This window comes from Paraburkholderia sp. (genome assembly GCF_035501035.1).
Classification (GTDB): domain Bacteria; phylum Pseudomonadota; class Gammaproteobacteria; order Burkholderiales; family Burkholderiaceae; genus Paraburkholderia.
In genome coordinates this window covers 1-45,616 of sequence record NZ_DATJWR010000125.1, presented here as the reverse complement: position 1 = coordinate 45,616, position 45,616 = coordinate 1, and the positions used below count along the sequence as shown (strand labels likewise).

Sequence of the window (45,616 nt, the reverse complement as noted above, 5' to 3'; positions counted from 1 at the left end):
TCACGCCCACGGAAGACCCGGGTGTGGTGGGTTTTCGCATGCCGCTGGACTGAGGCGGCGGCCGCGCGGTTTGGTCGCGGTTTGGTTGCCGCTTGCCCGTCGTTTGTGGGCGCGGTTTGTCCGCCGCTTGCCTGCCGCTTGTTCGCCGTTCCCTGCTTACGCTGCCAGTTTCGTGAGCGCGTCGTCGACCTGGCCACGCGTGAGCGCGAGCTCTTCGAGCCAGGCCGGCGCGTACTGCGCGCCGGTTTCCTTTTCGAGGCGCGCGATGGTCGCGGCGCAGCGCGCGGCATCCTTCGGTGTGGCGATGAACGCCTTGACCGACTGGCCGCCCTGGAACGCCTCGAACAGCGGCGCGCGGATTTCCTCGGGCAGCGCACGCGTGGTCCACTGGTGCGTCTTGCCGTTGAAGGTGAGCGAGGGCGGCAGCACGCGCTCCTTGCGCGTGGCCGGGATCAGACCGAAGTTGCGCGCGGCCTCGGCGATCTGCTCGGGCGTGAAAAGCTCCTCGGGGGCGAGCTCGAACTGTGCGATGGCGGTTTCGACGGTCTTCATCGCATCGGCGCGGTCGTCGCGCTTTTTCTGCGCGCGCGCGACGATGTCACGCAGTTCATCGGCTTCGTCGGTCGTGATCGTGAAGCTTGCCTGCTTCTGCTGAAGCTCGGAAAAGCGCTGGAATTCTTGATCGGTCAGAAGTTTCGCCATGGGATTCGAATGCGCGGCCGCCACTCGTCAGCAAGACGAGGCGCACCGGTTTTTTTGGAGGGTCGCCATTCTAACCGTTTTGTGCCTCGCGCTAACCGTTTTGAACTTCAGGCGGCCCTATCTTCGCGCAGCATCGACAGGCTCTGCACGGTCGCGCGCAATATTTCCGGAGAAGGGCGGCACGCGCAGCACGATCCAGTACGGCATGGACTGGGTGCGCAAGGCGCGCTCACAGGTTGCGGAGCAGAAGGTTGCGGGTGGTATGCGCTCGAAGTCGGAAACGCTCGGGCATCAGGAATTTATCCTAACCTATAAGACCTTCGAGCCGATCGGCCCCGCTTGCCTTCCCGCGAGCGCACGCGTGCCGGTCGTCGAAGTGACTTCGCACTGAACGCAGTGGTCGTGGAGCCAGCCGGCTCCGGGAGGTCTCACGTGATGACGCAGGAACACCATCCCAAGGTCGCGCACAGGCGCCGCATCGGCCGCACCACGCTCGAAGTGAGTGCGTTGGGCCTCGGCACGGCGCCGCTTGGCGGGCTCTATCGCGATCTTTCCGAGGAGGAGGCGCAGGCCACCGTCGATGCCGCGTGGCAAGCCGGCATCCGCTTCTTCGACACCGCGCCGCACTATGGCCACACCAAGGCCGAGCACCGGCTGGGCGCGGCGTTGCGGCGCTACCCGCGCGGCGAGTATGTGCTCTGCACGAAAGTGGGCCGCCACTTCGTGCCGCGCACGCACCCCTACGACGGCAGCGAAGGCTGGCAAAACCCGCTGCCATTTGAGGCGATCTACGATTACACGCGCGAGGGCATCCTGCGTGCGTTCGAGGACAGCCAGCAGCGGCTTGGCATCGTCGATATCGACATCCTGCTCGTGCACGACATCGGGCGCTATACGCATGTCGAGCGCAACGCGCACTACTGGCGGCAACTGAGCGAAGGCGGCGGCTTCAAGGCACTCGACGAATTGCGCAAGGCGGGCGTCATCAAGGCAGTGGGCTTCGGTGTGAACGAGCGCGAGGTGATACGCGAAGCGATGCGCGAATTCGACATCGACTGCGCGCTGCTGGCGGGCCGCTACACGCTGCTCGAACAAGCACCGCTCGACGACCTGCTGCCCGAGTGCGAGGCGCGCGGCGTGAGCATCCTGCTTGGCGGCGCGTTCAACTCGGGGATTCTCGCGCGCGGGCTGGAGGGCGATCTCAAGTTCAACTACGGCGACGCACCGCGCGAGGTGGTCGAACGCGTGTCTCGGATCGAGACGATCTGCCGGACCTACGGTGCGCCGCTCGCGGCGGCGGCGCTGCAGTTCCCCTACGCGCATCCGGCCGTCGCGACGGTGCTCAACGGCGCGCGTAGCGCGGCCGAAGTGCGCGAGAACGTTGCCTCGTTCGAAACACCGTTGCCTCGCGAGCTGTGGCTCGCCTTGCGCGAGGAGGGTCTCATCGATCCGCGCGCGCCTATTCCACAGGCCTGAGCCATGACCAACCCCGAGCGGATCGACGCACACCAGCATTACTGGGATCCCGCGCGCGGCGACTACGGCTGGCTCACGCCGGAGATGACCGTGCTCTATCGCGCGTTCGGTCCCGCGGATCTCGCGCCGTTGCGCGCGTCATGCGCGATCGCGCGCACGGTGGTCGTGCAGGCCGCGCCTACCGTGGAAGAAACGCGCTGGCTGCTCGACCTGGCGCGCAACGAGCCCTCGATCGCCGGCGTGGTGGGCTGGGTGCCGCTCGACGACCCGCACGCGGGCACGCTGATCGCCGAGCTGGCGCGCGAGCCGAAGCTGCGCGGCGTGCGGCCGATGCTCCAGGACCTCCCCGACGACGACTGGATTGCGAAAGCCAATACGACCCACGCCGTCGATGCGCTCATCGCCCACGATCTCACCTTCGACGCGCTCGTTTTCACGCGCCATGCCAACGCGCTCGCCACGTTCCTCGCGCGCCATCCGGCGCTGCGCGCGGTGGTCGACCATGGCGCGAAACCGCCGATCGCCGCTGGCGAGGCGTCAGGCTACGCGGCGTGGGCGCAGGCCATCTCGCGCTTCGCGCATTTTCCGCAGGTGCACTGCAAGCTTTCGGGGCTCGCAACGGAAGCCGCGCCGGGCTGGGACGACGCCACGCTCGCGCCGTGGGTCGCGCACCTGCTCGCTGCGTTCGGTCCGAAGCGCCTCATGTGGGGCAGCGACTGGCCGGTGCTGAACCTCAATGGCGACTACGCGCGCTGGCACGCCGCTTCGCAACGGCTGCTCGCTACGCTTTCCGACGACGAGCGCGCAGGCGTGTTCGGCGGCAATGCGACGGCCTTTTACCGGCTGACGCGCGATCCAGCCGGTTAGAAAACGCCGCCGAACCGCCACGAGGCGCGCGCGCGTCGCCATAATGGCCGCTTGCGTCATCCCAACCTCTTCCCGCAATTCGATCGCTCGATCGCTCGATCGCGGCACGGGGCGCCTACTGCAATAACGGGTATCGCCGTGCCGCGCTTCCCACCGCGCTTTCAACCGGAGTGGCAGATGGTACAAAGACTGGCCGGCAAGACGGCCTTGATCACCGCGGCGGGCCAGGGCATCGGCTACGCAGCCGCCGAACTGTTCGCGCGCGAAGGTGCACGCGTGATCGCGACGGACATCCGCATCGACGCGCTTTCGGCGTTGCCGGTCGAGGCGCGCAAGCTAGACGTGCGCGACAGTGCGGCGATCGCCGCGCTCGCGAAAGAGGTGGGCCGGATCGACGTGCTGTTCAATTGCGCGGGCTACGTGCACGCGGGCTCGATACTCGAGGCGAGCGAGGAAGATTGGGACTTCGCGTTCGACCTGAATGCGAAGGCGATGTACCGGACCATCCGCGCGTTCCTACCGGGCATGCTGGAGGCGGGCGGCGGGTCGATCATCAATATGTCGTCGGCGGCTTCGAGCGTGAAGGGCGTGCCCAACCGCTTCGTGTACGGCGCTTCGAAGGCGGCTGTGATAGGGTTGACGAAGGCCGTGGCCGCGGATTTCGTGACGCGCGGCATTCGCTGCAACGCGATCTGCCCGGGCACCGTGGCGTCGCCCTCGCTCGAAGAGCGCATCGCGGCGCAGGCGTCGGCGCAGGGCACGAGCGTCGACGCGGCGCGCGCCGCGTTCGTCGCGCGCCAGCCGATGGGGCGCGTGGGCAAGCCCGAGGAGATCGCAGCGCTCGCGCTCTACCTCGCCTCGGACGAGTCGGGGTTCACCACCGGCCAGGCGCATGTAATCGACGGCGGGTGGTCTAACTAGTTAGCCCCAAGCGGTGGTCCCATCGAACTGACCGACTGCAACGCATTCTTCGCACAGACAGACAAGGAACCCAGACCATGAAACTGCTTCGCTATGGCCCGAAGGGCCACGAGAAACCCGGCATGCTCGACGCAGAAGGCCGCATTCGCGCGCTTTCGGGCAATGTGGCCGACATTGCGGGTGACGTGCTCTCGGACGCCGGCCTCACGCAATTGCGCTCGATCGACCCGGAAACGCTGCCGCTCGTCGAGGGCAATCCTCGCATCGGGCCGTGCGTGGGCCATATCGGCAAGATGGTGTGCATCGGCCTGAACTATGCCGATCACGCTGCTGAGTCGGGCATGCCGGTGCCGAGCGAGCCGGTCGTCTTCAACAAGTGGACGAGCGCGATCGTCGGCCCGAACGACGACATCGAGATTCCGCGCGGTTCGAAGAAGACCGACTGGGAAGTCGAACTGGGCGTGGTGATCGGCAAGCACGCAAAGAACGTGAGCGAGGCCGAGGCGCTCAACTACGTGGCTGGGTATTGCGTGGTCAACGACGTGTCCGAGCGCGAGTGGCAGATCGAGCGCGGCGGCCAGTGGGACAAGGGTAAGGGCTTCGATACCTTCGGCCCGACCGGCCCGTGGCTTGTCACGCGCGACGAAGTGGCCGATCCGCAGAACCTTTCGATGTGGCTAGAAGTGGACGGCCATCGCTACCAGAACGGCAGCACGCGCACGATGATCTTCTCGGTCGCGAAGCTCGTTTCGTATCTTTCGCAGTGCATGAGCCTGCAGCCGGGCGACGTGATCTCCACGGGCACGCCGCCGGGCGTAGGCATGGGCGTGAAGCCGAACCCCGTGTTCCTGAAGCCGGGCCAGACGGTGCGTCTTGGCATTGAGGGCCTGGGCGAGCAGACGCAGAAGACGCGCGCGGCGGAATAAGCGCGGCTGAGCACGGCAAAAACGCGCGAGGCGAAGTGGGCACGGGAAAGACCGGCCCACCTCGCCTCGCGCGTTTTGCTTTCCGATCTGTGACTTCCCGATCGCGCCGCTTTTCAGCGCGTCTCCGCCCTCTCTTCCGAAGCGCCAGCCTCCGACATCCTGCTGACCGTCCCCTGCGCGAGCGCCACGAGCCGCTCGTCGCCGTTTTCCATCACGTACACGCTGCACTGGCAGGTGGCCTGCTGGCGCCCCGCGTGGACCACGCGCGCCCGCGCCATCAGCGTGCCGGTGAGCGCCGGCCGCAGGTAGTTGATCTTGTACTCCCCCGTCACGACTCGCGGCCCGAGCGCGAGCGCGCCCGCGAAGGTCAGCGCGTTGTCGGCGAGATAGCTGATCACGCCACCGTGCACGTAGCCGTGCTGCTGCCTGAGCTCGTCGCGTACCGGCAGTCGCAGGGTCAGCTCGTCGGCCCCCACGTGCATCAGCTCGGTGCCGAGCAGCACGCTGAACGGCTGCGCGTGCAGCGCACCGCGCGCACGATCCACAAGATCTGTCATCGTCGCCTTCCCTGGGCCTGCGCCCGCGTAGTTTCCTAACCACTCTAGGACCTGGCAAGGCCGAGTCAAGGTGAATCGAATGCGCCCCAATGCATTGTTGACGAAAACACAGGGAATGCTGGCTGGATCGTTTCTGAAATGACTCAATTGCGCATTTTGGGGCGTTTTTTCACGATTTATTCACGGTTTGGGGCTCAAAACAACGTTTGCGCGGCCGTAAACGCAGTGCGGGCCCGAGCGATCACATGCTTGCGCCTGATTCATTCACTGCTATCCCAGGTGTCCCCGATGTTCAGCAAGATCAAGGTCGCATCCGGCCTGTTGTGCGTCCTCATCGCGTTCTGCGTACTGCAGCTCGTGACCGCAGGACTTGGTTACTGGTCGCTCACGCGCACGCATGACGACGTAGCCGACCTCTCGAAAGTGGCGTTGCGCCAGGCGAGCGCCGCCAACGAAACCACCCAGCATCTGATGGACGCCCGCATCAACCTCTCGCGTGCGGGCACGCGCATGGTGCGCGGAGGCACGGTGCCGACCGATATCGTCGATCACGCGCGCGAGCAGCTTGCCGCGGCCGATCGCTCGTTCGCGGCGCTCATGGACGTGCCGCCCATGAACGACGAGGACCGCACGCACGTAGCGGCCCTCGCGCAGCGCTACCAGGTGTTGCGCAAGGCGCTCGGCGAGCTCGTCGACGACCTGACCGGCAACAATCTTCAGGCCTTCCTCGATCAACCCACGCAGTCGTACCAGGACGCCTATCTCACGGAGCTGCATGGCTTCGCGCAGTTCAGCGCCGCGGCGAGCCGCGCCTCGCTTGATTCGATCGACTCTCGCCTCGCGCTCTTTCAGGGCGTGGGCCTTTTCGTCCTGGTGCTGCTGATCGCGCTCGCGGCGAGCGTGCACGTCGCGCTGCGGCGCGGCGTGGTGGAGCCGCTCGAAGAGGCGGGCCAGCATTTCGAGCGCATCGCGCGCGGGCGGCTCGACGAACGCGTGGCCGCGCGCGGGGACAACGAGATCGGCCGGCTCTTCCGGGGCCTCGCGCTGATGCAGTCGAGCCTCGCGCGCACGGTCCATACGGTGCGCGAGACCGCGGGCTCGATTCACGTGGGCGCGGACGAGATCGCCGCGGGCAATGCGGATCTTTCGGCGCGCACCGAATCGCAGGCCGCTTCGCTGGAGGAAACCGCGGCCAGCATGGAGGAGCTGACCGGCACCGTGCGCAACACGGCCGAAAACGCGCGCGAGGCGAACGCGCTGGCCGAGGCCGCCCTCGACGCGACTGCCCGTGGCGGGGCCGTGGTGGGCGAGGTGGTCGATCGCATGCGCGGCATCGCGCAAAGTTCGGACAAGATCGCGGAAATCATCGGCGTGATCGATGGCATTGCCTTCCAGACCAACATCCTCGCGTTGAACGCGGCGGTGGAGGCGGCCCGGGCCGGCGAGCAGGGCCGCGGCTTCGCGGTCGTGGCGGGCGAAGTGCGCGGGCTCGCGCAGCGCAGCGCGCAGTCGGCCAAGGAGATCAAGACGCTCATCAGCGAGTCGGTCACGCAGATTCGCGGCGGCTCCGAGCTCGTGGAGCGCGCGGGCGAGGCGATGCGCGAGGTGTCGAACTCGATCTCGCGCGCCACGCAGATGATGGCGGGCATCAGCGCGTCGTCGCTCGAGCAGAGCGCCGGCATCGATCAGGTGAATCAGGCCGTCTCGCAGATGGACCAGATGACCCAGCAGAACGCGGCGCTCGTCGAGGAGGCCGCGGCCGCGGCGGCTTCGCTGCACCAGCAAACGCGTCAGCTCGCCGAGGCCGTGGCGGCGTTCGAGATTTCCCCGGCGGTGCTGGCGGTGGGTTGAAGGGGGGAGTGGCTTGTGGCGCTTGAGTGGCTTGTGTGGCCTGAATGGCTTTTAGCGCTTGAACGGCTTGAGTGGTATGAATGGCTTGAATGGCTTGAAGCGCTTGGGCGGCTTGAGTGGCGTGAACAGCTTGAAGTGCTTGAACGGCTTAATTGGCCAGACAGCCCAGAACGCCCAGAACAGCCTCAGCGCTGCAGCGGGCCTGGGCCCGCGTACCGGTTTGGCGTGCCGTGCCGGCGCGCCTCAGACGCCCATGCCCTGGTAGGCGGTCAGCAAGTGATAGGGCGTCGTCGACGGCATGTCGGCGCGCGCCACCTCGCCGCTCGTGCTGCGGCATTCCACCCACCCTTGCGGCGTGAGAAAGCTCGGCGCGAAGCGCCCGATCTGCGGTGCGAGCGCCGCGCGCACCGCCGCGTCGCCATGCGTGGCGAGCGCGCGCAGATACTCCGTCTGCGCCCAGATGCGCTGCGTCGCGTCGGTCACGCGCCCGTGCTCGTCGAGGGCGGCCGCCACGCCTCCCGTCTCCGGATCCACGCCGTGCTTGCGTGCAAAGGCGAAGGCACGCGCGAGCGCTTCTTCGAGGCCCGACTCGCCCAGCCGCGCCCCCGCGCGCGAGGCCAGCCAGAACCATTCGAACTGGTGGCCGGGTTCGAGCCGGTTGTCCGCGCAACCGATCGGCAATTCGGCGATGCAACCCGTGGGTTCGTGCAGGAAGCCGCGCGCAAGCGCAACGACAAGACGCGTGATGGCCGTGTCGAAGGCGGCGTCGCCGGTCGCTTCGCTTGCGGCGAGCCACGCTTCGGTGAGGTGCATGAGCGGATTCTGCAGCGGGCCGGCGCTCACGTTCGCGAAGGAAGCGTCGAGCGCCGCGTTGAGCAGGCCGTCACGGGCGGCGAAGCGATCAACGATCAGCGAGGACGTCTCGCGCGCCAGGTCGAGCGCCTCGGCCACGCCGAAGCGCTGGCCGTAGACCGCGCTCGCGAACACCACGAAGGCATGCGTGTAGAGGTCCTTGGTGGTATCGAGCGGCGCGAGCGCGGCGTCGACGCTGTAAAACCATCCGCCGCGCGCGCGGTCCTGAAACGTGTGGCACAGCGTTTCGAAGAGCGTTTGGGCGTGCGCGGCGTCACCCGCCTGCGAGAACACGAAGAGCTGGCGGGCGCATGCCATCGCGCGGTAGCGCGTGACAGGCAGCGGATTGGCGCCGGCCGCATCGAGCGCCTCGTAAGGCAGGCGCACCGCCGCATTGAAGCCCGGGCCGCGCCACAATGGCAGGACGATGCGATCGAAATGCTCGCGCAGGCTCGCTGCGCTCGGAAGTGTGTTCATGGGACGAGGGCGCGGCGGGCCGCGTGACGTGGATAGAGCAAACGTCCGCGATTGTACGCTTCGCGACCTGCGCCACCCCTTTGCCAAAATGTTCCACAGCGGTACGTGACGGGGGCAGTCGCGACGGGACTGGAGCGGGTGCTGAAGCACCGCACGCCAGTGTCGCGTTTGCGCCATGCACGGTGGATGAGCCGGGCGAGAGCATTTGGCGGCGCGTTCTGGCATGCGACAATGCGCGTTCGAACAAGAACACGAGGACGTCGCGCAGTGGCCGTGACCGGCCGGCGCGACGCGAACCGCATCGCTGACCCATGGCCGATTACGCAGATACCGCATCCTTGAGCTCCTCGCGTCCCGAGCGCAGCGCACAGTCGTCGCGTGACGCAACATCTCCATCGTTCGACGCTTCTGAATTGCCTGCTGCCCTCGATTCCGGCAATGCCGCGAACACCGCCAACGCTGCCGATCCGCAGGCACACGCGAGCGGGCATTCGCGCGACGAGGGCTTGCCCGCATCCGCATCCGCGCCCGTAACCGGCGAGGCGGCCGCCAGCGTGCGCCAGGGCACGCTGAGCGGCTTCGAAGCTCCCGAGCCCGCGCAGGCAGTTCCGGCGATTGACGATGAGGCGGCCGCCGCGAGCCCCGTTGCCGGCGCAACGAGCACGCGTCGCGTCACGCGGGCGAAGCGTGCAACTGCCCAGGGCTCGGCCGACGCCGCGCTTTCGACCGTCGCGGCAACGCAGGAGGTGCTGGCCGGGTCTGAGGCCGCCGTATCGCTGGAGCCGCAACCGCATGCAACGCCGCACGAGAACGCCGCTGCGTTGGCCAGCATCGATGCAACGCCGGAGCCTTCGCCTGAGCGCGTATCCGAAGCCACCGCCATCGCTGACGCACCGTTTTCCGTCATGAGCCCTGAACGCGTCGAGCCCACGAGCCTCGCTCCCGAAGGTACGCCGCAGCACACGCTGGCGCAGCGTTTCGATGCGCTCCACGGCGTGCTCGCCGAGCAGCGCCGCATGGCGGCCGCGTCTTCGCGTCAGCTCAAATGGGTGCTCGGGGTGGCGTCGGCGGCTGTGTTGGCGTCGGTGGGGTTCGGCATCGCGCAATCGGTGCGGCTCGACAGACTCGCGAACGAGTCCCGGGCGGAGCAGGCACGCCTCGAGGAGTTCATCCTCAAGCAGCAGTCCACGCTCGATGACCTGACGCAGCGGCTTGCCACTCCGGTCGCAGCTCCCGCCGCCGAGGCGCCTTCGGTGGCCCCGGTGCGCGCCGCAGCCGCACCGGCGACGCCCGCTCCTACACGGCATGCGGCCGCTCGTCCCGCCCGCGCAGCCCACGCTCACCGCACCCAAAAGCCGGCCCACTGACCGCTCCGGTTCGCAATTCGACCCTCTATCCGAAATACCGATGCGTTGCTTTGCTGCAACGCATCCTTGGTGATCGCCCTCATGCGGTGGCGCGTCGCAGTTTTTTTGCTGCGTTGCACTAGCGCATAACTAGGGAAAACCCTATAATCGCTCTTGTCCTAGGGAAAACCCTGAATTGCAGCCAAACTGGGAGTCGCCATGAGCTTTATCCTCGCACTGTTCGAAAAGGTGAGCGAACTCTTCGCGTCGCCGTATCTGCCGATGGATTCGGACTACTCGTACAAGGCGCGTCACCTCGAAGCGGAGCGCATTCGCCGCTCGCACTACATGCCTTTCAGCATGCCGCGTGACTGATCGAAGCTGAAGCGCTTCGGGCGGCCCATGCCGTCCAACGCGTTTCTCCTGTCGGACCGCCTGGTTCGTTCGACGAGGCCGGCTCTCGAAAGAGAGCCGGCCTCGTTGCGCTTGCGCAGGACTTTGGCGCAGGGCGTGACGGCCCGCTCGCGGCTCGTGTCATAGTGAAACACTCATCGAAGCACCTACAGCGCTGCGCGGCAAACTCGCGCAGCCCGAACCGCAACGCAACGCCAATCGACATGTCCGATACCTACTTCTACAATCCGGCGCTTGGCCACGGCTTGCCGCATGACCCGTTCAAGGCGATCGTCGCGCCGCGCGCGATCGGTTGGATCTCGACCCGCTCGCGCAGCGGCGTGCTGAATCTTGCGCCCTACAGCTTCTTCGGTGCGTTCGCCACGTTCCCGCCGATCATTGGTTTCTGCAGCGAAGGCCGCAAGGACAGCATCAGCAATATTGAAGAGACTGGCGAGTTCGTCTGGAATTTCACGTCGAAGGCGCTGGCCGCGCAGATGAACCGCACTGCCGCGCCGGTTGCGTCCTGCGTCGACGAATTCGCGCTCGCGGGACTCACTGCCGCGCCGGGCCGCAACGTTGCGGGGCCGCACGTGGCCGAGTCCCCGGCGGCGCTCGAATGCAAGCTGCTGCAGATCGTGCAGCTCAAATTGCTCGACGGCACGCCAATGGACAACTGGCTCGCGTTGGGCCAGGTGGTGGGCGTGCACATCCGCAAGGAATATCTCAAGGACGGTCTCTTCGACACGCACACCGCCCAGCCCGTGATGCGCGCGGGCTATCGCGCTGACTATGCGCAGATCGGCGAGATGTTCCAGATGGTGCGCCCGACCGAGTAAGCGTGACGGGGCGCGCCTGGCCGCGGCGTTGCCGCCTCCCGCGTGCCCGTCGATAATGGCCCGACAGCGCGTGGCGCGCAGGGAGGCATTCCATGCAATCTCCGACGGGATCGGTGGTAGCGCTAAGTTCGGCCGCCTCGACGATGTTTTCGATCGGCATCTTTCTTGGCTACTGGGGGTTGCACGAGCCCTCGGTCTGGCGCGTCGGCGACCGCGTCGTGGCGGGGCTCGCGCTCGCGGGCTTCGCGTGCCTCGGCAGCGTGCCCTGGCTTGCCACGTCGCCCGCGAAACCCAACGACGAATCGCGCTTCCTGATGGCGCGCCGCGCCTTTCTCTGCGGCGCGGCGGCGGTGTGGGTGGCAATTGCGCTTTCGCTGGTGTTGTGAGGTGCGTCCCCACCGAGCCCGCCACCTGATTCGCGTTCGACGAAGCGCCGCTCGCCGTCTCGATGAACGCAACGTAGTTGTGTCCCGAGGCGTGCTGGTACATTGCCTCTCCAGCCTCTCCATACAGGCCAAATTCGGCCGCCTCCGATGGAATACAGCCATTGGGCCGGCAATGCCTGTTGCGGCAGCGCAACTCATTCCCGATACCTGTCGCGGTTCTCCCGTCTCGCCGCGCGTCGCAAGCCCGCATTCCACGGCAATTGTTACGAATTTGTGAATAATTGTTCCATTTATAGGAATAGCCTCTTTCATGCGGATTAGCTTTCATGCCGGACGCGGCTTCTTAAACTAACGCGGCTTTACCCTTTCAATTCAAGTAAATCCGGGTTATTCCATGAAGAAAATATCCATCGGCGCCGCCGTTTGCGCAATGTTCGCGGCGTCCGCTGCCCACGCGCAAAGCTCGGTCACCCTCTATGGCCTGGTCGACGCGGGCATCGCCTATGTTAACAACGTCCAGAATGGCGCACCCAGCCACGGTAGCGGAAAGGTCTCCCTCCAAAGCGGCAATATCAGCGGTAGCCGCTTCGGCCTGCGCGGCAGCGAGGACCTGGGCGGCGGTCTGCATGCGATCTTTTTGCTCGAAAACGGCTTTAACATCAACAACGGCGCGCTCGGCCAAGGCGGCCGGATCTTCGGCCGTCAAGCGTATGTCGGCCTGAGCGCCGATCAATACGGCACCTTGACGATGGGCCGCCAGTATGACTCGATGGTCGACTTCGTCGCGCCGCTGTCGGGCACGGCGGGCACGTTCGGCGACTCGGGCTTCGCGCACGTGTACGACAACGACAACCTGAACCATACGGTCCGCTTCAGCAACTCGGTAAAGTTCACGAGTAACGACTACCAGGGCCTCAAGTTCGGCGGTCTGTACGCGTTCAGCAACAGCACCAGCTTTGCCGTCGATCGCGCGTACAGCGCCGGTGTGAGCTACAACAACGGCCCGCTGCGATTCGCCGCGGCCTACCTCCAGGTCAACGGCTCGAACGCGGCGAGCAGCCCTGCCGGCACGGCCAACCAGAACGTTGCGGCTGACCCGAGCGAGTTCAGGTCGACCACCGGCGGCGGCAACCTGACGGCGGATGTGCAGCGCACAGCCGGTGCAGCCTTGGGCTATACGTTCGGCCCGGCGGCGGTCAACTTCGTCTATACGCACAGCCGGTTCCAGGGCACGAACGCGTTCGGCCTGGCGTCGAACGCGAACGGTGCGGTGGGCTTCGACAACTATGAACTGAACGTCAAGTATGCACTCACGCCGGCGGTGACTCTCGGCCTCATGGATACTTTCACGGACGGTCATCTGAACAAAGTGAGCACGAAGGGCGTCACCTCCGATCCGAAGTGGAACCAGGTCAACGCGCTTGCGTTCTACTCGCTGTCGAAGCGCACGGAACTGTACGCTGAAGCGATGTACCAGCACGCGATCGGTAGCAACAACCAGGCAATTATGAACAACGCCGGCGGTTTCTCGGCGACGAGCAATCAGGTGATGGGCGCCGTCGGTGTGCTGAGCCGCTTCTAAGCGTTGATTGGAACCCCATCCTGTGGCTGTCGGGGTGGATCGTTCCAGCAGGACTGCGAGGCGCTCCGTGGCTATCGCAGTCCGCTACAGGCAAGTCATTGGCCCGCCGCCTTGGCGGGCCTTTTTATTTGCTGGCGAGGTAAGGCACGAGCTATCCAGTCGCGACGGAGGGATTCCGGACTTGTTCGGCAAGCTGCGCATAACCTTGCCGTCGAACTCGCGGGTATGTGGGCGCTGTCGTGCCGGCTTGATCAGATCTAGCCCTTCAGCTTCGGTTCCGTACATGCTGGACACGCGAAGAAAAGGGCGACCGGCGGGGGCAACCGGCGAGCGCACCCGGCGAGTTTGGTACGATTCACGCTTTGCCAGCCGACCCTGCCTGCCCACGTGAAGCGTTACGTGCCCCTGATCCGCGATCGAATCGCGATGTCTTTTCTCCGCGTGAAGCCTGCCGCCGCGCGTCTTGGCGCGCTTGTCCGCCCGCTTGGCGCGCGTGCGCTCCATCATCTGCGGCATCCCACGTGGCGCGGCGTGCTCATGGCCGCCGGCGCGCTGCCGGCCCTCATCGTGCTCTACGTGCTCGTGCTGATTCCGTTCACGCCCGGCATTGGCGACATCCGCAAGGCGCGCGTGGACGAGCCGGCCCAGATCCTTTCCGCCGACGGCAAGCTGCTAGCCGAGTTCAAGCCCTCGAACCGCGAATGGGTGCCGCTCTCGCAGGTCTCGCCGCACATGGTCGATGCGCTGATCGCCACCGAGGACCACCGCTTCTACGAGCACCACGGCATCGACTTCAAGCGCACGGCAGGCGCTGCGCTGCACACGTTTTCGGGCGACCGCCAGGGCGGCTCGACCATCACGCAGCAGCTCGCGCGCAACCTCTATCCCGACGAGATCGGCCGTGCGCCCACGCTCACGCGCAAGATCAAGGAAGCGATCACGGCGTTCAAGATCGAGGCGGTCTACAGCAAGCAGCAGATTCTCGAAACCTACCTGAACACGGTGCCGTTCCTCTACAACGCCTACGGCATCGAGATGGCGGCGCGCACCTACTTCGGCATTTCGGCCGATCAGCTCGACGTCCTGCAGGCCGCGACGCTCACCGGCATGCTCAAGGGCAACGCCTACTACAACCCGGTGCTCAACCCCGAACGCGCGCTCGCGCGGCGCAATACCGTGCTCGGCCAGATGGTGAAGTACGGCAAGCTCACGCCGGCCCAGTACGCGGTGCTCTCGAAGAAGCCGCTGCGCCTCGACTTCGAGCGTCAGACCGAGCCGCCGGGCCCCGCGCCGCATTTCGCGCTGCAACTGCGCAAGTGGCTGATCGCGTGGGCCGACCGCAACGACTACAATATCTATTCCGATGGGCTCGTGGTCAGGACCACGATCGACTCGCGTCTGCAGGCCATGGCGACCGCCGCGCTCAAGCAGCACGCGAACCAGCTGCAGGGCATTGCGAGCGGAGCGTGGAGCGGACGCAACGGCTGCACGGCGAGCAACGATCTGTTCGCGACGTTCATGCGCGAAACGCAGGACTACAAGAGTGCGCGCGACGCGGGTGCGACCGATGCCGAAGCGCTCAAGCAGCTCGCCGCCGACCGCAATTTCATGCGCAACCTGTGCAAGGACAAGACCGATGTGCAGGCGGGCTTTCTCGCGATTGATCCGCGCAACGGGCAGATCAGGGCGTGGGTGGGCAGCCGCGATTTCACCGACGAGCCGTTCGACCACGTGCAGCAGGCGCGCCGGCAGCCGGGGTCGACGTTCAAGCCATTCGTGTACGGCGCGGCCTACGCCGCCGGCGCGAAGCCGAGCGACACGTTCATCGACCAGCCGGTGGAGATTCCGCTTGCGGGCGGCGAGATCTGGAAGCCCTCCGACGACGTGCCGCCGAGCATGCGCCCAATGACGCTGCGCGACGCGATAGCGTACTCGCGCAACCGCATCACCGCGCAACTGATGCAGACGGTGGGCCCGGACAAGGTCGCGAGCCTCGCGCGCGCGATGGGCGTGCGCGATAGCCAGCTCGACCCGGTGCCGTCGCTCGCGCTCGGCACGAGCCCGGTCACGCTGAAGGAGATGGTCTCCGCATACAGCACGATCGCCAACGACGGCGAGTATCTCGAACCGCGCATGGTCACGCGCATCGAGGACCACGCGGGCAATGTGCTGGCGGAGTTCGCGAGCGCCTCGCCCGAGCGCGCGCTTTCCGAAGCCGCGGACCGCACGCTGCTCGACACGATGCGCGATGTCGTGAACCGCGGCACGGGGTCGAGCATTCGCACGCGCTTTGGTATTCGCGCCGACGTGGCCGGCAAGACCGGCACGACCCAGGGCAACACGGATGGCTGGTTCATCCTGATGAGTCCGCAACTCGTGGCGGGCGCATGGGTGGGCTTCGACGACGGCCGCGTGACGCTCGACGACTACTGGGGGCAGGGCGCGCGCAGCGCGCTGCCGATCGTCGGCGACTTCTTCCAGCGTGCGTTGCGCTCGCGCATCGTCGATCCGCGAGCCCGCTTCGATACCGAGGTGGCGCCGGGCGTTTTCGATACCCTCCGCGAAAAGCTGCGCGCGTGGATGGACAAGCTGTTCGGCACGCATGAAGCGCCGCCGCCGGCGGCGCCCGCGCGGCGCGCGCCGCCGCGCGTGACGGCGGCAGCGCCGGCATTGGAGGCGTCGACTGCATCGGCGGCGGGTGGGGCATCGGCGCCGTCGACGGCTTCGGAGGCGGCTGCAACCTCGGCGGCTTCGGCGCCGGTGGCTTCATCCGGCGCGCGCGAGCTGGGCCTGCCGCCGATCATCGGGCCGTCCAGCGCGCCGCCGCCGCAGCCCTCGTATCCTACGCAGGAGCCGGCGCTCGCGCCCACTCCGAATCCCGACGTGGCCGAGCCCGACACTTCGGGCGCGAGCGCGAGCTATACGCCGCCCGTGGCGCAGCCGCAAGGGCAATGATCGACGTGCCGCGCAAGCCAACCCGCACACCTTGAACACGGAAACGAGTTCGGCGAGCGTCGCCGCGTGATCGTTGAGCGCCGCGGCCGCGCGCTCGGCGTCGCCCAGGAGCGGGGGGGGGCTGCTGGGTCGCCGCGGCGTTCTGCGAAACCGCGATGTTCAAGAGAAGGTCGCATTTAGCTGCCCTACCGATGAGCTCTTCCTCTGCGCCCGTCTCGCGTTGGAGAACGATTCGGAATGAGCGGCGCATGTATTGACCTCAGCTTCGCAGCTTGATCCCTTTCCACTCGAAACCCGGCATCTCATCCAGAGGACACAGCCACATCCATTGACCGGAAACCATCGGGCAGTTGTCCCCCGGCGTTGCTGGTACCGTGCGTACCACGTCGAACTTGCGGCCCTTCTCGACCTGGAGAATGTCCATCGGGCCGTCCTTGGTCCAGCCTTCCCACAGACCGGTCTCGGGGCACGTATCGCCTGTGCAGAGTAGTAGTGAAACACCAGCATCCGATGAACCCCAATACGCACAAGCGCGTCATTTGGAAATGGCGTCTTTTTTTGCTATTTTCTGAATATTTTCATTTACATAGATTGCAGACATCTTTCCGATTGCAGAGAATTTTTTATAATCACCCGGATAAGCGTTAAGCAACGAAATCATCCAGAACGTCTGTTGACAGTGCCGCGACTCATGGTAGACAGTATCAGCGAACGCGCGCAACCATGCATTCATTACATACGGGTCGTGACTTGTCGATGCGATTTATTCGACTGCACCTTGATATACCGCCATCACCCAAGGCTTTGAGATAAATGACGCAGTGACATCAGAACGCATACCGTATGTAGATGCGTTTTCAGGCGAAACAATCTGGATTCCCGGCATTGCGCCAGGGGAATTCTTGTTATCCACTGAACCACTGGGAAGACCAAATGGTCCCGATTGAAGGGCATTCCACAATGCCTCCTGCACGGCGGGAACAATCACGGCCTGCATCTGGGTCGCTGACTTCCCCGCGAGACTCCCCCAATCGATTGCCTCAAGATTTTTCTTGACCGCCGCCGCATACGCTTTCGTCATGGGGTACTCGACGCCGTGGCGAACGGGCATCCCGGCCGGCGCATCAGCAGGTTTTGCGCTGTCGATGTAACGGTAGGCACGAAGACCAAAGTTCATCGCATCGCACGAAACGAACGTCTGGGGCTTGTCCTGCGTAGTCGTATACAGCCCCGGTGTCGAAGCCGTCTTGCCCCCCAACCTGGGTCGTGCGCTTCTCCGGATTTGGCATTGTTTCCGGTGCGGGCAGGCTGTCATCGCGCCATATCATCGTATTGCTCGCCGCCAGCTCCAGTTCGCCAAGATCATTCGTGACGCCCTGGATCACCTGCCCATCGTCCAGCGTCAAGCGGTAGGGCTGATTCGGCAACATCAAGCCGCTCACGTCATCCACCAGCACATGATGGGCCACGAGCGTGCCGGGGTTGTCCTGCGTAACGGTGAACTGCACTGGCGCACCTTGCGGCGCGTCCGTCGCATGGCTCGCGGCGTGAACGAGATACTGCCCATTGGTGAAGACGGTAAGACCCTGCGGAGTGATACGAACTGTTGTGCCATCCACCTTTAGTTCGATCCCCTTCGCGGCGGCAAGCCTGATCCAGTCGCGCTTGCTCATGAGCGAGAGCACATCCTGGGCGATGGCTTCAATACTGTTCATGCGCGCTTCAACGTGTACGCGTCCCGAGGCTGCAATCAGCGTGATTGTCTTCTGCGCGAAAACGATATCGAGGCGCGCATCGACGCATAAAATGACTTGAGCGCGGCAAGCGCGATGTTACCGCCAGCAGTCAGCGCGGTATGCTCGCAACTCGCAATATGCGTGCTACCTTCTGCCGTTGTGTGGACATTGGCCGCGCTCGATATCGCGATATCCGGATTTTCGAATTCGGGGAAGTCATCAGGACCACTGGCGGCATGGCCGCGCAGGGCTGCATTGGCTTCCTTGATTGCCTTCGCCACATCTCCCTGATTGCCTCTCGCTTCCTGTGCGCCGTGTTGCTGCGCCGTCTGCGCCTGTTCCTCCTGGATGCCTCGCGCTTCGGTCAGTCGCGAGTGAGTCTCGCCCATCTCCTTGGCCTTGCCCGCCGCCTTGCCGCGGCCAAACGAAGTCAGCAGCAGGCCGAGCCTGGCCCGCACTACACCCCATTTGTCCGTGCGTAACTCGAAGCCTTCGCCGCGTGCATCCTGCCGTCCCTTGTTGCCATCGATGCGCGTGTTGTAGCCCGCGCTCAGGCTTGACTTGGCGTGGTCGCTTGCAAGCTGCGCCTGTTGCCTGTCCTTCGTATCATCCAGTACCACGTGATTCGAGGTAAAGCCGCCATCCATACGGCTACGCCAGCCCGACAGCCATTGGTTGCGCGGCAGCTCCCAGGCCGGCATGTTATGCGCATTCACGACACTGCCCAGCATCACAGGCATGTCGGGATTGCCGTTGATATACCCAAGGATGATTTCGGAGCCGACGCGCGGCACGGCGAATGTGCCGAGTTGCCCGTTTTGCCACTGCTGCATCGGCGTGACCCAGATGAACGAGTCCTGGTCAAACTTGCCCTGGCGGTCGGGCACCGGCTGCACCCGGATACGGCCCTGCGCATCCGTCCAGATCGCACTGTCTTCATAGCCGGTAACGATGGCGCGCTCAGCGCCTACGACCGGCCAGGGCGTCTCGAGGGGCATGCGGTATTGTTCCCCCCACGGCTGGATTTCGAATTCCGACTCGCAGCGAAACTCGTGCCCCGTGCCGCTCGACTGGTCGACCTCAACGAGAGTCAGCTTCACGCGCAGCACCACGTAAAGCTCGTTTGCGGCCTTGAGCGGATAGCCCTCCAGCTCGAAGAGGAAACCCGGCAGCAGGGCGCGCATGTAGCCGTGGCCCGTCGCCCGCAGGCCTACGCTACGTAGCGCCTGCATGCGCACCATCGCTGCCTGCTGCACTTCGGCGTCCAGCTGGTTCGGCTTCGCATTGAGGCCCATCGCGCCCTGCAGCGGCTGGCTCACATTCGCATAGGCGTAATGCTCCTGGTCAGCGTCCTGCGTATCGCGGGGGTTCCTCGATTCCTCGCGCGCCGGTATGACGTGGGTCCCGAGGCGCGGGCGCTGCGGATCGTGATCGACCGCTGTAGATTTTGTCCGTCGAGCGCCACACGTATTTCCATGTGCATCAGGTTGTTGGCGGCCTAGATGATCTTTCCGCCGTGGTCAGTTGAATCGCCGAGCCGGGCCATGGGCCGGCCTTGTACGTCTTTCATCGCATCTCCCTGGAAATCGCCATGCACAAAGAAGCGCACCGCAAATTTTTCGATGCTTGCTTAATCTTCAGCGCAAGCCAAACGAACAATTGCTAAAAAAAGTCATATCAATGCACAGCAGATAATCCGCATAAAGTTTGATATGCAGCGAAAACTGCCTAATATGGCCGTGAATCAGGACGCTGCCTTGCTCTCCTTGACCGCAAAAGCCCGCGCAATCAGGCATTTTGTTTGCACGTCTCCCGGATTTCCTCACCTGGCGCGACTGTTACGCGGGCTCCGCTGCGACCCTGCGCGATGCGCTACGCCATGCGGTTGAACGTGGCGGCGCGTCTTGGTCAGTGTGCTACATCAGGGCGTGCCATCTCTTGCGACGCTGGTCGCCGACCTTTGTGGCGGCCGATCGCGTGAAGGCCCACGTGAAGGCCGCTCACGCAGCGGGCGAATGTCCTTGCTGGTGGGGCGCCGCAGTGCCAGATGATTCGGACTCCGGAATGGAGCCGGAAGAAAAAAGGGCGCGTGATGCGCCCTTCTCGATGCGTTCTGCACTGGGCCCGCGCGCTAGCGCTGAGCCCGCCAGGTTCTCAGCAGGAGGGCGTTGGTCACGACGCTCACGCTGGAGAAAGCCATCGCCGCGCCCGCGAGCATCGGGTTGAGCAGGCCGAACGCCGCGAGCGGAATGCCGATCAGGTTATAGATGAACGCCCAGAACAGGTTCTGCTGGATCTTGCGCCAGGTGCGCCGCGAGATGTCGATGGCGGCCGCGACGAGCGCCGGGTCGCCGCGCATCAGCGTGATGCCGGCGGCGTGCATGGCCACGTCGGTGCCGGTGGCCATGGCAATGCCGATGTCGGCGGCGGCGAGCGCGGGCGCGTCGTTGATGCCGTCGCCGGCCATCGCGACGATGCCGCCGCTGCGCATCTTCAGGTCGCGGATCGTGCGTGCCTTGTCGTCGGGCAGCACCTGAGCATGAACCTCGTCGATGCCGAGCTGCGCGGCCACGGATGCCGCGCTCCCCGCGTTGTCGCCGGTCACGAGCACGCTGCGGATGCCCATTGCCTTGAGGTTCGCAATTGCCTCGCGCGCCGTGGGTTTCACCGTGTCGCCGAACGCGAGCAGCGCGAGCACGGCATCGGCGTTGGGTTTGCCGGGTGCGGCTTCGTCATGCGACTCGAACAGCCAGGACACCGTGTTGCCCGCTTCCTCGAGCGATCGCGCGCGCGCCGCGAGGGCAGGCGGGACGACGAGCCCTGACTCGTCGAGCCAGCGGCCGCTGCCGATCGCGAGGCGCCGGCCATTCACGCGGGCTTCGACACCACGCCCCGGCACCGCGCGCGCATGGGCCGCGGCGGGCAGTGGCGCACCGTTCTTGAGCGCCTCGTAAGCCTGCACCACGGCCTTCGCCAGCGGGTGATCGCTTTGCCGCTGCACGGCGGCCGCGAGCGCGAGCGCTTCGTCGTGCGCGAGGCCTTCGGCGGCTTCCAGCGCGGTTAGGGAGGGAAGGCCCACCGTGAGCGTGCCGGTCTTGTCGAAGGCGACCACGCTCACGTTGTGGGCCGTCTCCAACGCTTCGGCGTCCTTGATGAGCACGCCGTGGCGCGCGGCCACGCCGGTGCCGGCCATGATCGCGGCCGGCGTGGCGAGACCGAGTGCGCACGGGCACGCGATCACGAGCACGGCTACGGCATTGAGGATCGCCGTTTCGGCGCTGGCCCCGGCGAAGAGCCACGCGCCGAGCGTGAGCGCCGCGATCGCGAGAATCGCCGGCACGAACACCGCGCTCACGCGGTCGACGAGACGCTGGATCGGCGCCTTCTCGGCCTGCGCGCTTTCCACGAGACGGATGATGCGCGCGAGCGTGGTTTCCGCGCCGATGGCCGTGGTGCGCACGGCTATCGCGCCTTCGCCGTTGATCGAGCCGGCCGTGACGGGATCGTCGGGCGCTTTCGGCACCGGCAGGCTCTCGCCCGTGATGAGCGATTCGTCCACGTGGCTGCGGCCTTCGAGCACGACGCCGTCCACGGGCAGCCGCTCGCCGGGGCGCACGACCACAATCGTGCCCACGCGCACTTGCGCGAGCGGCACTTCGCGCTCCTCGAGCGCCGCGCCGCTTGGCCCCATCGCGCCTTCCACGCGGATGCGCGCCCGCTCGGGCCGCAGCGCGTTGAGGGCGCGGATCGCGTCGGTGGTCTGGCGCTTCGCGCGCGCCTCGAGCCACTTGCCAAAGCGCACGAGTGTGATGACCACGGCCGACGCCTCGAAGTACAGATGCGCGAGGTCGCCCGGATGCGCGAGCATTGCGTAGGCGCTCACGCCATATGCGGCCGAGGTGCCGAGCGCGACCAGCAGGTCCATGTTGCCCGCGCCCGCTCGCACGGCTCGCCACGCGGCGCGGTAGAAGCGCGCGCCGAACCCGAACTGCACGACGGTGGCGAGCGCGAACTGGGCCGAGGCCGGAAGCATCCAGTGCAGGCCGAGCCAGTGGCCGAACATCGGCAGCACGAGCGGGAGCGTGAGCACGGCCGAAACCAGCACGGCGCGCCATTCGCGGCGTGCTTCGTCGAGGGCGGCGGCGCTTTTGGCGGGCGCGGTGGCGTCCTCTTCTGCCTCGAGCGGCGTCGCTTCGTAGCCGGCCTTCTTCACGGCGGCGACGAGCTGATCCTGCATTTCGCCGGAGAGCGGCGCGCGCAAATTGACGGTGGCCTGCTCCGTGGCGAGGTTCACGCTGGCGCCGGCCACGCCGGGCACGCGCGCGAGCGCCTTTTCGACACGGTTCGCGCACGAAGCGCACGTCATGCCGCCAATGGCGAGCGTGGCGGCTTCGGTGGCGACGGGCACGGCTTCGTAGCCGGCCTTTTCGACGGCGGCGACGAGCGCGGCGGGGCCAACTGCGTTGCTGGCCTCGACGGTGGCCTTTTCGGTGGCGAGGTTGACCGAGGCGCGCGTGACGCCCGGCACCTTCGCGAGCGCCTTCTCGACACGCGTGGCGCAAGACGCGCAGGTCATGCCGTGGATCTCGAGTTCGGCGATGCCGGTTTCGGTGCGCTCGGCAACAAGGGGTTCATTCATGATGGTGGCGTGCGAACGCTAACTGGAAATGACGTTACGCAGTATCTACGTTCCCATCATGGGAGGGTCAAGGGGGCAAGGGGCGATCGGGCGCGACATTCCGCCCCCTTTAACGTCATTTCTGCGGCATGGCATCGAGCATCGCCTGGCTCACGGCTCGCTGCTCGTCGGTCTCGCGCGCGCCGAGCGTGTTCGCGGCCCCGAGAATGTCGGCTTGCGTGCGGTTCTGGCTCAGCTTCCATTTGCCGACCAGCTTCGTCACCTCGATTTCGAGGCCGACGATCGCGCCGAGCATCTGCGTGAGGTAGTCGGCGGGCGCATCGCCCATTTTCCAGGGCGCGCTTTCGCCCGCCTCCATCTTGCGCGTGAGCCGCGCGACCAGGCCGCGCACGTAGTTTTCGTCGTCATGCACGACGATACGGCCGTGAGCGTGGACGACGATATAGTTCCAGGTCGGCACGGCGCGGTGGGTTTCCACCTTGCTCGGATACCACGTGGGCGAGATATAGGCCGTGGGGCCCTGGAAGATGACGAGCGTCTCGGGCGCGGCCGCCGCTTCCTGCCAGAGCGGATTCGCGCGCGCCACGTGCGCGCGCAGCGTGCCGAACGGCCCAAGAGCGGGCTCGAACTCGAACGGCACATGGTTGGCGTCGAGTCCGTTGGACCCGTTCGTGACGATCGTGCCGAACGGCTGCGCGGCGATCAGGGCGTCGAGCACTTCACGGCGGTTTTCTTCGAAATGGGCAGGCACATACATAGGCGGGAACGCTCCATCCAGATTGACGCGTCCGCGCGCGCAAAGAGGCCGCGAGCGGTTGCGGAAGTCCACGAATCGTGCGCCGCCCACACACAAGCATGGCGGCTGCCAGGCAATATTCCACGCCACGGTCTTTTCAGGCCCAGGCGCGAGCGATACGATACCATCCGGCGGCATTGGCGCCATGCTGAGCGCATTGCATCACGGCCCTGGGGGGGCCTGGCGCGTGGCACTGGTGGCCGGTCGACGTCACTTCCTGGACCGCCTGCATCGCATACAACCAACAAATGACAACAATACATCGAGAGTTCTCTTTGTGCCGCAGCGGCCTGGCGCTCGCATGCCTTGCGCTGATCGCCGGCTGCGCTTCGGCGCCGGGCGAAATCGCGCCGAAGAGCAACGGCTGGATGAAGGACGAAGTCTCCGACTCCTATGTATTCGGCTATCCGCTCGTGCTGATGGACGTGTCGCGCGAGGCCGCCACGGGCAGCAGGCCCGGCCAGGCCGCGCCGAACACGCTTCGCCACGCGCAGTCGCTGCCGCCCGTCGGGGCCGCCAACCCTCCCGAACCGAATCTGGACACGCTCTCGTCGAGCGGTTGGCTCGATGTTTCCAGCGAGCCGGTGCTCGTAACGCTGCCCGATACGCATGGCCGTTACACGGACGCGCGTGCGCTCGACATGTGGACGAACGTCGTCTGGTCGACGGGGGCCGCGCAAACCGGCGAGCGTGCCGGCGGCCTGAAAGCGCAAACGATTGCCTTCGTTCCGGTGGGCTGGAAGGGTACGCTGCCCGCGCGCGTGAAGCGCGTGGAGGTGACGACACGCTATGTGTGGTTCCTCGCGCGCATCGAGACGCGCGGAGGCGCCGACCTCGCGGCAGTGCGCAAGCTGCAGCGCGGCGTGCAGGCGACGCCGCTTTCGGCATGGGGTGATCGCGGCGCCCAGAGCGAACGCGCGGCGCGCGGCACCGAGGCCGGCGGCCCAACCCCGAGCGGCGACCCGGTCACGCCGGTCACGCCGGGCACGCCGTCTGCGCAGGTGGCGGCCCTCGACGCGAATGGCTTCTTCGGCCGGCTCGCGCAAGCGCTGGAAGACAACCCGCCCACGCCGGACGACCCACATGCGCTCAAGATTCTCGGCGACATCGGCGTGCGCCCCGGCGATCCGGCCCACTTGCCAACGGGCGCGAAAGACGCCGCGGTCGTGAAGGCCGGTCTCGCGGAGGGCCGTGCGCGCATTGCCACGCCGCCTTCGAACCTGCTGGCGGGCAACGGCTGGCTGTGGGTGGGCAGCGACGCGGGCAACTATGGCCCCGACTACTCGCTGCGCGCCTATGCGGCCTATGCTTCGCCAGGACTGTCGACGAGCCGCGACGAAGTGCGCGCGCGCGTGAGCCAGGACAGCGATGGCCATGCGCTCAATGGCGCGAACCGCTACACGATTCACTTCACGGCGAAGCAACTGCCGCCGGTGCGCGGCTTCTGGTCGATCACGGCCTATACGACGAGTGGCGCGCTCGACGCCGACTCGCCCGTGCGCGTGTCGTTCGGCGACCGCAATGGCGCGCGGCGCAACCGCGACGGTTCGCTCGACGTGCACGTGAGCGCCGAGCGTCCGCGCGGCGGTGCGAACTGGGTGCCGGCGCCGCACGGCGACTTCCGTCTCGTGTTGCGGCTCTATGCACCGAAACCGCAGGCGACCGACGGCAGCTGGCAGCCGCCAGCCGTCGAGCGGCAGTAGGACACGGGTAGGGCGGCGCGGGCGCATCCAGCGTTCCGCCGCCTGCGCTTGCCGCTTGTTGCTTGTCGTTGTGGCGCCGCTTGCCGCGGCGCCGCAACAAGCTCGTCAACGCGCGTGAGCGTCGCGCGAATGCGCCTCGACATAGCCCGTCGCTTGCTCGCTCATGCGCGACGCAACGTGTGCATCGTGCGCAACGCGCGCATCGAGCGCATCGAGCGCATCGAGCGCATCGTGCACGAGGCGCATCGCGCCGCAGAGGTTGAAACATCGTCAATTACTGCACCCGAAGCGGCGTTTTACGGCCGTCCCACCTTCTATCGGGCCTATACTTCGGCGTGTCGGCATCCCCGGATATCTGACATCAGACCCACATCCCGCGGCGGGCCTGTTGCCGCGTCATCCGTAAGCAAGCATGGCAAGTCTCAACAAAGCGTCGCTCAACTCTTCTCTGGAATCGGTGCGCGCCGTCGCGCGTGCGCCCCGCACCCGGCGCATCCTCACAGGCGTCGTCATCTTCCTCGTCGTGTTCGGCCTGCTCGGCTTCTTCGCCGCGCCGCCCGTCATTCGCCACGTCGCCGAACAGCAGTTGAGCAAGCAGCTCGAGCGGCCCGTCACGATCGGCAGCATCGCGCTCAATCCCTACACGCTGCGTCTCGAGGCGGACCGCGTGCGCATTGGCGAGCGCGGCGGCAATGGCGACTTCTTCGATGTCTCGCGCGCCGTCGTGCAGGCGTCGTGGTCGTCGATCCTTCGCGCCGCGCCCATCGTCGACGAATTGCGGCTCGACTCGCCGCGCGCGACGATCGTGCGGCTCGACGCGCAGCACTTCAACTTCTCGGACCTCGTCGACAAGTTTTCGACGCCCTCGAAACCGAACAGCAAGCCCGCGCAGTTCTCGGTCTCGAACATCCGCGTCGAGAACGGCACGATCACCTTCGACGATCGTCTGCTCAACGAAAAGCACGTGGTCGACCGATGGTCGCTGGGCATTCCGTTCATTGCCACCCTGCCATCGAAGACCGACATCTTCGTCGAGCCGCTGCTGCGCGCGCGCATCGACGGCGCGAGCACGCTTGCCATCGACGGCAGGACCAAGCCGTTCGCGGCGTCGCGCGAATCGGAAGTCGAGCTGCGCCTGACCGATCTCGACGTGCCGAAGCTGCTCACCTACGCGCCCACGAAGCTGCCCGTCACCGTGAAGAGCGGCAAGCTTTCCACGAACCTGAAGCTCGACTTCGTGATGTCGGGCGAGAAGCCCACGCTGCGCGTTTCCGGCACGACCGACCTGAACGACTTCGACGCCACCGACAACGCCAGCGCGCCGCTCTTCGCCGCGCGCAGCCTGCATGTGGCGGCGGCTTCGCTCGAACCGTTCAGCAACGTCTACCGCTTCGACGACATCCGGCTCGACACACCGAGCGTCTGGCTCGCACGCGACAAGCAAGGTGTGCTTAGCGTCGAGAAGCTGGCGGGCGCGCCGGCGGCGAAAGGCGAGCAGGCCGCGAACGCCGTGCCGGCCTCGGGCATATCGGGCGCCTCGGGTGCATCGGTTGCATCGGGTGCCGCGACAGCCGAGGCACTGCCCGCCGAAGCGAAGCCCGCTCCGCTCGATCTGTTCATCCGCCAGTTCGCGCTCACGGGCGGCACCGTGCACGTGCATGACGAGGTGCCTTCTCGGCCGGTGGAGTTCGACCTCACGGACGTCGCCACCACGCTCGCAAACTTCTCGACGACAGCGAAAGCGGGCGCCCCCTACACGTTCGCGATGAACCTGCGCGATGGCGGCTCGGCGAAGGTGGCCGGCACGCTCAGCCTCGCCGCCAAAATGGCCGATGCGAAGATCGACCTTCAGCAGGTCGCGCTGCCGCCAGCACAGCCCTATCTCGACAACATGAGCGCCGCGCAGGTCGTCGACGGCAAGCTGAACCTCACATCCACAATCAATGCCAACTGGGCGCAACAGCCCGCCGTCGTGCAGATCGGCCAGAGCACGCTCGGGCTCGACTCGCTCAAGATCGCCGCGCGCGGCGCTAAGGAACCGGCCATCGGGCTCGCTCAAGGTACGGTGAAGGTGAGCAGCGTCGATCTCGCGGCACGCAAGGCGCAGATCGCCTCGGTGGAGGCGACCGGCTTGCTCGTGAACGCGGAGCGCCAGAAGGACGGCAAGATCGATCTCATGCAGCTGGCCGCCGGCCGCGAGGCCGTGCCCAAGCGCACGGCGTTGCACACGGCGCGCAAGACGGTGCAGGAAGGAGCGCCGTGGCGTTTCACGATCGATGCGCTCACCCTGAGCAACGGCACGATCAATTTCACGGACAGCACGACGCCGCGCCCGGTGAAGCTCGCCATTACGCCGCTCGACCTGAAGATCCAGCAGATCAGCGACGACATGGGGCGCGCGCTGCCCATCGACCTGAAGGCGACCGTCAACCGCAGTGGCACGCTCGCCGTGACCGGCAACGTGAATCCCACGCCGCTGAAGGCGCAGTTGAAAATCGATGCGAACCGCCTCGATGCCGCCGCATTCGAGCCGTACTTCGGCAGCCAGCTCAATGCGGTGATCGCGAGCGCGCTGCTCAACATGAACGGCCAGCTCGCGGTGGAGCAAAGCAAGGCGCTCAAGGCGGACTATCGCGGCGACGTGGCGCTCGTGGACGTGCGCATGCTCGACAAGGCGACCTCCGGCCCGTTCGCGGGCTGGCGCTCTCTCGCGCTCACGAACCTGAAGGCGAACTACGACGAGGCGCGCGGCACAGCCGTGGACGCAAGCCGCGTCACCTTCTCGGGCTTCTACGGGCGCGTGCTGCTCGACGCCCAGGGCAAGCTCAATCTCAAGGACGTGGTTGCGCATCAAACCGGCGAGGCGCAGTCGCTCACGCAGGACACGAGCGCCGCGGAGCGAGGCGGCCGCGAGCCCGTGCCGCTCACCCCGCAGGCTGCGAGCGCGCCGGTCCAGACGGCCTCCGCACCCGCGCCGGCCTCCGCGAGCACGATGGTCACCGCGGCGCAGCCGCCGAAGCATCCCGTGCGCCTGCACTTCGGCCAGCTCGTGCTGCAGGACGGCCGCGTGAACTACACCGACGATTTCATCAAGCCGAACTACACCGCCGACCTCGTGCAGATTCACGGCACGGTGGGCGCGTTCGGCACCGAATCGACGACATCCGCGCCCGTCGACGTTTCCGCGAAGCTCGCCGCGAATGGACCCCTCACGATCAAGGGCACGATAAATCCGCTCATCGACAAACCCGCGCTCGATCTCACGGCGGCCGCGCACGACATCGAGCTCACGAACCTCACGCCGTACTCGGCGAAGTATGCGGGCTATCCGATCACGAAGGGCAAGCTCAACGTCGATCTGCATTACCAGCTCGCCAACGACCAGCTCTCGGCGAACAACCACATCTTCATCGACCAGCTGACGTTCGGCGATCACGTCGACAACGACACGGCCACGAAGCTGCCGGTGCGTCTCGCGATCTCGCTGCTCAAGAACCGGCGCGGCGAGATCGACGTGAACATTCCGGTGTCGGGCTCGCTCTCGAACCCCGAATTCAGCCTGGGCGGCCTCATCTGGAAGGCGGTGCTCAACCTGATCGCGAAGGCGGTGACCGCGCCGTTCACGCTGCTCGCCAACGCGTTCGGCGGTGGCGGCGAGGAGCTCGGCTACGTGGAGTTCGCGCCCGGCACGTCGACGCTCGACGACGCGGACGAGAAGAAACTCGACACGATCGCGAAGGCGCTCGACGACAAGCCGTCGATCAAGATCGACCTGATCGGCCGCGTCGACCCGGCCGTGGACGCGCCCGCGCTGCGCGAGCAGTACGTGGACAACCTCGTGCGCCTCGAGAAAGTGAAGGACACGGTGGGCAACGGTGAGAGCGTGGATACCTCGCAGGTCAAGGTGGACGCCAAGGAATACGAAAAATACCTGGCCAAGGCATACAAGTCGGCCGACTTCAAGAAGCCGCGCAACATGATCGGCATGACGAAGACGCTGCCCGAGGACGACATGAAGCAGGCGCTCGCCGGGCACGCGCCTGTCGACGACGCGGCGTTGCGCGATCTCGCGCAAAAGCGCGCGCAGGCCGTGCAACAGTACTTCGAAGGCAAGGTCGATCCGAGCCGTGTGTTCGTCGTCGCGCCGAAGCTCGACGCGAAGGGCATCGACGACAAGGGCGCGACTACGCGAGTCGACTTCGGGCTCAAGTAAGCGCGATTGCGCGATTGAACATGGCGGCGCGCTTCGGTCTAACCGGCGCGCCGTTGCTTTTGTGGCTTCGCAAACGCATGTTCCTCGATCACGCGGGCGAGTGTGGCGAAGGCCGGTGCGATGTCTTCGTGCGGCACGCATGCATAGCCTGTTAGCAGTCCTGTTCGATCCTGGCGCACGCTGTAGTAGGCGGCGAGCGGGCGCACGATCACGCCCGCATCGTAGGCTGCGGCGGTGATGGCGCGGTCGTTGGCGTCGTCGGGCAGGCCTAGCACGAAATGCAGGCCCGCTTCGTCGCCCATGACCGGCAGTGCGTCGCCGAAATGGCGCGTCACCGCGTCGATCAGCAACTGTCGGCGCTCGCCGTAGAGCGTGCGCATGCGGCGCACGTGCGAGGTGAGATAGCCGTCCATGATGAATTCGGCGAGCACGGCTTGTTGCATGAGCTGGCCTTCGCGATACAGCTCGGCCACGCCGGTGCGGAACGTGGGTGCGAGACGCTCGGGCACGACCATGTAGCCGATGCGCAGCCCCGGAAACAGCAGCTTGCCGAGGCTGCCCACGTAGATCACCCGGTCCGATTCGTCGAGCCCCTGCAGCGACGCGAGCGGCCGGCTGCCATAGCGGAACTCGCTGTCGTAGTCGTCCTCGATGATCCACACCTTGTGCTGGCGCGCGTATTCGAGCAGCGTGCGGCGGCGCGCGAGGCTCATCACCATGCCGAGCGGATATTGATGCGAGGGCGTGACGAGCGCGATGCGCGGCGGGTCGCGCAGGTCCTGTTCTCGTGGATTGAGACCTTCGGCATCGACGGGAATCGGCGCGAGCTTCAAACCTGAGGACTGCAACACACTGCGTGCGCCCCAGTAGCACGGTTCCTCCACCCACGCGCGGTCGCCTACGTCGGCGAGCAGGCGCACGGCCAGGTCGATGGACTGGTGAATGCCGGTGGTGATGATGATCTGGTCCGGCGTGCAGCGCACCGAGCGCGCGACACGCAGGTAGTCCGAGAGCGCGCGCCGCAGCGGCCGGTAGCCGCCGCCGGGCGCGTAGGTGAGCAGGCCGTGGTTGGCCGACTTCCACAACCGCGCCTGCAGGCGGCTCCATGTGCGTGCCGGAAACTCCGCGACGTCGGGCACGCCGGGCATGAACGCGCCCCACTGTTTCGCGGACACGCCTGCTTCATCGATTAGCCGTTGACCGCGCATCGACATGTCGCCACGCGGGCAGGCGGTGCTTTGGCCTTCGCCGGTGCGGCTTTCGCCGCCGCCCACCGCGCTCGTGCTTTCGGGTGCGAGCGTGCTCACGGCTGCCGTGTCGGGGCGCGTGTCGGCTACATACGTGCCGCTGCCCGTGGTCGAGATGACGTAGCCCTCGGCGCTCAACTGGTCGTAGACGTGCAGCACGGTGTTGCGCGCCACGCCGAGGTCGCCCGCGAGCGTGCGCGAGCTGGGCAGCTTGGTGCCGGGCGTGAGCCGGCCGGTGAGGATGGCCTGCTGCATGAGTTGCAGTAGCTGGCGGTAGGCGGGCTCGGCGCTTTCCTTGTCGAGTTGCGCCGCGAGCCATTCGGACAGGATGACCATGGCCAAAGTGGTTCCATCAGGAATAATGAAATGGCTCCATTGAATGGAGCCGTAACCCTCTATAGTAATTCGCACGTCAGGCGCGGTTAATCCCCGTGACAGGATTTATTTAATCGCGCCGGAACAGACCGGGCGGCGCGCCGGCGGCTTACGCATGGGCCGCGCGCCCGCGCAAACCTGGAGAAAAGAGCATGGAGACAAGGCGATGAAGACCTCGGACGTGATCGTCAGCTTTCGCGGCGTGCGCAAGACTTACGACGGCGAATCGCTGGTCGTCAAGCAACTCGATCTTGATATCTATCAAGGGGAGTTTCTGACGCTGCTCGGGCCGTCCGGCTCGGGCAAGACCACCTGCCTGATGATGCTCGCCGGCTTCGAGTTTCCCACCGGCGGCGAGATTCGCCTCGAAGGCAAACTGCTCAACAACGTGCCGCCGCACAAGCGCGACATCGGCATGGTGTTCCAGAACTACGCGCTCTTTCCGCATCTCACCGTCGAGCAGAACGTGGCGTACCCGCTCGGCGTGCGCAAGGTGCCCGCGGCCGAACGCGCGCAGCGCGTGAACGATGCGCTGAAGATGGTGCGCATGGAAGGCTTCGCAAAGCGCTATCCCGCGCAGCTCTCGGGCGGCCAGCAGCAGCGCATCGCGCTCGCCCGCGCGCTCGTGTTCCAGCCCAAGCTCGTACTGATGGACGAGCCGCTCGGCGCGCTCGACAAGCAGTTGCGCGAACATATGCAGTACGAACTGAAGTCGCTGCACGAGAAGCTCGGCGTCACGTTCGTCTACGTCACGCACGACCAGGGCGAGGCGCTCACGATGTCGGACCGCGTGGCCGTGTTCGACAAAGGCATCGTGCAGCAGCTCGACAGCGTCGACCGGCTCTACGAGTCGCCGTGCAACGAGTTCGTGGCGAACTTCATCGGCGACAGCAACCGGCTGCGCGGCACGATCGCGGCTGTGGATGGCGAGTACTGCGAAATGCATCTTGCCGACGGCACGCGCCTCAAAGGCCGCAACGTGGCGGGCGCGAAGGCGGGAGCGGCGGCCGTTGCGTGCATTCGCCCCGAACGCATGAAGCTGGCCGCGAACGGCGCCAGAGGTGCCAACGGTGCCAATGGTGCCAATGGTTCCATGGGCAACGGCGCGAACGCGCTGGCGGGCGAGGCGCGCGGCCTCATCTATTTCGGCGACCACGTGCGCATGCGCTGTGGTCTGCCTCAACAGGACGAGTGCTTCGTGAAGGTGCCGCTCGGCACCGAAGCGCTCGAAGGCTTTGCGCCCGGCCAGCCGGTCGCGCTTGAATTCGCGCCTGAGCATTTGCGCGTGTTCGCGTAAGGCGTGCGGGCGCGGCGCCGCGGCGTGTTCGCGTGCGCTGCGTTTCGCGTAGCGTCTCGACGATCGGGCCACGTCTCTCGCATCGAAGGGCCCGGCATGACAAACCACCAAGGAGAAGGGACTACACCATGAAGCAGATCGGCAACATGCGCGTTGCTGCGGTCGCGGCCGCGCTCGCACTCTCGTTTAGCGCGGCGCATGCCGCGGAGCTGACCGTCGTGAACTTCGGCGGCGCCAATGGCAACGCGCAGAAGGCGGCCTTCAGCGAGCCGTTCCAGACGCAGACGGGCAACAAGATCACGGCCGTCGAGTACAACGGCGAGCAGGCCAAGGTGAAGGCCATGGTCGATGCGAAGCACGTGGACTGGGACGTGGTCGAGGTCGAAACCGGCGACATCGCGCGCGGCTGCGACGAAGGCCTTTACGAGAAGCTCGACTGGGCGAAGCTCGGGAACAAGGGCGACTTCATGAAAGCGGCGCAGCAGCCCTGCGGTGCGGGCTTCTTCGTGTGGTCGACGGCGCTCGCGTACAACGCCGACAAGCTCAAGAGCGCACCCACGGGCTGGGCCGACTTCTGGGACGTGAAGAAATTCCCGGGCAAACGCGGCATGCGCAAGGGTGCTCAGTACAACCTGGAGTTCGCGCTGATGGCCGACGGCGTTGCGCCGCAGGACGTCTACAAGGTGCTCTCGACGAAGGCCGGCCAGGACCGCGCGTTCAAGAAGCTCGATGAGCTGAAGCCGTACATCCAGTGGTGGGAGGCGGGCGCACAGCCGCCGCAGTTCCTCGTGGCGGGCGACGTGGTGATGTCCACGGCGTTCAACGGCCGTATCGACGCTGCACAGCGCGAAGGCAAGAACCTCAAGGTGGTCTGGAACGGCAGCATCTACGACCTCGACTACTGGGCGATCCCGAAGGGCGCGCCGAACAAGGCGCTGGCCGAGCAGTACATTGCGTACACGCTCTCGCCGAAGCCGCAGCAGGCGTATGCGCAGCATATCGCTTACGGCCCGGTGAACGAGAACGCGATCAAGGCGCTCGACGCGAAGACGCTCGCCAATCTGCCCAACTCGCCGAGCAACGGCAAGAACGCCGTGCAGCAGAACCTCACATTCTGGACCGACCACGGCGACGAACTGGAGCAGCGCTTCGCCTCGTGGGCTGCCAGGTAAGCGTGTGTAGCGCAGAACGCTGCGATGCATGTGCCGCAGCGTTCTGCACCACGGTGGCGAAAACATTGCAAGGGCTCGAGGGGGTGCGACCGGCGCCCCGCGGGCGTGGGACGGGAGTCGGCACTGAAATGCCTGCTTCCGTCGACACAGGAGACTGGTTGTGATCACAACGACGACCGTGACCAACGTTGGCGGCGCGGCGCGCGAAGAGAGCGCGCGCCTGAAGCGCGAACTGCGCGTGGCGCAGGCGAAAAAGCGCACGATGGCGCTCATGCTGATCGCGCCGCTCGCCATATTTCTATTGCTGATTTTTGTGGTGCCGATTGCCGCGCTGCTCACGCGCGCGGTGCAGAACCCCGAAGTGGTGACGGCGCTGCCGCATACCGTTGCGGCGCTGCGCGAATGGGACCGCAAGAGCACGCCGCCCGATGCGGCTTATGCAGCGCTCGCCGAGGACCTCGCCGCCGTGAAGGAAGGCGAAGCGATGGGCGCGCTGGCGCGCCGCCTGAACGTGGAAATCGCGGGTTTCCGCTCGCTTGTGGCGAAGACCGCGCGCGCGATGCCGCTAGCCGACGACGACGGCAAGCCGCTCACGCTCACGCCCGCGCAGACGCGCGCCAAGATCGTCGAGCTCGACGATCGCTGGAGCGATGTTTCCTACTGGCAGGCCATCGCGAAGAATAGTTCGCGCTACTCACCGTTCTACCTGCTCGCGTCTCTCGATCACCGCCAGGATGCGTTCGGTAGCATCGTGCCCGCCGATCCCGATCAGCAGATCTATCTCGACGTATTCGCCCGGACCTTCGTCATCAGCGTATTCGTCACGGTGTTCGCGCTGCTGCTCGGCTATCCGCTCGCCTACTGGATCTCGACGCTCTCCGAGCGCCGCGCGAATCTCGTGATGATTCTCGTGCTGATTCCGTTCTGGACGTCGATTCTCGTGCGCGTGGCCGCGTGGATCGTGATCCTGCAGGGCGAGGGCCTCATCAACAAGGCGCTGATGGGCACGGGCCTCATCTCGCATCCGCTCGCGCTGCTGTTCAACCGCGTGGGCGTCTATATTTCGATGACGCACATCCTGCTGCCGTTCATGGTGCTGCCGCTCTATAGCGTCATGAAGTCGATTCCGCCTACCTACCAGCGCGCCGCGGTGTCGCTCGGCAGCCATCCGTTCGCAGCCTTCTGGCGCGTGTATGTGCCGCAGACTTACCCAGGTGTGGGCGCGGGCGTGCTGCTCGTGTTCATTCTCTCGATCGGCTACTACATTACGCCTGCGCTGCTCGGCGGCCCGAGCGACCAGATGGTCAGTTACTACGTGGCGTACTTCACGAACGTATCGATCAACTGGGGCATGGCCTGCGCGCTCGGCGCGCTGCTGCTCGCGGCGACCACGGTGCTGTATTTCGTCTACGGGCGCTTCACGCGCACGCAACTGAGCCTCGGCTGAGGGAGGCACGAACATGAAATTCGCAAAGCCGCTTTTTGCGCCGCATATGTCGGCTGTCGAGCGTGTGTGGTACTTCGTGCTGCGTGCGCTAGTCGTGCTCACGCTGCTTTATCTGATCCTGCCCGTGCTCGCGATCGTGCCGCTCTCGTTTTCTTCGAGCACGTTCCTCGTCTATCCGATTCCGGGCTGGTCGCTGCGCTGGTATCAGAACCTCGTCATGTCCGACGAGTGGCGCATGGCCGCGAAGAACAGTTTCATCGTGGGTCCTGCCGCGACGCTCGTGGCGACCGTGCTCGGTACGCTCGCGGCCATTGGCATCACCAAGGCCGATTTTCGCGGCAAGGCGCTGCTCATGGCGATCCTCATTTCGCCGATGATCGTGCCGGTAGTGGTGGTGGGCGTGGGCATGTATCTGTTCTTCGCGCCGCTCGGCCTCGCCAACACGTACCTCGGGTTGATCCTCGCGCATGCGTCGCTTGGCGTGCCGTTCGTCGTGACCACGGTGGCGGCCACGCTACAGGGCTTCAACCATAACCTCGTGCGCGCGAGCCTCTCGCTTGGTGCAAACCCGGTCACGACGTTCTTCCGCATCACGCTGCCCGTCATCGCACCGGGCGTGATTTCGGGCGCGCTGTTCGCTTTCGCTACTTCGTTCGACGAAGTGGTGGTGACGCTCTTCCTCGCGGGCGCCGATCAGACCACCTTGCCGCGCCAGATGTTCACCGGCATTCGCGAGAACATCAGCCCGACGATCGCTGCGCTCGCAACGATCCTCGTCGTGTTCTCCACATGCCTGCTGCTGGCGCTCGAATGGCTGCGCGGCAGGAATGCGGCGCGCGCAGTGAAGGCATGATGAAAAAAGGCAGCGCCACCGCGCTGCCTTCGCCCTTGTGCGTGTGCCTTAGTCGCCGAGCAGCGCCGGCTTGCGGCGCTTCACCCACTGCGTGGCCTGATCGTAGGCATGCGCGAGTTGCAGGACGGCCAGATCCGCTTGCGGCTTGCCGATCACCTGCAGGCCCATCGGCAGACCTTGCGCATTGAAGCCCGCCGGCACGCAGACCACGGGCAGACCGGCGAGGCTGGCGCCAATGACGACCTCCATCCAGCGGTGATAGGTGTCCATCGTGCGGCCGGCGATGGCCTTGGGCCAGTGCTCGTTCGCATCGAACGGGAAGACCTGTGCGCTCGGCAGCGCGAGATAGTCGTAACGCTCGAACAGCGAGAGCAGCGCGTTGTACCACTGGCTGCGCGCGACCGTGGCGTTCCAGACATCCTCGCCGGAAAGACGCAGGCCGCCTTCCACTTCCCATTGCGCCTCGGGCTTGAGCAGCGCGCGCTTTTCCGGGTCGCGGTAGAGGGCCCCCAGCGTGCCCGCGCACGAGAAGTGGCGCAGTGTGAGCCAGGTTTGCCAGAGCTGCTCCATCGGGTAGTCAGGGCGCGCGGCTTCGACCTTGCAGCCAATCGACTCGAAGTCCTTGAGCGCGGATTCGCACTGCGCGAGCACGCCGTCTTCCATCGGCAGATAGCCGTCGTAGTTGCCGAGCCAGCCGATGCGCGTGCCACCGACATCACGTTCGAGCGAGCCCGCGAACTGCGCGGGATCTTCGCTGATGGAGAGCGGCGCGCGCGCGTCGTAGCCGGCCTGGGTGGAGAGCAGCATCGCGAGATCGGGCACGCTGCGGCCCATCGGCCCGGCGTAGCCGAGCTGATTGAAGAACAGGTCGTGGGCGGGCACGGAGGGCACGCGGCCTTGCGACGGACGAAAGCCGAAAATGTTGTTCCAGCCAGCGGGATTGCGCAGCGAACCCATCATGTCGCTACCGTCGGCCACGGGCAGCATGCGCAGCGCGAGCGCCACGGCCGTGCCGCCGCTGCTGCCGCCTGCGCTGCGCGTGGGGTCGTAAGCGTTGAGCGTTTTGCCGAATATCGTGTTGTAGGTGTTCGAGCCGAGGCCGAATTCCGGTGTGTTGGTCTTGCCGATGAAGATCGCACCTTGCGCGCGCATGCGCGCCGCCATTAGCGCATCGGCTTTCGGCACTTCGTTTCGGAAGAGAGGCGAGCCTTGCGTGGAGGCGATGCCGGCCGTGGCCGTGAGATCCTTCGGTGCCTGCGGCATGCCATGCATCCAGCCAAGATGGTCGCCGCGCGCGAGCTGGGCGTCGCGCTCGTCGGCCTCGGCGAGCAGCGCAGCGCGCTCGCGCAGCGAGACGATCGCATTGGCGGGCGTGTTCACGCGTTCGATATGGTCGAGGAAGGCGCTCATCACTTCGCGGCAGGACACTTTGCGAAGGCGTATCCATTCTGAAAGCTGGAGTGCGTCGGCCGTCACGAGATCGTTGGGCGACGGTTGTGAGGGGGACAGCGATGCCTGGTTCATACGTGTCTCTCGTTTGCGGATGGAGCGGGGCAAGCGTGCATTGTCGCGCAGGCCCGCGCGATGCGAAAGCAAACGAACAGTTGTCGCAACGCACGTCCGGTTGCCATGGCATGCCGCGTTGCAGCGGGCGGGCGTGCCACGCGGCGACGGCGGCGCGTGCGCTTACCTTGCCGTTTCGGCCGGCAAAGTGGCGCCGCCCAGCGCTTGATAGAGCGCGGCCGTATCGGCGAGGCGGTCCGCCTGGGCGCGTGTGCGATCGAGCGCCGTTTGCAGCGCCTGACGCTGTGTGTCGATGAGGCTGAACTCGCTCACGCCGCCCACGCCGTAGCGGGCGAGCGCCACGGTCGCACTCGCCTGCGCTTCGCGGGCGGCTTCGTCGCGCGATTGCAGTGCCTGCGCATCGCTTTCGAGTGCGCGCAGCGCATCGGCCACCTGCTGCAGCGCTTGCAGCACGGTCTGCCGATAATCGGCGAACGCGGCGTCCCAGGCTGCCTCTGCGGCACGCTTCTTCGCGTGCAGTTCGCCGCCGTGGAAGATCGGCTGGGTGAGCCCGAAGCCGAGGTTCCAGATATTGAGCCCGTCCACGACGTCTTCGATATGCGTGCGCTCGGTGCCGATGCTGCCCGAGAGCGTGATCTGCGGATACAGATTCGCGGTGGCGACGCCGACGTTCGCGCTCGCCTGATGCAGCAGCGCTTCGGCCGCGCGAATGTCGGGTCGCTCACGTGCGAGCGAAGAAGGCAGCGTGAGCGCGACGGCGCCGGGCAGATGCAGGGTGTCGAGCGTGAGGCCGTCCAGTTGCGGCTGGAACTGTGCGCTCGAAGGCGGAACGCCGAGAAGGACCGCAAGCTGATGGTCGGTCTGAGCGAGCTGCGTGGCGAGCGGCGGCAGCGTTGCGCGCGTCTGGGCGAGGAGCGTGCGCTGGCTGCGCACGTCGATATCGGCCACGCCGCCTGCCGCGAGACGCGCTTCCATGATTACGAGCTGGCGAGATTGTGCGTCGACGAGTTGTTGCGTGATCGTTATCTGCTCGCGCAGCGATGCGCGCCGCACCGCCGCCGAAACCACGTTGCCCGCAACCGTGAGCCGCGCGGCCGCGAGTTCGTAGGCCTCGTAATCGACCTGCGCCAGCGTTGCTTCGAGCGCGCGGCGGTTCGCACCGAACAGATCGAACACATACGAGACGCTGATGGAGGCGTTATACAGCGTGAACGGTGGGGGATTCGGCACGGCGGTGATGCCGAACGAGGCGAGGTCGATTTTCTCGCGAGTGGCGGAGAGCTTCGCATCGACGGAGGGAAAGAGCGCGGCGCCCGCCTGCGCATTGTAGTTTTCGCGCGCCTCGATCAGCTTGGCGCGCGCGGAGTCGAGCGTCGGGCTCGCTGTGAGCGCGGCATCGACGAGTTCATCGAGTGCCGCGCTGCCGAACTGCGTCCACCAGGCGTTGGGCACGTTCGGCGCGGCAACGAATATTTGCGCGCCACCGCCCGCGCCTTGCGCTGCGGCCGTGGCGGCGGGCGTGCCTTCTCGCGTGTAAGTGGCGGATTCGGGCGGGGCGGGCGCGTGAAAGTCCGGGCCGACCGTGCAGCCGGCGAGCACGAGCGCAGTAGAAATGATCAGGAGTGCACGGGAATTCATCGTCGTATGCCTCGCGCTAGTCGAGCGTGCGCCGGTAGAAGCGTACCGCGATGCCCATCACGATGATGGTGAAAACGCCGAGCGGCCAGACCGAGGGCCACAGGTCGGTCCAGCCGTTGCCTTTGAGCAGGACGCCGCGCACGAGCCGGTTGAAGTGGGTGAGCGGCAGCAGGTTGCCGATGAACTGCGCCCAGCGGGGCATGCCGCCGAACGGGAACATGAAGCCCGAGAGCAACAGGCTCGGCAGGAAGTAGAACACGGTGAGCTGCATGGCCTGCAACTGGTTCTGCGCGAGGGACGAGAGCGTGATGCCGACCGTGAGATTCGCCGCGATGAAGAGCAGTGCCGAAAGATAGAGCGCGATGAGACTGCCGGAGAACGGCACATGGAACACGAAGCGTGCGGCGAGCACGATGATGGTGGCCTGCACCAGGCCGATCGCGATATACGGGACGATCTTGCCGGTCATGACCTCGACAGGCAGTACCGGCGTCGCGAGCAGGTTCTCCATCGTTCCGCGCTCGCGCTCGCGCGTAATGGCGAGCCCGGTCATCATGACCATCGTCATGGTGAGGATCACGCCCATCAGCCCCGGCACGACGTTGTACTGCGTGATGCCTTCGGGGTTGTAGAGGCGGTGCACCTGCACGTCGAAGGCCGCGGGCGCGCCGTTCAGGTGCGCGAGCGGCCCCGTGAGATCCTTCGCGGCGACAGGCGCGATGAGCCCCGGCAACGCGGCGAGCGCACTGGCGATGGCGGTGGGGTCGGTGGCATCGGCTTCGAGCAGCAGCGAGGGCCTTTCGCCACGCAACAGTCGCCGCGAAAAATCGACAGGAATGCTTAGCACGAACTGCACCGTGCCGCGCGCCAGTGCGTGACGTGCGGCGGCTTCGTCGGGCAGTGTTTCCACTACGTCGAAATAGGCTGAATTCTTCATGCCGGCCACGAAGCTGCGCGCGAACACGCTATCTTCGCCGATCACGATCGCCGTGGGCAGATGCTTCGGGTCGGTGTTGATCGCATAGCCGAACAGCGTGAGCTGGACGATGGGCAAGCCCACGATCATCGCGAACGTGATGCGGTCACGCTTGAGCTGCAGGAACTCCTTGAGCACGATGCTCCACCAGCGCGCCACGGAAAACGGCAGCTGGAGACTCACGGCTTCGCTCCATAGTTATCCTGAACATGACTCATCATGTAGATAAAAACGTCTTCGAGACTGGTGTCGATGCGTTCGGCGGTAAGCGGCTGGCCTTCCACCACGCGTTCGATGGCGGCGGCCAGTGCCGCGTGGTCGCGCCCGCTTGCGTGCAGCGCGGAGCCGAACACGACGGTCTGATCGACGCCAGGTGTCTCGCGCAGCTGGGCCGAAAGCGCGGTGAGCTGCTCGCCGTGAATGACCCAGGTCTCGAGATTCTGCGATGCGATCACCTCGGCGGCCGTGCCTTGCGCGAGTAGCTTGCCATACGCGATGTAGGCGAGCTTGTGGCAGCGCTCGGCTTCGTCCATGTAGTGCGTGCTGACGAGGACCGAGATGCCGCGCGCGGCTAGCCGGTGCAGCTCCTCCCAGAAGTCGCGGCGCGCGGTGGGGTCGACGCCCGCGGTCGGCTCGTCGAGCAGCAGCAGTTCCGGCTCGTGCAACATGCAGGCCGCGAGCGCGAGCCGCTGCTTCCAGCCGCCCGAGAGCGCGCCCGTGAGCTGGTTCGCGCGGCTCGCGAGGCCGAGCGATTCGAGCGCGCGGTCCACGGCTTCGCGACGGTTGCGCATCTTGTAGATGCGCGCCACGAAGTCGAGATTCTCGCGGATCGTGAGGTCTTCCCAGTATGAGAAGCGCTGCGTCATGTAGCCAACGTTGCGCTTGATCTGCGCGCTCTCGCGCACGATGTCGTAGCCGAGGCAGGTGCCCGAGCCGGAATCGGGCGTGAGCAGGCCGCACATGAGCCGGATCGACGTGGTCTTGCCGCTGCCGTTCGGCCCGAGGAACCCGAAAATTTCGCCGCGCGCCACGCGCAGCGACACGTCGTTCACAACATGCTTGCTGCCGAAGCGCTTGTTGAGATTGCGCACGTCGATGGCGTAATCGCCGTTGTGCTGGGCGGGCGTGCTCATTGCAGCGTCACCTCGACCGGCTGGCCCGGATGAAGCTTGACGGCGTCTTGCGCCGAAGGCCGCGCCTCGATCATGAAAACGAGCTTCGTGCGGTTTTCGTTGCTGTAGATGACGGGCGGCGTGTATTCGGCGGCGTTCGAGATCCACGTGATGGTGGCGGGAACATCCTCGGCGCAGCCGTCACAACGCACGGTTACCTTGCGCCCGGGGGCGAGCGAGCCGACCGCCGTTTCGGGCACGAAGAAGCGCACCTTCACGTTCTGCGGCGGCAGCATCTGCACGACGGGGTTGCCCGCCTGCACCCATTCGCCCACGCGAAAGAGCGTGTCGTAGACGAGGCCCGCGCGCGGCACGTTCACGCGTTTCTGGTCGAGCCGCCACTGCGCTTGCGCGAGCGAGGCGCGGGCGGCATCGACGTCGGCGGCCTGCGCGGCGATTTGCGCGGTGCGGCCCGGCAGGTTCGCCACGCGCACCTGGTTGCGCAGCTCTCGCACCTGAGCCGCGGTGGAGTCGGCCTGCGCGCGCGAGTCGTCGAGCTGTGCCTGCGAGATGCCACCTGCGCGCAATTGCGCCTCGTCGCGCGTGAGCTGCAGCGCGGCCTTGTGCGCGTTCGCCTCGGCCTGGGCGAGCTGTGCCTCGGTCACGCGCACTTCAGGAGGGCGCTTGCCGGTCTGGAGATCGGCGAGCTGCTGCTGTGCGGCCGTGAGGCGATGCTGCGCCTCGTTGCGCGCGGCTTCTTCTTCGCCCGATTCGAGCGCGAAGGCGGGCGCGCTGGCGGCGACGGTCTGCCCGCGTTCGACCGCGAGTTCGGTGAGCGTGCCCGACTGCGACGACGCGAGGTACACATACTCGCCTTCCGCATAACCTTGCCAGCGCGGCGGCTCGTGCCTCGAGCACGCGGTGAACACGAACGCGGCGCCGCACACGCAGACCGTCCTCCACTTCATGAAGCGTCCTCCTTGCGGCCCGATGCGCGACGCACGCGCCGTTGCGGCGGCACGGGTCGCAACGCCGCCCTCAATAGCGCGCTCACGTGGCGGTGCAGCGCGTCGCGTTCGATGATCGGGAAGCCGCGCGCGTTTTGCCAGATCTTCGAGGTTGCGAGCGGCAGCATGACGAGCGCGAGGATCGACATGAAGAGCAGCGGCGCTTCGAGCTCGGCATTGACACTGCCGCTGCGCTGCGCCTCACCGATGCGCGCCACGAAGCGCTGCAACTGCTCGACGGGCAGACGCCTGAGCATGCGTTCGCGCAGCAAGCCACCTTCGTTGACGATTTCGCGCAGCCAAAGCGGCGGCAGCCAGGGCATGCGCGAGGTGACCTCGAAGAGCCGTGCGACGATCTCCTCCACCAGCGCGTGGGCGTCTTGCGCGACTTCGCCCTCCACGCTCTCCCACACGAACGCGATCGAGCGCGCGATGCGCTCTTCGACCACGGCGTCGAGCAGCTTTTCGCGGTTCGTGAAGTAGTAGTGCACCATCGCCGACGTCACGCCCGCAGCCTCGGCGATCTGCGCCATCGTGGTGGCGGCGATGCCCTGTTCGCCGAACAGTTGCGTGGCGCTGGCGAGCAGCCGCTCGCGCATGGCGAGGTCGGCTCCGGCGCGGCGCCGGCCGCGCGGGCGGGGAGAGGCGGTAGTCGTGGGGGGGCGCGTGGCCATCGCTCCACTTTAATTCACGCGTTAGTTAAATTCAAACCCCGCTGAATTTGCGTTAACCCTGGGTCGGCAGTTGTTTCAGATTTTTCTTATATAAAACCGACGGCGTGGCGTGCAGGCTGTGAGATTCCCGCTGAAGGGGCATACAAACTCACTCTGCCATGGAAAAAATAATGAAACGCATCGTTGTCATCGATGATCATCCGATCGTACTGAAGATGCTCGCGAATGTGCTGAATACGGAGTACGAACTGGTGGGCGAGTGCGGCGATGGCGAAGAGGGCCTGCGTCTTGCTCTGGCGTTGCAACCCGACCTGGTGATCCTCGACCTCGAATTGCCCAAGCTCGACGGTCTCTCCGTCATCCGCGGAATTCGCGCGAAGCGGCCCGATGCGCGCGTCCTCGTGCTCTCGGCGAAGCCCGAACTGGTCATGGCCAATCACACGCGCGTAGCGGGCGCGAATGGCTACGTCAACAAGAATCGCGGCGTCGAGGAGTTGTGCAGCGTCGTCAAGGCGGTGCTGCTCGGCTACGACTGCTTCCCTGCGGGCAGTTGCGGCGGCGGCCGCGACGCGGCGCTCAACGGCCTCTCGCCGCGCGAAGTCGAGGTGCTGCAGTACCTCGCGCGCGGTATGAGCAACAAGGGTATCGCGGCGCGCCTCGGCCTTTCCGACAAGACCGTCAGCACCTACAAGACGCGTGTGCTCGATAAGCTCGGTGTGTCGTCGCTTGCTGCGCTGATCGAGTTTGCTTCGCTAAACAAACTGATTGAGTGAGACTGCGGCGGTGACCGCCGGCAAAGTCATAGCCAAAAAAAAGCCCGACTCGCGCCGGGCTTCCAAATGTAACCGCACCCGTTCCCGGGCGCAGTACCTGCAAAAACTGCGTGCGTCGCTGAAGGCTTAAGCGGCCAGCAGCGAACGCAGCACGAACGGCAGAATACCGCCGTGCTTGTAGTAGTCGACTTCGATCGGCGTGTCGATGCGCAGCAGCACCTGAACGCGTTGCTCCTTGCCATCCTTGTGGTGGATGACGAGCGTCAGGTCCTGTTGCGGCTTGAAGTCGTCCGTCAGGCCTTCGATGTCGTACGTTTCTTCGCCGGTCAGGCCAAGCGACTGAACGCTGTCCGAACCCTTGAACTGCAGCGGAAGAACGCCCATGCCGACCAGGTTCGAACGGTGGATACGCTCGAAGCTGCGTGCGACCACGGCCTTCACGCCCAGCAGTTGCGTGCCCTTGGCTGCCCAGTCACGCGACGAACCCGTGCCGTACTCTTCGCCCGCGAACACCATGGTCGGCGTGCCGGCGTCGATGTACTTCATGGCGGCGTCGTAAATCGACATCTGCTCGCCGCTCGGCTGGTGGATCGTCAGGCCGCCTTCCACGCGCGTGCCGTCGGCCTTCGCCGGGATCATCAGGTTCTTGATACGCACGTTCGCGAAGGTGCCGCGCATCATCACGTCGTGGTTGCCGCGGCGCGAGCCGTAGCTGTTGAAGTCGGCCTTCTGCACGCCGTTCGCCTTCAGCCACTTGCCTGCCGGCGAGTCTTCCTTGATCGAGCCGGCCGGGCTGATGTGGTCGGTCGTGACCGAGTCACCGAAAATGCCCAGTGCGCGCGCGCCCTTGATCTCGGCCACTTCCGACGACGGCGTCATCGAGAATTCCTTGCCGAAGAACGGCGGCTCGGCGATGTAGGTCGACTTCGGCCAGTCGTAGACCTGGCCTTCCTCGCCTTCGATCTTGCTCCACAGGTCGCCCTTCTTCGTGAGCTGGCTGTAGTTCTTCTGGTAGACGTCGGCGTCGAGTGCGTACTTGAGCAGCGCGTTGATTTCTTCGCTGGTCGGCCAGATGTCGCCCAGGTAGATGTCGCGGCCGCCCTTACCCTTGCCGACCGGCTCGGTCATCAGGTCGCGCGTGATGTTGCCGGCGATCGCGTAGGCGACGACCAGCGGCGGCGAGGCCAGGAAGTTCGCACGGATGTTCGGGTGGATACGCGCTTCGAAGTTACGGTTGCCCGACAGCACGGCTGCCGCGACCACGTCGTTCTTCGTGATGGCTTCGTTGAGTTCCGGTGTGAGGTCGCCGGCGTTGCCGATACAGGTCGTGCAGCCGTAGGCCGCGAGTTCGAAGCCGAGCTTCGAGAGGTACGGCATCAGGCCCGTCTTCGTCAGATACTCCGTGACGATACGCGAGCCCGGGGCGAGCGAGGTCTTGATGTGCGGAGCGACCGTGAGGCCGGCTTCCACCGCCTTCTTCGCGAGCAGGCCGGCGGCGAGCAGCACGCTCGGGTTCGACGTGTTCGTGCACGACGTGATCGCGGCGATCAGCACGTCACCGTTGTGCAGCTTCACGCCGTCGGTCGTCTTGTACTCGGCCGTGAGGTCGGCGGCCTTCTTGCTGAAGCCGTTTTCCGCGCCCGGCTTCGAGAACAGGTCGGTGAAGGTCGACTTCACGTTGCCGATTTCGATGCGGTCTTGCGGGCGCTTCGGACCGGCCAGCGACGGCGCAACCGTCCCGAGGTCGAGCGTGAGCGTCTTCGTGTAGTCGATATCGCCGGCCTTCGGCACGCCGAAGAGGTCCTGCGCCTTGAAGTAGTTCTCGAATGCCGAGATTTCTGCTTCCGTGCGGCCCGTGCCCTTGAAGTAGTCGATGGTCTTTTCGTCGACCGGGAAGAAGCCCATGGTCGCGCCGTATTCCGGCGCCATGTTGCCGATGGTCGCGCGGTCCGGCAGCGAGAGCGATGCCGTGCCTTCGCCGAAGAACTCGACGAACTTGCCGACGACCTTCTCCTTGCGCAGCATTTCGGTGATGGTCAGCACGAGGTCGGTTGCCGTGCAGCCTTCGCGCAGCTTGCCCTTCAGCTCGACGCCCACGACGTCCGGCGTGAGGAAGTACACCGGCTGGCCGAGCATGCCCGCTTCGGCTTCGATGCCGCCCACGCCCCAGCCCACCACGCCGATGCCGTTGATCATCGTGGTGTGGCTGTCCGTGCCGACGAGCGTGTCCGGGTAGTAGACGGTGTCGCCGCCTTCGGCCTTCTTGTGCACGCCGCGTGCGAGGTATTCGAGGTTGACCTGGTG

At 65.8% G+C, this 45,616-nt stretch carries 33 protein-coding genes and 4 pseudogenes; 19 read left to right on the top strand and 18 right to left on the bottom strand.

The features are described from left to right. Positions 1–156: 156 nt before the first annotated feature. Positions 157–702, bottom strand: coding sequence for a hypothetical protein (locus VMJ11_RS08925; RefSeq protein ID WP_325619008.1), 546 nt, complete (start codon positions 700–702; stop codon positions 157–159). Positions 703–952: 250 nt separating this feature from the next. Between VMJ11_RS08925 and VMJ11_RS08920 the strand changes: the two are divergent. The 5 genes and pseudogenes from VMJ11_RS08920 to VMJ11_RS08900 form a co-directional block, all read left to right on the top strand. After that, positions 953–1,093: pseudogene (locus tag VMJ11_RS08920) on the top strand (hydrolase); the annotation flags it as partial. A 44-nt stretch (positions 1,094–1,137) separates the two neighbouring features. Further along, entirely contained in the window at positions 1,138–2,178 is a 1,041-nt protein-coding gene (locus VMJ11_RS08915) for an aldo/keto reductase (protein WP_325619013.1), read from the top strand. A gap of 3 nt (positions 2,179–2,181) precedes the next feature. After that, entirely contained in the window at positions 2,182–3,045 is an 864-nt protein-coding gene (locus tag VMJ11_RS08910; RefSeq protein ID WP_325619006.1) for an amidohydrolase family protein, read from the top strand. Positions 3,046–3,222: 177 nt separating this feature from the next. Beyond that, on the top strand, positions 3,223–3,966 hold the full coding sequence (locus tag VMJ11_RS08905; protein ID WP_325619003.1) for an SDR family oxidoreductase: 744 nt from the start codon (positions 3,223–3,225) through the stop codon (positions 3,964–3,966). Positions 3,967–4,043: 77 nt separating this feature from the next. Further along, positions 4,044–4,892 carry an ureidoglycolate lyase gene (locus VMJ11_RS08900; RefSeq protein ID WP_325619001.1) on the top strand — a complete coding sequence of 283 codons (849 nt, stop codon included), beginning with the start codon at positions 4,044–4,046 and terminating at the stop codon, positions 4,890–4,892. A 113-nt stretch (positions 4,893–5,005) separates the two neighbouring features. On the opposite strand, the gene VMJ11_RS08895 is transcribed toward VMJ11_RS08900, so the two are convergent. Continuing rightward, positions 5,006–5,449 (bottom strand): PaaI family thioesterase, encoded by a 444-nt coding sequence (locus tag VMJ11_RS08895; protein WP_325618999.1) that lies wholly within the window; start codon positions 5,447–5,449, stop codon positions 5,006–5,008. 288 nt (positions 5,450–5,737) lie between these two features. On the opposite strand from VMJ11_RS08895, the gene VMJ11_RS08890 reads away from it, so the two are divergent. Continuing rightward, a complete protein-coding gene (locus VMJ11_RS08890; protein WP_325618997.1) occupies positions 5,738–7,300 on the top strand; it encodes a methyl-accepting chemotaxis protein in 1,563 nt (520 codons plus the stop codon). 243 nt (positions 7,301–7,543) lie between these two features. Here VMJ11_RS08890 and VMJ11_RS08885 read toward each other — a convergent pair whose 3' ends face one another. Further along, positions 7,544–8,629, bottom strand: a complete 1,086-nt coding sequence (locus VMJ11_RS08885; protein WP_325618995.1) for an AGE family epimerase/isomerase — start codon at positions 8,627–8,629, stop codon at positions 7,544–7,546. Between the two features lie 413 nt (positions 8,630–9,042). On the opposite strand from VMJ11_RS08885, the gene VMJ11_RS08880 reads away from it, so the two are divergent. The 6 genes from VMJ11_RS08880 to VMJ11_RS08855 all read left to right on the top strand — a co-directional run bounded on the left by VMJ11_RS08880 (position 9,043) and on the right by VMJ11_RS08855 (position 16,130). After that, on the top strand, positions 9,043–9,996 hold the full coding sequence (locus tag VMJ11_RS08880) for a hypothetical protein (protein ID WP_325618993.1): 954 nt from the start codon (positions 9,043–9,045) through the stop codon (positions 9,994–9,996). A 198-nt stretch (positions 9,997–10,194) separates the two neighbouring features. After that, on the top strand, positions 10,195–10,350 hold the full coding sequence (locus tag VMJ11_RS08875; protein WP_325618991.1) for a hypothetical protein: 156 nt from the start codon (positions 10,195–10,197) through the stop codon (positions 10,348–10,350). A gap of 242 nt (positions 10,351–10,592) precedes the next feature. Beyond that, positions 10,593–11,207 (top strand): flavin reductase family protein, encoded by a 615-nt coding sequence (locus VMJ11_RS08870; RefSeq protein WP_325618989.1) that lies wholly within the window; start codon positions 10,593–10,595, stop codon positions 11,205–11,207. Positions 11,208–11,299: 92 nt separating this feature from the next. Then, the gene (locus VMJ11_RS08865; RefSeq protein WP_325618987.1) at positions 11,300–11,593 is read left to right on the top strand and encodes a hypothetical protein; all 294 of its coding nucleotides are present in this window, start codon (positions 11,300–11,302) and stop codon (positions 11,591–11,593) included. A gap of 394 nt (positions 11,594–11,987) precedes the next feature. Continuing rightward, positions 11,988–13,175, top strand: a complete 1,188-nt coding sequence (locus VMJ11_RS08860; RefSeq protein ID WP_325618985.1) for a porin — start codon at positions 11,988–11,990, stop codon at positions 13,173–13,175. Positions 13,176–13,601: 426 nt separating this feature from the next. Continuing rightward, entirely contained in the window at positions 13,602–16,130 is a 2,529-nt protein-coding gene (locus VMJ11_RS08855) for a penicillin-binding protein 1A (RefSeq protein WP_325618983.1), read from the top strand. A gap of 259 nt (positions 16,131–16,389) precedes the next feature. Here the strand turns inward: VMJ11_RS08855 and VMJ11_RS08850 are convergent, their stop codons facing one another. The 5 genes and pseudogenes from VMJ11_RS08850 to VMJ11_RS08830 all read right to left on the bottom strand — a co-directional run bounded on the left by VMJ11_RS08850 (position 16,390) and on the right by VMJ11_RS08830 (position 23,262). Continuing rightward, a complete protein-coding gene (locus VMJ11_RS08850) occupies positions 16,390–16,554 on the bottom strand; it encodes a hypothetical protein (RefSeq protein ID WP_325618981.1) in 165 nt (54 codons plus the stop codon). Positions 16,555–16,893: 339 nt separating this feature from the next. After that, entirely contained in the window at positions 16,894–17,211 is a 318-nt protein-coding gene (locus tag VMJ11_RS08845; protein WP_325618980.1) for a hypothetical protein, read from the bottom strand. A gap of 43 nt (positions 17,212–17,254) precedes the next feature. Continuing rightward, positions 17,255–19,305 (bottom strand): annotated as a pseudogene (locus tag VMJ11_RS08840) (type VI secretion system Vgr family protein); the annotation flags it as partial. A 692-nt stretch (positions 19,306–19,997) separates the two neighbouring features. Next, positions 19,998–22,505, bottom strand: a complete 2,508-nt coding sequence (locus VMJ11_RS08835) for a heavy metal translocating P-type ATPase (protein ID WP_325618978.1) — start codon at positions 22,503–22,505, stop codon at positions 19,998–20,000. A gap of 115 nt (positions 22,506–22,620) precedes the next feature. Further along, complete coding sequence (locus VMJ11_RS08830) at positions 22,621–23,262, bottom strand: FMN-binding negative transcriptional regulator (RefSeq protein ID WP_325618976.1); 642 nt, start codon at positions 23,260–23,262, stop codon at positions 22,621–22,623. Positions 23,263–23,549: 287 nt separating this feature from the next. On the opposite strand from VMJ11_RS08830, the gene VMJ11_RS08825 reads away from it, so the two are divergent. Further along, entirely contained in the window at positions 23,550–25,004 is a 1,455-nt protein-coding gene (locus VMJ11_RS08825) for a DUF1254 domain-containing protein (RefSeq protein ID WP_325618974.1), read from the top strand. A 105-nt stretch (positions 25,005–25,109) separates the two neighbouring features. Here the strand turns inward: VMJ11_RS08825 and VMJ11_RS08820 are convergent, their stop codons facing one another. Next, entirely contained in the window at positions 25,110–25,250 is a 141-nt protein-coding gene (locus VMJ11_RS08820) for a hypothetical protein (protein ID WP_325618972.1), read from the bottom strand. Positions 25,251–25,416: 166 nt separating this feature from the next. Between VMJ11_RS08820 and VMJ11_RS08815 the strand changes: the two genes are divergently transcribed. After that, positions 25,417–29,217, top strand: coding sequence for a DUF748 domain-containing protein (locus VMJ11_RS08815; RefSeq protein WP_325618970.1), 3,801 nt, complete (start codon positions 25,417–25,419; stop codon positions 29,215–29,217). Between the two features lie 38 nt (positions 29,218–29,255). Here the strand turns inward: VMJ11_RS08815 and VMJ11_RS08810 are convergent. Next, positions 29,256–30,437 (bottom strand): annotated as a pseudogene (locus VMJ11_RS08810) (PLP-dependent aminotransferase family protein); the annotation flags it as partial. Between the two features lie 81 nt (positions 30,438–30,518). Then, positions 30,519–30,806 (bottom strand): annotated as a pseudogene (locus VMJ11_RS34445) (GntR family transcriptional regulator); the annotation flags it as partial. A gap of 199 nt (positions 30,807–31,005) precedes the next feature. Between VMJ11_RS34445 and VMJ11_RS08805 the strand changes: the two are divergent. The 4 genes from VMJ11_RS08805 to VMJ11_RS08790 all read left to right on the top strand — a co-directional run bounded on the left by VMJ11_RS08805 (position 31,006) and on the right by VMJ11_RS08790 (position 35,608). Beyond that, positions 31,006–32,136, top strand: coding sequence for an ABC transporter ATP-binding protein (locus tag VMJ11_RS08805; protein ID WP_325618966.1), 1,131 nt, complete (start codon positions 31,006–31,008; stop codon positions 32,134–32,136). A 128-nt stretch (positions 32,137–32,264) separates the two neighbouring features. Beyond that, complete coding sequence (locus tag VMJ11_RS08800; RefSeq protein WP_414694347.1) at positions 32,265–33,308, top strand: ABC transporter substrate-binding protein; 1,044 nt, start codon at positions 32,265–32,267, stop codon at positions 33,306–33,308. A gap of 178 nt (positions 33,309–33,486) precedes the next feature. Next, on the top strand, positions 33,487–34,755 hold the full coding sequence (locus tag VMJ11_RS08795) for an ABC transporter permease (protein WP_414694348.1): 1,269 nt from the start codon (positions 33,487–33,489) through the stop codon (positions 34,753–34,755). A 13-nt stretch (positions 34,756–34,768) separates the two neighbouring features. Further along, positions 34,769–35,608, top strand: coding sequence for an ABC transporter permease (locus VMJ11_RS08790; protein ID WP_325618964.1), 840 nt, complete (start codon positions 34,769–34,771; stop codon positions 35,606–35,608). Between the two features lie 48 nt (positions 35,609–35,656). Here VMJ11_RS08790 and VMJ11_RS08785 read toward each other — a convergent pair whose 3' ends face one another. The 6 genes from VMJ11_RS08785 to VMJ11_RS08760 form a co-directional block, all read right to left on the bottom strand. After that, positions 35,657–37,132, bottom strand: coding sequence for an amidase (locus VMJ11_RS08785; RefSeq protein ID WP_325618962.1), 1,476 nt, complete (start codon positions 37,130–37,132; stop codon positions 35,657–35,659). Between the two features lie 162 nt (positions 37,133–37,294). Then, complete coding sequence (locus VMJ11_RS08780) at positions 37,295–38,770, bottom strand: efflux transporter outer membrane subunit (protein WP_325618960.1); 1,476 nt, start codon at positions 38,768–38,770, stop codon at positions 37,295–37,297. Between the two features lie 16 nt (positions 38,771–38,786). Then, a complete protein-coding gene (locus VMJ11_RS08775; protein ID WP_325618958.1) occupies positions 38,787–39,929 on the bottom strand; it encodes an ABC transporter permease in 1,143 nt (380 codons plus the stop codon). Beyond that, a complete protein-coding gene (locus VMJ11_RS08770) occupies positions 39,926–40,879 on the bottom strand; it encodes an ABC transporter ATP-binding protein (protein ID WP_325618957.1) in 954 nt (317 codons plus the stop codon). The genes VMJ11_RS08775 and VMJ11_RS08770 overlap by 4 nt, the downstream gene beginning before the upstream one ends. Continuing rightward, on the bottom strand, positions 40,876–41,826 hold the full coding sequence (locus VMJ11_RS08765) for an HlyD family secretion protein (protein ID WP_325618955.1): 951 nt from the start codon (positions 41,824–41,826) through the stop codon (positions 40,876–40,878). Before VMJ11_RS08765 ends, VMJ11_RS08770 begins: the two co-directional genes overlap by 4 nt. Next, a complete protein-coding gene (locus VMJ11_RS08760; protein WP_325618953.1) occupies positions 41,823–42,464 on the bottom strand; it encodes a TetR/AcrR family transcriptional regulator in 642 nt (213 codons plus the stop codon). The genes VMJ11_RS08765 and VMJ11_RS08760 overlap by 4 nt, the downstream gene beginning before the upstream one ends. Before the next feature lie 245 nt (positions 42,465–42,709). Between VMJ11_RS08760 and VMJ11_RS08755 the strand changes: the two genes are divergently transcribed. Beyond that, a complete protein-coding gene (locus VMJ11_RS08755; RefSeq protein WP_325618949.1) occupies positions 42,710–43,312 on the top strand; it encodes a response regulator transcription factor in 603 nt (200 codons plus the stop codon). Between the two features lie 126 nt (positions 43,313–43,438). Here the strand turns inward: VMJ11_RS08755 and acnA are convergent. Continuing rightward, positions 43,439–45,616 (bottom strand): aconitate hydratase AcnA (acnA, locus tag VMJ11_RS08750; protein ID WP_325618947.1); only part of this gene is annotated, 2,178 nt, incomplete at its 5' end.

Excerpts from the sequence above, each read along its gene's own strand:
- VMJ11_RS08845 (WP_325618980.1), bottom strand. The coding sequence starts at position 17,211 with ATGACGAAAGCGTATGCGGCGGCGGTCAAGAAAAATCTTGAGGCAATC.
- VMJ11_RS08805 (WP_325618966.1), top strand. The coding sequence starts at position 31,006 with ATGAAGACCTCGGACGTGATCGTCAGCTTTCGCGGCGTGCGCAAGACT.
- VMJ11_RS08875 (WP_325618991.1), top strand. The coding sequence starts at position 10,195 with ATGAGCTTTATCCTCGCACTGTTCGAAAAGGTGAGCGAACTCTTCGCG.
- VMJ11_RS08870 (WP_325618989.1), top strand. The coding sequence starts at position 10,593 with ATGTCCGATACCTACTTCTACAATCCGGCGCTTGGCCACGGCTTGCCG.
- VMJ11_RS08815 (WP_325618970.1), top strand. The coding sequence starts at position 25,417 with ATGGCAAGTCTCAACAAAGCGTCGCTCAACTCTTCTCTGGAATCGGTG.
- VMJ11_RS08885 (WP_325618995.1), bottom strand. The coding sequence starts at position 8,629 with ATGAACACACTTCCGAGCGCAGCGAGCCTGCGCGAGCATTTCGATCGC.
- VMJ11_RS08900 (WP_325619001.1), top strand. The coding sequence starts at position 4,044 with ATGAAACTGCTTCGCTATGGCCCGAAGGGCCACGAGAAACCCGGCATG.
- VMJ11_RS08890 (WP_325618997.1), top strand. The coding sequence starts at position 5,738 with ATGTTCAGCAAGATCAAGGTCGCATCCGGCCTGTTGTGCGTCCTCATC.
- VMJ11_RS08865 (WP_325618987.1), top strand. The coding sequence starts at position 11,300 with ATGCAATCTCCGACGGGATCGGTGGTAGCGCTAAGTTCGGCCGCCTCG.
- VMJ11_RS08910 (WP_325619006.1), top strand. The coding sequence starts at position 2,182 with ATGACCAACCCCGAGCGGATCGACGCACACCAGCATTACTGGGATCCC.
- VMJ11_RS08755 (WP_325618949.1), top strand. The coding sequence starts at position 42,710 with ATGAAACGCATCGTTGTCATCGATGATCATCCGATCGTACTGAAGATG.
- VMJ11_RS08790 (WP_325618964.1), top strand. The coding sequence starts at position 34,769 with ATGAAATTCGCAAAGCCGCTTTTTGCGCCGCATATGTCGGCTGTCGAG.
- VMJ11_RS08770 (WP_325618957.1), bottom strand. The coding sequence starts at position 40,879 with ATGAGCACGCCCGCCCAGCACAACGGCGATTACGCCATCGACGTGCGC.
- VMJ11_RS08860 (WP_325618985.1), top strand. The coding sequence starts at position 11,988 with ATGAAGAAAATATCCATCGGCGCCGCCGTTTGCGCAATGTTCGCGGCG.
- VMJ11_RS08915 (WP_325619013.1), top strand. The coding sequence starts at position 1,138 with ATGACGCAGGAACACCATCCCAAGGTCGCGCACAGGCGCCGCATCGGC.
- VMJ11_RS08850 (WP_325618981.1), bottom strand. The coding sequence starts at position 16,554 with ATGGACATTCTCCAGGTCGAGAAGGGCCGCAAGTTCGACGTGGTACGC.
- VMJ11_RS08825 (WP_325618974.1), top strand. The coding sequence starts at position 23,550 with ATGACAACAATACATCGAGAGTTCTCTTTGTGCCGCAGCGGCCTGGCG.
- VMJ11_RS08800 (WP_414694347.1), top strand. The coding sequence starts at position 32,265 with ATGAAGCAGATCGGCAACATGCGCGTTGCTGCGGTCGCGGCCGCGCTC.
- VMJ11_RS08835 (WP_325618978.1), bottom strand. The coding sequence starts at position 22,505 with ATGAATGAACCCCTTGTTGCCGAGCGCACCGAAACCGGCATCGCCGAA.
- VMJ11_RS08895 (WP_325618999.1), bottom strand. The coding sequence starts at position 5,449 with ATGACAGATCTTGTGGATCGTGCGCGCGGTGCGCTGCACGCGCAGCCG.
- VMJ11_RS08925 (WP_325619008.1), bottom strand. The coding sequence starts at position 702 with ATGGCGAAACTTCTGACCGATCAAGAATTCCAGCGCTTTTCCGAGCTT.
- VMJ11_RS08760 (WP_325618953.1), bottom strand. The coding sequence starts at position 42,464 with ATGCGCGAGCGGCTGCTCGCCAGCGCCACGCAACTGTTCGGCGAACAG.
- VMJ11_RS08765 (WP_325618955.1), bottom strand. The coding sequence starts at position 41,826 with ATGAAGTGGAGGACGGTCTGCGTGTGCGGCGCCGCGTTCGTGTTCACC.
- VMJ11_RS08830 (WP_325618976.1), bottom strand. The coding sequence starts at position 23,262 with ATGTATGTGCCTGCCCATTTCGAAGAAAACCGCCGTGAAGTGCTCGAC.
- VMJ11_RS08820 (WP_325618972.1), bottom strand. The coding sequence starts at position 25,250 with ATGCGCCTCGTGCACGATGCGCTCGATGCGCTCGATGCGCTCGATGCG.
- VMJ11_RS08785 (WP_325618962.1), bottom strand. The coding sequence starts at position 37,132 with ATGAACCAGGCATCGCTGTCCCCCTCACAACCGTCGCCCAACGATCTC.
- VMJ11_RS08855 (WP_325618983.1), top strand. The coding sequence starts at position 13,602 with ATGTCTTTTCTCCGCGTGAAGCCTGCCGCCGCGCGTCTTGGCGCGCTT.
- VMJ11_RS08905 (WP_325619003.1), top strand. The coding sequence starts at position 3,223 with ATGGTACAAAGACTGGCCGGCAAGACGGCCTTGATCACCGCGGCGGGC.
- VMJ11_RS08780 (WP_325618960.1), bottom strand. The coding sequence starts at position 38,770 with ATGAATTCCCGTGCACTCCTGATCATTTCTACTGCGCTCGTGCTCGCC.